This window comes from Streptomyces sp. NPDC017056 (genome assembly GCF_044332485.1).
Lineage (GTDB): Bacteria > Actinomycetota > Actinomycetes > Streptomycetales > Streptomycetaceae > Streptomyces.
This window is the reverse complement of sequence record NZ_JBIRPD010000028.1, coordinates 1-56173: the sequence shown is the minus strand read 5'-3', so window position 1 is coordinate 56173 and position 56173 is coordinate 1. Positions and strand designations below refer to the sequence as shown.

The 56173-nt window shown below is 73.1% G+C and carries 49 protein-coding genes, 2 rRNA genes and 1 pseudogene (1 of these 52 cut by a window edge); 17 read left to right on the top strand and 35 right to left on the bottom strand.

Features of this window, described 5'->3' with window-relative positions:
- Nucleotides 1-1855, top strand: the 3' portion of a protein-coding gene (locus ACH4OW_RS35625; protein WP_398032412.1) for an ATP-binding cassette domain-containing protein. The gene continues 836 nt to the left of window position 1, outside the view; 1855 of the gene's 2691 nt are visible here — the last part of the coding sequence; its start codon lies off the left edge, out of view; the stop codon is at nt 1853-1855.
- A complete protein-coding gene (locus tag ACH4OW_RS35620; RefSeq protein WP_398032410.1) occupies nt 1852-2547 on the top strand; it encodes an ATP-binding cassette domain-containing protein in 696 nt (231 codons plus the stop codon). Before ACH4OW_RS35625 ends, ACH4OW_RS35620 begins: the two co-directional genes overlap by 4 nt.
- A gap of 21 nt (nt 2548-2568) precedes the next feature.
- Here the strand turns inward: ACH4OW_RS35620 and ACH4OW_RS35615 are convergent.
- Nucleotides 2569-2985 (bottom strand): annotated as a pseudogene (locus ACH4OW_RS35615) (transglycosylase family protein); the annotation flags it as partial.
- Between the two features lie 119 nt (nt 2986-3104).
- The gene (locus tag ACH4OW_RS35610; protein WP_360136629.1) at nt 3105-3767 is read right to left on the bottom strand and encodes a transglycosylase family protein; all 663 of its coding nucleotides are present in this window, start codon (nt 3765-3767) and stop codon (nt 3105-3107) included.
- 597 nt (nt 3768-4364) lie between these two features.
- Between ACH4OW_RS35610 and ACH4OW_RS35605 the strand changes: the two genes are divergently transcribed.
- A complete protein-coding gene (locus ACH4OW_RS35605; protein ID WP_360136628.1) occupies nt 4365-5180 on the top strand; it encodes a hypothetical protein in 816 nt (271 codons plus the stop codon).
- A 204-nt stretch (nt 5181-5384) separates the two neighbouring features.
- Nucleotides 5385-5777 (top strand): hypothetical protein, encoded by a 393-nt coding sequence (locus ACH4OW_RS35600; RefSeq protein WP_360136627.1) that lies wholly within the window; start codon nt 5385-5387, stop codon nt 5775-5777.
- A gap of 68 nt (nt 5778-5845) precedes the next feature.
- Here ACH4OW_RS35600 and der read toward each other — a convergent pair whose 3' ends face one another.
- The 6 genes from der to ACH4OW_RS35570 all read right to left on the bottom strand — a co-directional run bounded on the left by der (nt 5846) and on the right by ACH4OW_RS35570 (nt 10933).
- Nucleotides 5846-7309 (bottom strand): ribosome biogenesis GTPase Der, encoded by a 1464-nt coding sequence (gene der, locus ACH4OW_RS35595; protein ID WP_360136626.1) that lies wholly within the window; start codon nt 7307-7309, stop codon nt 5846-5848.
- 65 nt (nt 7310-7374) lie between these two features.
- Nucleotides 7375-7962, bottom strand: coding sequence for a lysophospholipid acyltransferase family protein (locus ACH4OW_RS35590; RefSeq protein ID WP_360136663.1), 588 nt, complete (start codon nt 7960-7962; stop codon nt 7375-7377).
- 89 nt (nt 7963-8051) lie between these two features.
- Nucleotides 8052-8765, bottom strand: coding sequence for a (d)CMP kinase (gene cmk, locus ACH4OW_RS35585; RefSeq protein ID WP_398032406.1), 714 nt, complete (start codon nt 8763-8765; stop codon nt 8052-8054).
- Nucleotides 8766-8885: 120 nt separating this feature from the next.
- Nucleotides 8886-9971: a prephenate dehydrogenase gene (locus tag ACH4OW_RS35580; RefSeq protein ID WP_360136624.1), complete on the bottom strand. Its 1086-nt coding sequence runs from the start codon at nt 9969-9971 to the stop codon at nt 8886-8888.
- Nucleotides 9968-10330: a chorismate mutase gene (gene aroH, locus ACH4OW_RS35575; RefSeq protein ID WP_398032404.1), complete on the bottom strand. Its 363-nt coding sequence runs from the start codon at nt 10328-10330 to the stop codon at nt 9968-9970. The genes ACH4OW_RS35580 and aroH overlap by 4 nt, the downstream gene beginning before the upstream one ends.
- Nucleotides 10331-10465: 135 nt before the next feature.
- Nucleotides 10466-10933 (bottom strand): YidB family protein, encoded by a 468-nt coding sequence (locus ACH4OW_RS35570; RefSeq protein ID WP_398032402.1) that lies wholly within the window; start codon nt 10931-10933, stop codon nt 10466-10468.
- A gap of 141 nt (nt 10934-11074) precedes the next feature.
- Here ACH4OW_RS35570 and ACH4OW_RS35565 point away from each other — a divergent pair, with 141 nt between their 5' ends.
- Entirely contained in the window at nt 11075-11803 is a 729-nt protein-coding gene (locus ACH4OW_RS35565; RefSeq protein ID WP_398032399.1) for a DNA polymerase beta superfamily protein, read from the top strand.
- Here ACH4OW_RS35565 and ACH4OW_RS35560 read toward each other — a convergent pair.
- The 11 genes from ACH4OW_RS35560 to ACH4OW_RS35510 form a co-directional block, all read right to left on the bottom strand.
- Nucleotides 11756-12541: a DNA polymerase beta superfamily protein gene (locus ACH4OW_RS35560; RefSeq protein WP_398032396.1), complete on the bottom strand. Its 786-nt coding sequence runs from the start codon at nt 12539-12541 to the stop codon at nt 11756-11758. The genes ACH4OW_RS35565 and ACH4OW_RS35560 overlap by 48 nt on opposite strands.
- Nucleotides 12534-13541, bottom strand: coding sequence for an ADP-ribosylglycohydrolase family protein (locus ACH4OW_RS35555; RefSeq protein ID WP_398032393.1), 1008 nt, complete (start codon nt 13539-13541; stop codon nt 12534-12536). Before ACH4OW_RS35555 ends, ACH4OW_RS35560 begins: the two co-directional genes overlap by 8 nt.
- 72 nt (nt 13542-13613) lie before the next feature.
- Nucleotides 13614-14711: a pseudouridine synthase gene (locus ACH4OW_RS35550; RefSeq protein WP_360136618.1), complete on the bottom strand. Its 1098-nt coding sequence runs from the start codon at nt 14709-14711 to the stop codon at nt 13614-13616.
- Complete coding sequence (scpB, locus tag ACH4OW_RS35545; RefSeq protein ID WP_360136617.1) at nt 14711-15352, bottom strand: SMC-Scp complex subunit ScpB; 642 nt, start codon at nt 15350-15352, stop codon at nt 14711-14713. Before scpB ends, ACH4OW_RS35550 begins: the two co-directional genes overlap by 1 nt.
- A 5-nt stretch (nt 15353-15357) precedes the next feature.
- A complete protein-coding gene (locus tag ACH4OW_RS35540) occupies nt 15358-16200 on the bottom strand; it encodes a ScpA family protein (protein WP_360136616.1) in 843 nt (280 codons plus the stop codon).
- Between the two features lie 340 nt (nt 16201-16540).
- Entirely contained in the window at nt 16541-17170 is a 630-nt protein-coding gene (locus tag ACH4OW_RS35535) for a hypothetical protein (RefSeq protein ID WP_398032389.1), read from the bottom strand.
- Complete coding sequence (locus ACH4OW_RS35530) at nt 17155-18171, bottom strand: ParA family protein (RefSeq protein WP_030671551.1); 1017 nt, start codon at nt 18169-18171, stop codon at nt 17155-17157. The genes ACH4OW_RS35535 and ACH4OW_RS35530 overlap by 16 nt, the downstream gene beginning before the upstream one ends.
- A gap of 489 nt (nt 18172-18660) precedes the next feature.
- Nucleotides 18661-19776 (bottom strand): alanine dehydrogenase, encoded by a 1116-nt coding sequence (ald, locus tag ACH4OW_RS35525; RefSeq protein WP_360136662.1) that lies wholly within the window; start codon nt 19774-19776, stop codon nt 18661-18663.
- Between the two features lie 165 nt (nt 19777-19941).
- Nucleotides 19942-22131 carry a tetratricopeptide repeat protein gene (locus ACH4OW_RS35520; RefSeq protein ID WP_398032386.1) on the bottom strand — a complete coding sequence of 730 codons (2190 nt, stop codon included), beginning with the start codon at nt 22129-22131 and terminating at the stop codon, nt 19942-19944.
- Nucleotides 22132-22321: 190 nt separating this feature from the next.
- Nucleotides 22322-22948: an NUDIX hydrolase gene (locus ACH4OW_RS35515; RefSeq protein ID WP_360136614.1), complete on the bottom strand. Its 627-nt coding sequence runs from the start codon at nt 22946-22948 to the stop codon at nt 22322-22324.
- A 137-nt stretch (nt 22949-23085) separates the two neighbouring features.
- Nucleotides 23086-24783 (bottom strand): CTP synthase, encoded by a 1698-nt coding sequence (locus tag ACH4OW_RS35510; protein WP_360136660.1) that lies wholly within the window; start codon nt 24781-24783, stop codon nt 23086-23088.
- Between the two features lie 436 nt (nt 24784-25219).
- Here ACH4OW_RS35510 and ACH4OW_RS35505 point away from each other — a divergent pair, with 436 nt between their 5' ends.
- Entirely contained in the window at nt 25220-27031 is a 1812-nt protein-coding gene (locus ACH4OW_RS35505) for a glycoside hydrolase family 15 protein (protein ID WP_360136613.1), read from the top strand.
- A 63-nt stretch (nt 27032-27094) separates the two neighbouring features.
- Here the strand turns inward: ACH4OW_RS35505 and ACH4OW_RS35500 are convergent, their stop codons facing one another.
- The 3 genes from ACH4OW_RS35500 to ACH4OW_RS35490 form a co-directional block, all read right to left on the bottom strand.
- Nucleotides 27095-27652: a GNAT family N-acetyltransferase gene (locus ACH4OW_RS35500; protein WP_360136612.1), complete on the bottom strand. Its 558-nt coding sequence runs from the start codon at nt 27650-27652 to the stop codon at nt 27095-27097.
- Nucleotides 27653-27797: 145 nt separating this feature from the next.
- On the bottom strand, nt 27798-28970 hold the full coding sequence (locus tag ACH4OW_RS35495; RefSeq protein ID WP_360136611.1) for a beta-1,3-glucanase family protein: 1173 nt from the start codon (nt 28968-28970) through the stop codon (nt 27798-27800).
- On the bottom strand, nt 28967-29929 hold the full coding sequence (locus ACH4OW_RS35490) for a glycoside hydrolase family 16 protein (protein ID WP_398032383.1): 963 nt from the start codon (nt 29927-29929) through the stop codon (nt 28967-28969). The genes ACH4OW_RS35495 and ACH4OW_RS35490 overlap by 4 nt, the downstream gene beginning before the upstream one ends.
- A 175-nt stretch (nt 29930-30104) precedes the next feature.
- On the opposite strand from ACH4OW_RS35490, the gene ACH4OW_RS35485 reads away from it, so the two are divergent.
- Together ACH4OW_RS35485 and ACH4OW_RS35480 are read left to right on the top strand one after the other, a co-directional pair.
- On the top strand, nt 30105-31172 hold the full coding sequence (locus ACH4OW_RS35485) for a LacI family DNA-binding transcriptional regulator (protein ID WP_398032382.1): 1068 nt from the start codon (nt 30105-30107) through the stop codon (nt 31170-31172).
- A 90-nt stretch (nt 31173-31262) separates the two neighbouring features.
- Nucleotides 31263-32888, top strand: a complete 1626-nt coding sequence (locus ACH4OW_RS35480; protein ID WP_398032379.1) for a PucR family transcriptional regulator — start codon at nt 31263-31265, stop codon at nt 32886-32888.
- 41 nt (nt 32889-32929) lie between these two features.
- On the opposite strand, the gene ACH4OW_RS35475 is transcribed toward ACH4OW_RS35480, so the two are convergent.
- Both ACH4OW_RS35475 and recN read right to left on the bottom strand, forming a co-directional pair.
- A complete protein-coding gene (locus tag ACH4OW_RS35475; RefSeq protein WP_398032376.1) occupies nt 32930-34072 on the bottom strand; it encodes a glycosyltransferase family 4 protein in 1143 nt (380 codons plus the stop codon).
- A gap of 277 nt (nt 34073-34349) precedes the next feature.
- Entirely contained in the window at nt 34350-36077 is a 1728-nt protein-coding gene (gene recN, locus ACH4OW_RS35470) for a DNA repair protein RecN (RefSeq protein ID WP_398032483.1), read from the bottom strand.
- Between the two features lie 287 nt (nt 36078-36364).
- Between recN and ACH4OW_RS35465 the strand changes: the two genes are divergently transcribed.
- Complete coding sequence (locus ACH4OW_RS35465) at nt 36365-37876, top strand: S41 family peptidase (protein WP_398032374.1); 1512 nt, start codon at nt 36365-36367, stop codon at nt 37874-37876.
- A 14-nt stretch (nt 37877-37890) separates the two neighbouring features.
- Here ACH4OW_RS35465 and ACH4OW_RS35460 read toward each other — a convergent pair whose 3' ends face one another.
- The 3 genes from ACH4OW_RS35460 to ACH4OW_RS35450 are packed head-to-tail and all read right to left on the bottom strand — an operon-like array spanning nt 37891 to nt 39990.
- Nucleotides 37891-38877 (bottom strand): NAD kinase, encoded by a 987-nt coding sequence (locus ACH4OW_RS35460; protein WP_360136605.1) that lies wholly within the window; start codon nt 38875-38877, stop codon nt 37891-37893.
- Entirely contained in the window at nt 38874-39689 is an 816-nt protein-coding gene (locus tag ACH4OW_RS35455) for a TlyA family RNA methyltransferase (protein ID WP_360136604.1), read from the bottom strand. The genes ACH4OW_RS35460 and ACH4OW_RS35455 overlap by 4 nt, the downstream gene beginning before the upstream one ends.
- A gap of 7 nt (nt 39690-39696) precedes the next feature.
- Entirely contained in the window at nt 39697-39990 is a 294-nt protein-coding gene (locus ACH4OW_RS35450) for a hypothetical protein (protein ID WP_360136603.1), read from the bottom strand.
- Nucleotides 39991-40067: 77 nt separating this feature from the next.
- Between ACH4OW_RS35450 and ACH4OW_RS35445 the strand changes: the two genes are divergently transcribed.
- Entirely contained in the window at nt 40068-40415 is a 348-nt protein-coding gene (locus ACH4OW_RS35445; protein ID WP_360136602.1) for a sterol-binding protein, read from the top strand.
- Between the two features lie 15 nt (nt 40416-40430).
- Here the strand turns inward: ACH4OW_RS35445 and ACH4OW_RS35440 are convergent, their stop codons facing one another.
- The 3 genes from ACH4OW_RS35440 to ACH4OW_RS35430 all read right to left on the bottom strand — a co-directional run bounded on the left by ACH4OW_RS35440 (nt 40431) and on the right by ACH4OW_RS35430 (nt 43403).
- On the bottom strand, nt 40431-41246 hold the full coding sequence (locus ACH4OW_RS35440; protein WP_398032369.1) for an ABC transporter ATP-binding protein: 816 nt from the start codon (nt 41244-41246) through the stop codon (nt 40431-40433).
- A gap of 73 nt (nt 41247-41319) precedes the next feature.
- Entirely contained in the window at nt 41320-42402 is a 1083-nt protein-coding gene (locus ACH4OW_RS35435; protein WP_360136600.1) for an iron chelate uptake ABC transporter family permease subunit, read from the bottom strand.
- Entirely contained in the window at nt 42399-43403 is a 1005-nt protein-coding gene (locus tag ACH4OW_RS35430) for a FecCD family ABC transporter permease (protein ID WP_398032366.1), read from the bottom strand. Before ACH4OW_RS35430 ends, ACH4OW_RS35435 begins: the two co-directional genes overlap by 4 nt.
- 142 nt (nt 43404-43545) lie before the next feature.
- Between ACH4OW_RS35430 and ACH4OW_RS35425 the strand changes: the two genes are divergently transcribed.
- Both ACH4OW_RS35425 and ACH4OW_RS35420 read left to right on the top strand, forming a co-directional pair.
- Nucleotides 43546-44574 carry an ABC transporter substrate-binding protein gene (locus ACH4OW_RS35425; RefSeq protein ID WP_360136598.1) on the top strand — a complete coding sequence of 343 codons (1029 nt, stop codon included), beginning with the start codon at nt 43546-43548 and terminating at the stop codon, nt 44572-44574.
- An 85-nt stretch (nt 44575-44659) separates the two neighbouring features.
- A complete protein-coding gene (locus ACH4OW_RS35420) occupies nt 44660-45553 on the top strand; it encodes a siderophore-interacting protein (protein ID WP_398032363.1) in 894 nt (297 codons plus the stop codon).
- Nucleotides 45554-45659: 106 nt separating this feature from the next.
- Here ACH4OW_RS35420 and ACH4OW_RS35415 read toward each other — a convergent pair whose 3' ends face one another.
- A complete protein-coding gene (locus tag ACH4OW_RS35415; protein ID WP_360136596.1) occupies nt 45660-46688 on the bottom strand; it encodes an HAD-IIA family hydrolase in 1029 nt (342 codons plus the stop codon).
- Between the two features lie 141 nt (nt 46689-46829).
- Between ACH4OW_RS35415 and ACH4OW_RS35410 the strand changes: the two genes are divergently transcribed.
- The 5 genes from ACH4OW_RS35410 to ACH4OW_RS35390 all read left to right on the top strand — a co-directional run bounded on the left by ACH4OW_RS35410 (nt 46830) and on the right by ACH4OW_RS35390 (nt 53675).
- A complete protein-coding gene (locus tag ACH4OW_RS35410; protein ID WP_398032360.1) occupies nt 46830-48092 on the top strand; it encodes a DUF1015 family protein in 1263 nt (420 codons plus the stop codon).
- Between the two features lie 226 nt (nt 48093-48318).
- Nucleotides 48319-49905, top strand: a complete 1587-nt coding sequence (locus ACH4OW_RS35405) for a pyridoxal phosphate-dependent decarboxylase family protein (RefSeq protein WP_398032358.1) — start codon at nt 48319-48321, stop codon at nt 49903-49905.
- Between the two features lie 64 nt (nt 49906-49969).
- Nucleotides 49970-51292 (top strand): lysine N(6)-hydroxylase/L-ornithine N(5)-oxygenase family protein, encoded by a 1323-nt coding sequence (locus ACH4OW_RS35400; RefSeq protein WP_398032355.1) that lies wholly within the window; start codon nt 49970-49972, stop codon nt 51290-51292.
- Nucleotides 51289-51861, top strand: coding sequence for a GNAT family N-acetyltransferase (locus tag ACH4OW_RS35395; protein ID WP_360136592.1), 573 nt, complete (start codon nt 51289-51291; stop codon nt 51859-51861). The genes ACH4OW_RS35400 and ACH4OW_RS35395 overlap by 4 nt, the downstream gene beginning before the upstream one ends.
- Entirely contained in the window at nt 51855-53675 is a 1821-nt protein-coding gene (locus ACH4OW_RS35390) for an IucA/IucC family protein (RefSeq protein WP_398032352.1), read from the top strand. Before ACH4OW_RS35395 ends, ACH4OW_RS35390 begins: the two co-directional genes overlap by 7 nt.
- A gap of 101 nt (nt 53676-53776) precedes the next feature.
- Here ACH4OW_RS35390 and ACH4OW_RS35385 read toward each other — a convergent pair whose 3' ends face one another.
- The 4 genes from ACH4OW_RS35385 to ACH4OW_RS35370 all read right to left on the bottom strand — a co-directional run.
- Nucleotides 53777-54502 (bottom strand): hypothetical protein, encoded by a 726-nt coding sequence (locus ACH4OW_RS35385; protein ID WP_398032351.1) that lies wholly within the window; start codon nt 54500-54502, stop codon nt 53777-53779.
- The gene (locus ACH4OW_RS35380) at nt 54484-55671 is read right to left on the bottom strand and encodes a hypothetical protein (RefSeq protein ID WP_398032349.1); all 1188 of its coding nucleotides are present in this window, start codon (nt 55669-55671) and stop codon (nt 54484-54486) included. Before ACH4OW_RS35380 ends, ACH4OW_RS35385 begins: the two co-directional genes overlap by 19 nt.
- 190 nt (nt 55672-55861) lie before the next feature.
- A 5S ribosomal RNA gene (gene rrf / locus ACH4OW_RS35375) occupies nt 55862-55978 on the bottom strand.
- Between the two features lie 121 nt (nt 55979-56099).
- Nucleotides 56100-56173 (bottom strand): 23S ribosomal RNA (locus tag ACH4OW_RS35370); the annotation flags it as partial.

Below are 56173 nucleotides of genomic sequence, written 5' to 3'. Positions count from 1 at the left end.
GCGCGGCCTCGGCCTCCCCCCTTCCTTGGCGGACGCGGCAGGCCGCACCGGCAGCCCGCTCCACACCGGCCCGCTGCCCGACCGCCACGGCCGCGCCTGGCTGGTCTGCGGCATCTTCTTCCTGCTGCCCCTCGGCTTCGCGGGCGGCGACCTGCGCGTCGCCGTACAGGTACCGGCGCTCGCCGTGGTGCTGCTCTCTCTCGTGGTCGTCACCGGGCGCGGCGGCCAGATCTCCCTGGGCCAGGCCGCCTACGCCGGACTCGGCGCCCTGTTCACCGCGCTGCTCACGACCGGCCGCTTCCCCGGCCTGCCCGCCGTCCCGGGGCTGCCCGCCCTGCTGCTGGCCGTGCTGCTGACCGCCCCGCTCGGCCTGCTCACCGGCTGGCCCGCGCTCCGCCGGCACGGACTCGCCACGGCCCTGGCCACCCTCGCCTTCGGCGTCGCCGTCAGCCGCTTCGTCTTCGCGCAGCCGTACGCCACCGCGGGCCTCACCCTCGACCGCCCGGCCGGTTTCGCCGCCGACCACGCGTACTACGTCCTCGAACTGGCGCTGCTCGGCCTCGCCCTGCTCGGCGTGGCGGCGCTGCGCCGAGGCCGTACCGGGCGCGCGCTGGCCGCGATGCGCGACCACGAGCCGGGCGCCGCCGCTGCCGGCGTCCCCGTACCGGCGCTCAAGCTGGGGGCCTTCGCGGTGGGTGCCGCGCTGGCCGCGCTGGGCGGCGGGATGCTCGGCATGGCGCTGCGCACCTTCGACCCGGCGTCCTACGACCCGGTGCGCGGCCTGCTGTGGTTCGCGGCCGTGCTCGTCCTCGGCGCCGACAGCCCGCTGGGGGCACTGGCCGCGGCGGCGCTGCTGGTCGGCCTGGACTCGGGGACCGCCGGCGGCGCGGCCGCCGCGGTGATCGGCGTGCTCGCCGTGCTCTCCGGCCGGCTGCCGCAGGGCCCGTACGAGGCGCTGCGGGGCGCCGCCGCCCGGCTGTCCGCCGCTCCGGAACCGCGGCTGACGCCGCTCGGCGCGCGAGTACGCGAGCGCCTGGCTCCGGCGCGCACGCCGGTATCGCGTACGCCGGTAACCCGTACGCCTGAGATCCGCGCCGCGCTCCAAGCCGCTCCCGCGCGGGCCCCCGCGCCCCGGCCCCCTCCCCCGGCTCCCCCGCCCCGTACCGCCTCCGGCCGGCTGACCGCCCGCCGCATCCGCGCCCGCTACGACGGCTTCACCGCCCTGGACGGCGTCGACCTGGAAGTGCCGCCGGCCCGTATCACCGCGCTCGTCGGCCCCAACGGCGCGGGCAAGAGCACCCTGTTCCACTGCCTGTGCGGCACCCTGCGCCCCGCGGCGGGTCAGGTGCTGCTCGACGGGACGGACATCACCCGCCGCTCCCCGCACGCCCGCGCCCGCCTCGGGCTGGCCAGGACCTTCCAGCAACTCGCCGTGTTCGAGGGGATGACCGTGGCCGAGAACGTCCGGGTCGGCGCCGAGCAGAGCGGCGTACCCGACCCGGCGGCCGCCACCGGCCGGGCACTGGAGCTGCTCTCCCTCGGCGGGCCGCTCGCCTCGGCGCCCGTGGCCGGGCTGGGCACCGGCACCCTGCGCCGCGTCGAGCTGGCCCGCGCCCTCGCGGGCCGGCCGCGCACCCTGCTCCTGGACGAGCCGGCGGCGGGCCTGGACAGTGCCGAAGTGGCCGCGCTCGCGGACGTGTTGCGCGCGCTGGCCGCCGACGGCACGGCCCTGCTCATCGTCGAGCACGATCTCGACCTCGTCGCCGGGCTGGCCGACACGGTCCACGCGATGGCGGCGGGCCGGATCGTCACCCGCGGCCCCGCGGGCCGCGTCCTGGCGGAGCCGGACGCATGAGCGTCGAGGCCGCCCTGTGCGCGGCCCGCGTCCGGTACGGCTCGCTGGAAGCCCTGCACGGCATCGACCTGGCGATTCCGTGCGCGCACCTGACGGTTCTCCTCGGGCGCAACGGTTCAGGGCGCACCACGGTGCTGCGCGCGCTGGCGGGGACCGTGCCGCTCGTCTCCGGGCGCGTCGTGTGGGGCGGTACGGACATCACCCGCGTCCCCGCGCACGCCCGCGCGCGCCGCGGTCTGGCGCTGGTCGCCGACCGCGGCGCGGTGTTCGGTTCGCTCTCCGTGGGCGAGCAGCTCGAACTCGCCGCGCCGGGCGGGGCCCTCGGCCCGGCGCTGGACGCCTATCCGCAGCTGCGCGCCCTGCTGGGCCGCCGCGCCGGCACGCTCTCCGGCGGCGAGCAGCGGATGCTCGCCGTGGCCCGCGCCCTGGTGGGCACCGCCCGGCTGCTCCTCTTGGACGAGCCGACGCAAGGGATGTCGCCGGCCGTCGCGGCGCGTACGCACGGGCTGCTGGGCGACCTCGCGGCCGCCGGGCGCACCGTCCTCGTCGCCGAGCAGGCGCTGCCGCCGGCCCTGTGCCGGGCCGCCACCGTGGCGTACGTCCTGCGGCGCGGCGCCGTCGCCTTCAGCGGCGAACCGGCGGAGTCCGCCCGCTTCGCGGGGGCCGGCCCCGTGTCACGGGCCGGGCGGTGAGGCGCCGGGCAGCGCGCGGTGCCGCCCGGCGAGCCCGTACCGCTTGGCGCACTGCGGCCAGGCGGACCAGCCCTGGCGGCGCAGCACCCGCTTGGCGACGGCGATCTGCTCCTTGCGGGTGGCGAGGTCGGCACGCGGCGCGTAGGCCAGGCCGCCGTGTGCCTTCCAGGTCGACTGCCGGAACTGGAGGCCGCCGTAGTAGTCGTTGCCGGTGTTCTTCTGCCAGTCGCCGCCGCTCTCGCACTCGGCGATGCAGTTCCACAGCCCTCGCGAGGAGCAGCCGTCCTGGGACGGGGAGCCGCCGTACGCGCTGTCCGCCTGCGCGCCGCAGGGCACGCACAGGAGGATCACGGCCGGGAACACGGCCAGGAACGCCGCTCGCCGGCGGCCGGTCTTCGCGGGGCGTTTCAGCTTGGACGCCCGAAAGATAGGGGACATCGGGTCACGTTATGTTCTGATATGAGCGCATCGCAGCCCGGCGCACCCATCCGGGGTCACGCCCCACCCGATCGGCGTACACCGGGCGGGGCGTCCGGCGCGATCGCGCCCTGGGGCGGTCAGACCGTAAGCCGCTGCCCCGGGACGATCAGGTGCGGGTCACCGCCGATGACGGCCTGGTTCGCGGCGTACAGCTGGCGCCAGCCGACGCCGTGCGCCGCGGCGATCCGGCTGAGCGTGTCGCCCTGCCGCACTGTGTACCCGCCGGTGCCCGCGCGCGCCCTGCCGCGGTCGCTGTGGCCGCCGGTACCGCGCGCGTTCTTGTGAACCTTGGCGCCCACGTCCCTGCGCACGTCCTTCCGCGCGTACTGCCGGCCGTCGCGCTGGCCTGACCGGTACGCCTTCGGGGCCTTCGGCGCGCTCCCGTACGCGCCTGCGCGGGCGGCGCAGGTGGGCCAGGCGCCCCAGCCCTGCGACGCCTGGACCCGGGCGGCCACGGCGATCTGCTGTGACCTGCTGGCCCCGGCGGCCGTCGGCGCGTAGGCCGTGCCGCCGTGGGCGCGCCAGGTGCTGTGGGTGAACTGCAGGCCGCCCGAGAAACCATTGCCGGTGTTGATGTGCCAGTTGCCGCCGCTCTCGCAGCGGGCGATGCGGTCCCACACTCCGCCGTCCGCCGCCTGCGCCGGTCCTGCGGTGGCGGCCACCAGCGCGAGCGGGGCCACCAGGGCCGCCCCGGCGAGCGCGGCGATGTCACGGCGTATGACGCCCTTCGAAAAAGGCATGGAATCCCTCTCCACGGCCCCGGGGGTCCCCCTGGTGCCGCGTCGTGGACGCGTCTTGCGTCCGCGGACCGCGGCACCCCGCCCGCCGCGGGGTGGTGCCGGTCGTGCTCGGTGGTGCTGCGTACGGTGCATCCGGTGCCACGTGACTCGGCTCCTGTGCCGTGCCTTGCGCGGCGTACCGGCCCGCGTGCGGGCCGGCGGTCGATGCGGACGGCGGGCGTCCCCGGGTGGTGCTCGGTGCACACGGCCGGAGAATGTAGGGACGCTTACGCCCCGTTATCAACCAAGGCGGTGTCCGGCCTGGCCAGTTGGACGTTACCGGAGGTATCAGCCACTTTCGGCCACCCACTTGATTCCCTGATTTCCGCATTTTTCAACCACTCGCCCCGGCGATCTGTGACCCACCTCACCGATCCAACTTCCGTGCCCGTCACACGCGTTGGCATGGAGTGAGCGGTTCCGGTCCGCTTCTCACGCTGCGCTTCGAACGGTTCGATTCCGTACCCGGCCGCGCGTGACTCCTGCCACAGATCGCCCGTTGTCCTGGTACGAGCCGGGAACCCGCCGGCTGCCCGCGCAACGATCGAGGAGCCATCCGTGCCGCGCATGCTCGACGTCAGTGACGACGTTCGCGCCGAGATCGGTGACGAAGAAGCCGACCGCCTGCTGGCCGGTGGCAACGCCCCCGGCAACTACGACTGCACCTCCTGCCGCACCCCCGGCGACAGCGACCAGGAGCGCACCAGCACCGTCCTGTTCGTCGGCGAGGAGACCGCGGTGCTCGCCTTCGCCCACGCGTCGTGCATCCCCTCGCAGGTCGTCCCGGTCTCCGAGGAGCAGCTCCAGGGCGCCGTGCGCTCCATCACCGGCGAGGACGGCGGCGGCGCCGAGGCCGCCGCGCCGCCGGCCGCGGCCCCGTTCGCCGCCCTCCCGGGCGAGCACCGGCAGGCGACACTGGGTGTCACCTGCGGCCTGGTCCTGGTCGAGGGCGAGCTGCGCCCCGCGCTGGTCGTCGAGCCCGCCGGGCCCATCGCCCGCCCCGGCTCCACCGAGCCGGGCGACGCGTTCCTGCCCCTGCTCCTGGAGCACGGCTTCGCGCCGGTGGCGGACATGGCCGTACTGCCCGCGCCCAACCCGGGCTGGTCGGTGCTGCTGGCCGCCGGGCAGTTGCACGCCATCCTCCAGCCGGGCGCCGACGGCCAGCCGAACTCCTGGTGGCAGGCGCACCAGCCGCTGCCCGTCTCGGACGGCTGGCGCGCCGCCGCCGGCAAGGCGCGGACCGTCCTGGTGTACGCGGCCCCGGTGGGCGCCGTCGGCCACCAGCCGCGCGAGGACCTGATGCGCCAGGCGATGGAGAAGGCCGTCGGCGAGGGCAAGCTGGTCGCCGCTTCGATGCCGCTGGCGGGCACCTGACGGGCCGCCGTCGCAGCGGATTCCCCGAGGAGGCCGCCAGACCGTCCCGGCCGCCCCGCGCCGCGCTCACCCGAGCGGCGCGGGGCGGCCGTCCGGTTTTCGGTGCCGGGGGGCGCGCGGACGCCGTCCGTCCGTACCCCCTGCCGATCAGCCGATTCTCCGCAGAGGCCGCATCCAGGGAGCATCCGGGTCGTTGGCACAGTCGTGCACCCATACGACCCCTCCTCCCGCGTCCCGTATCCCTACCAGATCCCCGGCATGCGCCCGTCGCACGACGCGACCACGGCCACCATGGCGGCCGCCCACGCCGCCCCCGTCTCGGCCACGCCGATCTACGACTCGCTGTACGCCGAGTACCGCCGCTCCTTCCGGGCGCTGCCGGGCGACCGCACGGGCGAGGAAGGGATGAGCGCCGAGGCGATGCGGAGCATCTGGGGCCGTACGACCACCGGCCACATGCCGGGCGCCGGCCACTGGGAACCCGTCGCCCGCCAGCCTTACCACGGCCACCCCCACCACACCGCCGGCCACCACAGGGGCCACTTCCCCCCGGCACTGCCCCCGGCGCCCCGCGAGTACCGCCCGCACGGTCACTGACCGGAAAACGGCGGCGGGGCGGCTCCCAGGAGGAGCCGCCCCGCCGCCGTTCGCCGCCGAGGTCGCGGCTACTTCTTCTTGCTGCGCTTCTCCCGCACCCGTACGGAGATGTGGATCGGCGTGCCCTCGAAGCCGAACTCCTCGCGCAGCCGGCGCTCGACGAAGCGGCGGTAGCCGGCCTCCAGGAAGCCGGAGGCGAAGAGCACGAAGCGCGGCGGCTTGGTGCCCGCCTGCGTGCCGAAGAGGATGCGCGGCTGCTTGCCGCCCCTGATCGGGTGCGGGTGGGAGGCGACGATCTCGCCGAGGAAGGCGTTCAGCCGGCCGGTGGGCACACGGGTCTCCCAGCCCTCCAGCGCGGTCTCGATCGCCGGGACGAGCTTGTCCATGTGGCGGCCGGTGCGCGCCGAGACGTTGACCCGCATCGCCCACGGGATCTGCACGAGGTCCCGCTCGATCTCGCGCTCCAGGTAGAAGCGGCGCTCCTCGTCCAGCTGGTCCCACTTGTTGTACGCGATGACCAGCGCGCGGCCCGCCTCCACGGCCATCGTGATGATCCGCTGGTCCTGGACGCTGATGGACTCGCTCGCGTCGATCAGGACGACCGCGACCTCGGCCTTCTCCACGGCGGCCGCGGTGCGCAGCGAGGCGTAGTAGTCGGCGCCTTCCTGGAGGTGGACCCGCTTGCGGATGCCCGCGGTATCAACGAACTTCCAGGTCTTGCCGCCCAGCTCGATCAGCTCGTCGACCGGGTCGCGGGTGGTGCCGGCCATCTCGTTGACGACCACCCGCTCCTCGCCCGCGACCTTGTTCAGCAGCGAGGACTTGCCGACGTTCGGGCGGCCGATCAGCGCGATCCGGCGCGGCCCGCCGAGCGGGGTGCCGCCGAAGGTCTGCGCGGGCGCCTCGGGCAGCGCGTCGAGGGCGGCGTCCAGCATGTCGCCCGTACCGCGGCCGTGCAGCGCGGAGACCGGGTGCGGCTCGCCGAGGCCCAGCGACCACAGCATGGCCGCGTCGGCCTCGCCGGAGGGGCCGTCCACCTTGTTGGCGACCAGCACGACCGGCTTGCCGGCCCGGCGCAGCAGCTTGACGACGGCCTCGTCGGTGTCGGTGGCGCCGACCTTGGCGTCCACGACGAAGACCACCGCGTCGGCGGCCTCGATCGCGAACTCGGCCTGCATCGCCACGGAGGCGTCGATGCCCAGGACGTCCTGCTCCCAGCCGCCGGTGTCGACGACCTTGAAGCGGCGGCCGTTCCAGTCGGCCTCGTAGGTGACCCGGTCGCGGGTGACGCCCGGCTTGTCCTCGACGACCGCCTCACGGCGGCCGATCATGCGGTTCACCAGGGTCGACTTGCCGACATTGGGGCGGCCGACGACGGCGAGGACGGGCAGCGGGCCGTGACCGGCCGCGGCGATGTCGCCCTCGACCTCTTCCAGGTCGAAGCCCTCCTGCGCGGCGAGCTCCATGAACTCCGTGTACTCGGCGTCACCAAGCGCACCGTGCTCGTCGCCGGTGGGGGTCTGGTCGTTCATGAAGTCCGTTCCTCGTTCTCCGTCATCGGTGGCCACTCGTCCGCGGTCCACCACTCAAGTCTCGTTCAGCGCCCGGTCAGGCGCCTGGCCTGGGCAAGGTGAGCGGTCAGCCGCTCCTGTACGCGCAGCGTCGCCGCGTCCAGCGCCGTACGCGTACGCCGCCCGCTGCCGTCGCCCGCCGCGAAGGCGTCGCCGAAGACGACGTCGACGCGGCTGCGCAGCGGCGGCAGCGCCTTGACCGCCCGGCCCCGGCGCTCCGCACTGCCCAGCACGGCCACCGGCACCACGGGCGCCCCCGAGCGCACCGCGAAGTACGCCAGCCCGGCGCGCAGCGACGCGAAGTCGCCCTCGCCCCGGGTGCCCTCCGGGAAGATCCCCAGCACGCCGCCCCGGTCCAGCACCGCCAGCGCGTCGGTGACCGCCTTGCGGTCGGTGCCGGAGCGGTCCACCTTCAGCTGGCCGATGCCGCGCAGGAACGGGTCCAGCGGGCCGACGAACGCTTCCTTCTTGATCAGGAAGTGCACCGGCCGCGGCGCCGTGCCCATCAGCATCGGGCCGTCCAGGCCGTGCGCGTGGTTGACCGCCAGGATCACGGGCCCGGTGGGCGGCACCCGCCAGGCGCCCAGCACCCGCGGCTTGAACAGCCCGTACATCAGGCCGATGCCGATCCGCCGGCCGACCGCCGCGCCGCCCGCGCTGGGCAGCCGGCCGCCGTCCGCGCCCGCCGCTTTGCCGCTTTGCGTCACCGCGCCACCTTCGCGGCCATCGCCGCCTCGGTCAGCGTGACGACGCACTCGACGACCTGCTCCAGCGTGAGTTCCGTGGTGTCCACCTCGACCGCGTCGACCGCCTTGGCCAGCGGCGAGGTCTTGCGGGAGGAGTCGGCCGCGTCCCGCTTGACCAGGGCCTCCCGGGTGGCCGCCAGGTCGGCGGCCTCCTTGCCGGTCAGCTCGCCGCTGCGGCGGGCCGCGCGGGCCTCCGGCGAGGCGGTCAGGAAGACCTTCAGGTCGGCGTCGGGCAGTACGGTGCTGCCGATGTCCCGGCCCTCGACGACGATGCCCTCCGGGGCCCCGGCGGCGATCTCGCGCTGCAGCTCGGTGATCCGGGCGCGCACCTCGGGGACGGCGCTGACGGCGCTGACCGCGGCGGTGACCTCCTGGGTGCGGATCGGGCCCGCGGCGTCCAGGCCGTCGACGGTGATCGTCGGCGCGGCCGGGTCGGTGCCGGAGACGATCACCGGCTTAGCCGAGGCGTCCGCCACGGCGACCGCGTCGTTCACGTCGACGCCGTTGCTCAGCATCCACCACGTGATCGCGCGGTACTGGGCACCGGTGTCCAGGTAGCCCAGCCCCAGCTTGCCGGCGACGGCCTTGGACGTGCTGGACTTGCCCGTGCCTGCGGGGCCGTCGATGGCGACAATCACTGCAGCCGGGGCGGTCCGGGCGGCGGTTTCCACGGTGTCGAGCACCTTCCTTGAGCACGGGGCGGGGCGGGGGCCACTGCACACGGCCCCGCACAAGGTTACTGGCAAGCAGCGGCGCCCCGTGCAGCCCCGTGCCCCCGGGGCGCGGGCGCCCTACTGCCGTATCGACCAGCCCCGCTCGCGCAGCTCCGCCGCGAGCACCGACGCGGCCTGCGGCTCGACCATGAGCTGGATGAAACCCGCCTGCTGCCCGGTGGCGTGCTCGATCCGTACGTCCTCGATGTTGACCGCGGCCCGGCCCGCGTCCGCGAAGACCCGCGCCAGCTCGCCCGGCTGGTCGCCGATGTGCACCGAGACGATCTCGTAGGCGGCGGGCGCCGCGCCGTGCTTGCCCGGCACCCGCTCGCGGCCCGCGTTGCCGCGCCGCAGCACGTCCTCGACGCCGCGGGCGCCCGCGGCGCGCTTGTCCTCGTCGGCGGCCTCCAGCGCGCGCAGCGACCGTACCGTCTCCGCCAGGTCGGCCGAGACGTCGGCGAGCACGTCGGCGACCGGCCCCGGGTTGGCGGAGAGGATGTCCATCCACATCCGGGGCGCGGAGGCGGCGATACGCGTGACGTCCCTGATGCCCTGCCCGCACAGCCGCACCGCGGTCTCGTCCGCGTCCTGGAGGCGGGCCGCGACCAGGCTGGAGACCAGCTGGGGCGTGTGCGAGACCAGGGCGACGGCCCGGTCGTGCGCGTCCGGGTCCATGACGACCGGCACCGCGCGGCACAGCGCGACCAGCTCCAGCGCGAGGTTGAGCACCTCGGTGTCGCCGTCCGGGGCCGGCGTCAGGACCCAGGGCCGCCCCTCGAAGAGGTCGGCGGTCGCGGCGAGCGGCCCGGAGCGCTCCTTGCCCGCCATCGGGTGCGTGCCGAGGTACGCCGTCAGGTCGCACCCCAGCGCCTCCAGCTCACGGCGCGGGCCGCCCTTGACGCTGGCCACGTCGAGGTAGGCGCGGGCCGCGCCGCGCCGTATCGCTGCGGCCAGCGTCGGCGCGACGTGGGCGGGCGGCACGGCCACCACGGCGAGGTCGACCGGGCCCGGCGGCTCCTCGGCCGTGCCGGCGCCGATCGCGGCGGCGGTCTCGGCCTGCGCCGGGTCGTGGTCGGCCAGGTACACCTGCACGCCGCGGGCGTGCAGCGCGAGGGCGAGGGAGGTGCCGATCAGGCCGGTGCCGATGACGAGCGCGGTCCTCACTGGGCGATGTCCTTCCGCAGGGCGCCGGCGGCACCGAGGTAGACGTGCGCGATCTCGGCCTTGGTGCGGTCGGTCTCGACGTGCGCCAGGACGCGTACGACGCGCGGCATGGCGCCGGCGATGTCCAGTTCCTGCGCGCAGATCAGCGGGACGTCGGTGATGCCGAGCTGCCGGGCGGCCACCGCGGGGAAGTCGCTGTGCAGGTCGGGGGTGGCGGTGAACCACATGCTGATCAGGTCGTCCGGGACCATTCCGTTGCGCTCCAGGACGGCGGTCAGCAGCGCGGACACCTGCTCGTGCATATGCCCCGCTTCGTCCCGTTCCAGCTGCACGGCTCCGCGCACCGCTCGTACCGCCACGTCACCGCTCCCCTGAGTTTCCGCGTACGGCGCCCGGCGCCGACTCCTTACCGCAAGCCTAGCCAGCCGGGGGCCCTGTCCACGACGCCGGCCGGCCCGCGGGACACGGACCGGCCGGGTACGGGACGTGCGCGCCTACCGCCGCCCCGCGGCGCCGCCGCCCCGGGAGGCGAGGCGCTGCAACGAGGGGTCCTGCGGTATCTCGCCGTCGGGCGTCAGCCGGTCCACGGCCTGCGGCAGGGTGTGCGCGAGCTGCTTCGCCGCTTCCCCGGCGCTGACCCCGTTCTCCTCCGCGATCCTCTGGAGGGCTTCGTCCGGCAGCGCCTTCGCCACCTGCTCGGGGGTGACCGGCTCGTTGGCGCCCCGCCCCACCCAGGAGTGGGCCTGCCGCCCCAGCTCCCCCTGGAGGAGCTTGCCGAGCACGATCTGTATGCCGCCGCCGTGGCTGCCCCCGTACCCGGGGCCGCCGGGCACCCCGTGACCACCGGGCCCGGTTCCGCCCAGTGCCCCCATCAGCGATCCGATGAGGTTTCCTGCCGCCGGGGGCCGGCCGCCGCCGGGCAGCCGGCCCATCAGTCTCCCGAGGTCTGGTGATCCCGTCATGGCCGTGCCTTTCCGCGAATTCCTGGCGATTTCGATGAGGCTCACGCGACGAGTGACTTCATTCAAACGTACCGACGACGGGCATTTCCGCCACCCGAAACCGGCTGGCGCACACGTCTCCCACCAGCCACAATCCCCCTCATGCCGTCCCACGCCGCAGGCCACGCCCTCGTCACCGACCACACCGTCTACGCCTGCGTGATGGGGTCGCGCGCCTTCGGGCTCGCCACCGGGGACAGCGACACGGACCGGCGCGGCGTCTACCTCGCCCCCACCCCGCTCTTCTGGCGCTTCGAGAAGCCGCCGACGCACGTGGACGGGCCGCGCGAGGAGGAGTTCTCCTGGGAGCTGGAACGCTTCTGCGAGCTGGCCCTGCTCTCCAACCCGAACATCCTGGAGTGCCTGCACTCCCCCCTCGTCGAGCACGTCGACGACACCGGCCGCGAACTCCTCGCCCTGCGCGGCGCGTTCCTCTCCCGCCAGGTGCACCGCACCTTCGCCGGCTACGCGGCAGGCCAGCTCAAGAAGCTGGAGGCGGACGTACGGCAGCACGGCGCGCCCCGCTGGAAGCACGCCATGCACCTGCTGCGGCTGCTGCGTACCGCCCGCGACGCGCTGCGCACCGGCGTCCTCACGCTGGACGTCGGCGACGCGCGCGCCGAGCTGCTCGCCGTCAAACGCGGCGAGGTCACCTGGGACCGGGTCGAACGCCGGATGGCCGCCCTGGCCGAACAGGCCGCCGCGGCGGAACCCGCCTCCCCGCTGCCGCCGGAACCCGACCACCGGCGCGTCGCGGACTTCCTCTACCGCACCCGCCGCGCGTCAGCGCTCCGCTGCGCCGAGCCGCGCCCGTACGACGAGGTCGTGTAGCGCGTCGTGGCCGCCGGGGGCGTCCGGCAGCGCGGAGGCGGCCTGCGCCGCGTCCAGCCGGCCGTGCAGCTCCGCCACGTCGGCCCGCAGCCGCTCCACGTCCACCAGCCCGCCGGCCGCCCCGTGCTCCGCCTCCGCCTTGGCCGCGACCAGCTCGGGCACGTACGAGGGCGCCGCCACCAGCCCGGCCAGCGTGGGCAGATGCGCCTGCACCTCACCACTGCCCATCAGGTGAATGCCGGTCAGCAGCACCCGCAGCGTGTAGAGCAGCGGCTTGAGCTCGCCGGTCTTCTCGAAGAGGCGCCACTGCGTGTTCGCGAAGCCCCGGTAGTGGTGGGCGTGATGGCTGGTGAGGACGGCGGGCGCCAGCGCCGCCAACTCCTCGTGCACCGCACTCGTCCGCACCACCAGCGGCGAGAGCAGCTGCTCCAGCACGTAGCCGTTGCGCCGCAGCATCAGCCGCGCGAACTTGCGCAGGTCGTGCGTGACGAGATCGACCTCGACGCCGTCCCGGTCCGCCATCCAGGAGCGGGTCTCGTCCGGCTCCCGCAGCCCGACCAGCGCGGCGGTGGGCAGCAGGTGCGCGCCGCGCAGGTCCACGTCCGAGTCGCGGGAGGGGAAGCCGTACAGATGCGCGCCGGAAACCGTCGCGAAGACCAGCGGATCTCCCTCCCCCGCCGTCACCACACCCAGATCGATCTCCGGCAGCCCGGCCGCCTCCAGAACAGCGTTACGCATCCCACGCCTCCCCCAGCGCCAGCAGCTCGTCGCGGTACTCGATACGGCCCGCCCACTCCTCGGGCCACGCCCCGGCGCCCAGGTGGGCGCCGGCGAAGGCACCGGCGAGGCAGGCGATCGAGTCGGAGTCGCCGGAGGTGCAGGCGGCCCGGCGCAGCGCGGTCAGCGGCTCACCGGGAAAGAGCAGGAAGCACAGCAGACCGGTGGCGAGCGCCTCCTCGGCGATCCAGCCGGCACCGGTGGCCAGGCACGGATCGGCCTCCGGATTGGGCGCACGCAGCGCGTCGTCCAGCCGGTCCAGGACACCGAGACACTCGTCCCAGCCGCGAGCGATAAAGCTCTCCGGCGAAGAATCCCCCGCATACCGCCACAATTCACCAAGCCAGTCGGCCCGGTAAACCGCACCGCTCCCCACCGCATACGAGCGCAGCAGCCCGGTCAGCTCCTCCGGCCGGGCGCCCTGCGTGAGCACGTGCACGGCGTACGCCGTGAGGTCGCTGGCGGCGAGCGCGGTCGGGTGCCCGTGCGTCAGCGCGGACTGGAGCTGCGCGGCCCCGGAACGCTGCTCCGGGCTCAGCCCCGGCACCAGCCCGACGGGCGCCACCCGCATGTTCGCGCCGCACCCCTTCGAGCCGACCCGACTGGCCTCCACCCACGGCCGCGCGGGGTCGCTGAGCAGCTGACACGCCCTGAGGCAGGTACCGCCCGGCGCCCGGTCGTTGTCCGGAGAGCGCCACCAGTCCACGTACTCCCGCCGTACGGGCGGAAGCAGGCTCGCGGCGTCCAGGGCGCCGCCGCCCGCCACGGCCGCACGCAGACCGCGCCCGAGGGCGATGGTCATCTGCGTGTCGTCGGTGACGTACGCGGGATCGGGCAGGGCCGTCTCCCGCCACGGGCCCCACTTGGCCAGGATCGCGGGCACATCGTCGAACTCGGTCGGAAACCCGAGCGCGTCACCGAGCGCCAGCCCGATGAGCGATCCGGTCGCGGCGGACGCCATGAAAAGAACCACCCCTTAATCGTCACAATGACAATAAGGGGTGGTCCCAGCACTCGACAAGGCGCCCGGTGCTTACAGCTCGACCTCGCGCATCAGCATGCCGACCTCGGTGTTGGTCATCCGCCGCAGCCAGCCGGACTTCTGGTCGCCCAGCGAGATCGGCCCGAACGCCGTCCGCACCAGCTTGTCGACCGGGAAGCCCGCCTCGGCCAGCATCCGGCGCACGATGTGCTTGCGGCCCTCGTGCAGGGTCACCTCGACCAGGTAGTTCTTGCCGGTGTTCTCCACCACCCGGAAGTGGTCGGCGCGCGCGTAGCCGTCCTCCAGCTGGATGCCGTCCTTGAGCTGCTTGCCCAGGTCACGCGGCAGCGGACCCTGGATGGCGGCCAGGTAGGTCTTCTTCACCCCGTACCGCGGGTGGGTCAGCCGGTGGGCCAGCTCGCCGTGGTTGGTGAGCAGGATGATGCCCTCGGTCTCCGTGTCCAGCCGCCCCACGTGGAACAGCCGCGTCTCGCGGTTGGTCACGTAGTCGCCCAGGCACTGCCGCCCGTCCGGGTCCTCCATCGTCGAGACGACACCGGCCGGCTTGTTCAGCGCGAAGAACAGGTACGACTGCGTGGCGACCGTCAGGCCGTCCACCTTGACCTCGTCCTTGTCCGGGTCGACCCGCACGCCCTGCTCGGTGACGATCCGCCCGTTGACCTCGACCCGCGCCTGGTCGATCAGCTCCTCACAGGCACGGCGCGAGCCCATACCGGCCCGGGCCAGCACCTTCTGGAGCCGCTCGCCCTCCTGGTCACCGAACGTCTTGGGCGTCTTGACCTGCGGCTTGTTGTGCCGGGCCCGATTACGCTCCTCGACCTGCGCGTCATACTCACGCGGCCGCGCCGGAGCCTGGCCGCGGCCACGCTGCTGCTGGCCCTTGCCGCCGGGCTTGCCGCCGCTCTTCGGACTCGTACGAGGACCGCCCTTGGCACCGCCGCGGGCAGCCGCCCCACGGCCCTTGCGCTCCTCCGGGGCACCGCCCCGGCCGCCGCCCTCGCCCACGTCGTAGCGGCGCTCCTCGGGACGGGGCCGGCCGGCGCGCTGCTGCTTCTCGTCCTTCTTGTTGCCCGCACCCCGGTAGTTGCCCCTACCGGCGTCCCTGTTGTTCCTGCCGCTGCTTCGCATCAATGATCCGTCTGAGAGTCGTCGCCGCTGTCGTCTACGTCGAACGACGGAACACCTTCCCGGGAATCGCCCTCGACCGCCTCCGCCTCCGGGAGGAAGGGAGCAAGCTCCGGAAGCTCGTCCAGGCCGCGCAGGCCCATCCGCTCCAGAAAGTAGTTCGTCGTCCTGTACAGGATCGCACCTGTTTCAGGTTCCGTCCCCGTCTCCTCCACCAGACCACGCTGAAGAAGGGTGCGCATCACACCGTCACAGTTCACCCCGCGCACGGCCGAGACCCTGGAACGGCTGACCGGCTGACGGTACGCGACCACGGCCAGAGTCTCCAACGCGGCCTGCGTCAGCCGGGCCTGCTGCCCGTCCAGCACAAAGCTCTCCACGGCGTCCGCGTACGCGCCCCGGCTGTAGAACCGCCAGCCCCCCGCCACCAGCCGCAGGTCGAACCCGCGCCCCTGCCGCGTGTACTCCTCCGACAGCTCCCGCAACGCGAGCGCCACCTCGCGGCGGGGCCGCTCCAGCACCTTCGCCAGGTGCTCCTCGGTCGCAGGCTCGTCCACAACCATGAGCACCGCCTCCAGCGCAGGCTTCAGCGCCAGCTCAACAACCGAGAGCACCCCAGCGTGCCCTTCATCGACCTCCTCCACCCCCCTCACTCCTTCTCTCCCTCTTCCGCACCATCCCGGTCGAACTCATCCGTGACCACCGGCTCGGCCTCCGCACCGCCCGTCCACCGCACCGTCAGCGCCCCCAGGGCCTGATCCTGGTCCAGCTCCACCACACGCTCCCGGTACAGCTCCAGCAGCGCCAGGAAGCGCGCCACGACGGTCAGCGTGTCCGGCGCGTCCTCCGTAAGCTCGGCAAACCCGGCCTCCCCCACCGCCCGCAGCCGCGCCACCAGCACCTCGGCCTGCTCCCTGACGCTCACCAGCGGCGCGTGGATGTGATCGACGTACACCTGCGGCCTGGCCTTGGGCTGCATCGCCTTCACCGCGAGCCGGGCGAACCCCTCGGCCCCGATACTGATCACGACCTCCGGCAGCAGCTCCGCATGGTGCGGCTCCAGCCCGACCGTGCGGGGGTACCGGCGCCCCTCGTCCCCCAGACGCTCACTGAAAATGTCCGCGATGCGCTTGTACGCCCTGTACTGAAGCAGTCGCGCGAACAACAGGTCCCGCGCCTCCAGCAGCGCGAGATCCGCCTCGTCCTCCACCTCCGCGGCAGGCAGCAGCCGCGCCGCCTTGAGATCGAGCAGCGTGGCCGCGACGACCAGGAACTCGGTCGTCTGATCCAGATCCCAGTCCGCCCCCATCGCCCGGATGTACGCCATGAACTCGTCCGTCACCTTGGACAAGGCGACCTCGGTCACATCCAGCTTGTGCTTGGAGATCAACTGAAGCAGCAGGTCGAACGGCCCCTCAAAATTCTCCAGCCGCACAGTGAACCGCCCGTCACCGGCCTCGGGAGACGTGGCGTGATCTTCAGTCGTCAGCATCGCGGTCCATAGGAGGAAGAACGTTCGGTACGAGCGTATCCCCGCTTCGCGGGGGCGGTGAGACCGCCGCGCAGCGGGGAGCGCTGTCGCGCAAGGGTGAGGGGAGAGGGAAAGACACCAGCGGCGGAGCAGCCAGGGGGCCTCGGCCACGACGGCGAGTCAGCCGCTATCCGGGCCCGGGGCCGGGGACACGCAGGGGGCTCCCCGCAGCCGACACGTCGCAACACCAGGTTCAGCGTTCCAGACATGGCTTCCGCGACTGCGGTGAGGAGAGACCCCTGCGGGGCCCCGGCCCCCACCCACCCAGCCGTAGGCGCAAACGCGCGAAGCGCGAGCGGGGCTACCGCCCCCGCAGCCTCCGCACGAGAATGCTCGCATCCCCCCGCGACTCCAGATCCGCCAAAACCACCGCCACCGCTTCGCGCACAATGCGGCCGCGGTCGACCGCGAGGCCGTGTTCGCCGCGGAGGACCAGGCGCGCGTGCTCCAGGTCCATCAGTTCTTCCGCGGAGACGTAGACGGTGATCTTCTCGTCGTGCCGCTCGCGCCCGCTGGGGCGCCGGTTCGCGCCGCGGCCGCGCCGCCGGGCCGGCTGGGGGGCCGGGGCATCCCCCGCGGAGGCGCCCTTCGAGGGCTCCGCGTCCGACTCCCCACCGCCCTCGCGGTCTGCGCGGCCGCCGCGCCCGGCCGACTCCGGACCGTCCGGGCGTCCGTCCGTACGCCCCTCCGTGCGCCCGTCCGCGCCCTCACGAACTTCGCGAGGCTCGCGAGCCTCGCGGGCTTCGCGAACTCCCTCCGCCTCCGGCTCCCCGCCAGGCGCGGGAACTCGCGGTGGCTCCCCGTGCAGGGGGGAGCCACCATTGGCCGCGGCAGAGCCGTTGGTCTTGCGGGGTGCCGGGGACTGCAGCCCCGATCCCCCGGTCGTGCGGAACAACTCGTCGGCTCCGGGCAGACTCACTCGGCGTGACACCGGGCGAGCACCTCCCTGGCCAGCTGACGGTAGGCGGCGGCGCCGACGGAGTTGGACGCGTACGTGGTGATCGGCTCGCCCGCGACGGTGGTCTCCGGGAAGCGCACGGTACGGCCGATGACCGTGTGGTACACGTGGTCGTCGAACGCTTCGACGACGCGCGCGAGAACCTCGCGGCTGTGGACGGTCCGCGAGTCGTACATCGTCGCCAGGATGCCGTCGAGCTCCAGGTCGGGGTTGAGCCGTTCCTGTACCTTCTCGATCGTCTCGGTGAGCAGCGCCACACCGCGCAGCGCGAAGAACTCGCATTCCAGCGGGACGATCACCTTGTGGGCCGCCGTCAGGGCGTTGACGGTGAGCAGGCCGAGCGACGGCTGGCAGTCGATGACGATGTAGTCGTAGTCGGCCATCAGCGGCTTCAGGGCGCGCTGGAGCGTCGACTCGCGCGCGACCTCGCTGACCAACTGCACCTCGGCGGCTGACAAATCGATATTGCTGGGCAGCAGGTCCATGTTGGGGACCGCGGTCTTCAGCAGTACCTCGTCGGCCGACATGCCCCGCTCCATGAGCAGGTTGTAGACCGTCAGGTCCAGTTCCATGGGGTTGACGCCGAGGCCGACCGACAGGGCGCCCTGCGGGTCGAAGTCGACGAGCAGCACCCGGCGGCCGTATTCGGCGAGTGCGGCACCCAGGTTGATGGTCGAGGTGGTCTTTCCCACCCCGCCTTTCTGGTTGCACATCGCGATGATTTTGGCGGGGCCGTGGTCCGTCAACGGTCCTGGAATCGGGAAGTAGGGAAGGGGGCGCCCGGTGGGGCCGACGCGTTCGCGGCGCTGGCGGGCGGCGTCCGGCGCGAGTGTCGCGGCGTATTCGGGGTCCGGTTCGTACTCCGCGTCCGGATCGTAGAAGTGCCCCTCGGGCAGGTCGTCGTAGTCGGCGAGCCGGGTGGGTTCTGAGCCGCCCCGGTCGCCGGCCATGGCGTTCACGTGATGGCCGTCCATGCTCTGGTGGGCTGTCGTCGTCGTGCTCTGTTGGGTCGCGAAGGTGTGGACAGCGACGGAGCCGACAGCCTGGAGCCCCGAGGGACCCTGGCCCCGTGCAACCGCTCCTGGTCGACCACCTCCGGGAGTAAATGTCGACTCATTCACAAGTCGTCTTACCTCCTTGGATGTGACCAGGAAACTTATCGATAGGTCAGCGTGGCACTATGCCGACGGTTGGCGACTCTATGGCGTGTCGGGCGTTCGCAGCAACACAATCCGCCGGACCCGGCCCGATGTGTCGGCAATCGAACATGCCAATGTCAAGGGTGCAAGCAGCACAAGCCCGATGTTTCGAGGGTGTGCGAATCGGTTAAAGGGTTACGTTTTCGGCGAGTTGAGGACCGCATGTGCCGTTTCGGACATGCGGCGTGTCGGTAAACGGCCGCGGCCGGGCCTTGTCGCCAAGGCCCGGCCGGTCGTGCGTCATTGACGCGCGCTATTGACGCCTCAGCCGAGAAGCGTGCTCAGGTCGATCGCGTCCAGGCCGTGCGCCTCGGCGACCGGGCCGTAGACGACCTTGCCGTCGTGGGTGTTCAGGCCCTTGGCGAGGGCGGCGTCGCGGCGCAGCGCCTCGACCCAGCCGTTGTTGGCCAGCGACACGATGTAGGGCAGCGTGGCGTTGGTCAGCGCGTAGGTGGAGGTGCTCGGCACGGCGCCGGGCATGTTGGCCACGCAGTAGAAGACCGAGTTGTGGACCTGGAAGGTCGGCTCGGCGTGGGTGGTGGGCCGGGAGTCCTCGAAGCAGCCGCCCTGGTCGATCGCGATGTCGACAAGGACACTTCCGGGCTTCATCTTGGCGACCAGCTCGTTGGTGACCAGCTTCGGGGCCTTGGCGCCCGGGATGAGGACCGCGCCGACGACGAGGTCGGCCTCGACGACGGCCTTCTCCAGCTCGTAGGCGTTGGAGACGATCGTCTGCACCTTGGTGCCGAAGATCCGGTCCGCCTCGCGCAGCTTGTTGATGTCCTTGTCGAGCAGGGTGACGTGGAAGCCGAGGCCCACGGCGATCTGCACGGCGTTCCAGCCGGAGACGCCGCCGCCGATGACGACGGCCTTGCCCGCGGCCACGCCGGGCACGCCGCCGGGCAGCACGCCGCGGCCGCCGGCCTGGCGCATCAGGTGGTAGGCGCCGACCTGCGGGGCGATGCGGCCCGCGACCTCGGACATCGGGGCGAGCAGCGGGAGCTGGCGGCCCGCGGTCTCGACCGTCTCGTAGGCGATGGCGGTGGTGCCGGACTCCAGGAGGGCGTCCGTGCACTCGCGGGAGGCGGCCAGGTGCAGGTAGGTGAAGAGGGTCTGGTCCTTGCGGAGGCGGTGGTACTCCTCGGCGATCGGCTCCTTGACCTTCAGCAGCAGGTCCGCGGTGGCCCAGACCTCGTCGGCGGTGCCGAGGATTTCGGCGCCGGCCGAGACGTACTCCTCGTTCGGGATCGCGGAGCCGAGGCCGGCGTCCTTCTCGATGAAGACCTGGTGGCCGTGGCGGACCAGCTCGTGCACACCGGCGGGCGTGATCGCCACCCGGAACTCGTTGTTCTTGACCTCGCGGGGGATGCCGACCTTCACGTCGATCACGGTCCTTGTAAGAGTGCTTGCAGGAAAAATCCATGCATGCGAGGCATGCCGGGACTGACCGCGGTGTCCGCGGCCTGGCCAGTCTATTGAAGGATTCCGTGTTGTCTAGCCTTGCAAAGCATCTATTACTGAGAGGAACACCACCGATTTCGTAGGTCACTCTGGGTGATCTGAGAGGAGTCGTTCCCCTATGGCCCGGTGCAGCCTTGCGCCCGCGGGGTCGCCGAGCCGTTCGAGGGTGTCCGCGATCCGCAGCTGGAGCGCCGCCTCCAGCCGTCCGTCCCCGGCCTCGGCGGCCAGCGAAAGGGCCGCCGTGCAGGTCCGCAGCGACTCCTCGGGGCGGCCCGCGTACTCCTGCACCCGCGCCGCCTCGCCCAGCGCGCGGGCCTGGCCCGCGACGTCGCCCAGCCTCCGGTACGCCCCGTAGGCGGCCCGCCACTCCTTGAGCGCCTCGCCCCACCGCGCCGCGTACGTCAGCACGGCGCCGATCCGGCCGTGCAGCCGCGCCCCGTCCGCGTTCTCGCCGCGGGTCAGCCGCAGCTCCAGCGCGCGCCCGTACCAGTCGGCGGCCCGCTGCCAGTCCCCCAGTTCCGTGTAGGTGCCCCCCAGCGATTCCAGTGCCCGTACGGTCGCGATGGGGTCCCTGACCTCGCGCGCCGCGCTGAGCGCGCCCCGGTAGCGGGCCATCGCGTCCGTGGTCCGCCCGGCCTGCGCGTCGAGGTCGCCGAGGTTGAGCAGCGCCGCGGCCTTCTCCCTGGCCAGGCCGCGCCGCTCGGCGACCTCCAGGACCAGGCCGTGCAGCCCGTAGAGGTCGGGCGCCGCGGCCTCGGCGCCCTGGTGGGCGATCAGGGTGCGCACGATCGCGGCCACCAGCCGCCGGTCCAGGGTGTCCAGTTCGCCGTCCTCGACGGCGATCCGGGCCGCCTCCAGGAGGGCGGGGCGGCGGCTGCGCAGCCAGGCGGCGGCGGAGGCGGCGGAGGCGAAGCGCAGCGAGCGCGGCAGCCCGGCCACCTTCTGGCGGGCCGGGGACCCGGCGGGTTCGCCGAGGGCCCGGCACGACTGGAGCAGCCGTACGGTCCGCTCCAGCATCCGGGCCCTGGCGAGCTGGATCTCGGCGGGCCGCTCCTTCTCGTGCAGCTCGGAGCGCACCAGGAGGAGCAGGCAGCCCGGCATGCGGTACTGCGCCTGGAGGCCCGCGCTCCCGGCGGCCGGGGAGCCGTGCCCGTCCGGGTGCGGTCCTGCGGGCTCCACATGCCGCAGCAGTCCCTGGGCCGCGAAGTCCCGCAGGGCCGACTCGGCGGCGGCCACCGAGCAGCCGGCCAGGGCGGAGGCGATGTGCGCGTCCACCAGGCCGGCCGGGGCGAGGGTGAGCAGCCGCAGTATGCGGGCCGCGACCGGCGGCAGGCAGTCGTACACGAGGTGGAAGGCGCGGGCCAGCGGGCGGCCGCCGGCCGGCTCGTCGGACTGTTCCGGCGCCTCGCGCAGCGCCTGGAGCAGGTCGGCGACGGAGGACTTGGGGCGCCCCGCGAGCCAGCCGCCCGCGAGGACGAGTGCGGCGGGCCGACCGCCGCACTCCTCCGCGACGGCGTCCGCCGAGCGCGGGTCGACGGTGATACGGGTGGGGCCCGCGTACCGGCTGAGCAGTTCGACGGCGGAGGAGTTGTCGAGGCCGCCGAGGGTGCAGGGCCGGACGTCCGTGATGCCGGTGAGCGGGCCTTCGGAGACCGCGACGACCAGGCAGCCGGCGGCGTCGGGCAGCAGGGGTTCGACCTGTTCGGCGCCGGTGGCGTCGTCCAGGAGGAGCAGGGCCCGGCGCTCGGCGAGGGCGGCGCGCAGCGCCTCGGTCAGCTCGTCCTCCGCCGCGCCCGGCTGGACGGGGGCGCCGAGGTCGGCGAGCAGGTCGCGGGCGACGCGGTCGAGGGGTACGGGCCCGCCGCCGGGGGTGGACAGGGTGGCCCGCAGCACCCCGTCGGGGTAGTCGTCGGCGAGTTGCCTGGCCAGTTCGGCGGCGAGGGCGCTGCGGCCCGAGCCGGGGCGGCCGGCGACCAGCAGGACCCGGCTGCGGGCGCCGCGGCGGCCGGAGAGGGTGTCCAGGCCGGTGCGCGCGATGTCGGCGCGGAGGGCTTTCAGCTCGCGGCGCCGGCCGACGAAGCCGCCGGCCGCGGTGGCGGCGGGCGGCACGGTGCGCCGGGCGGCCGGGCGGCGGCTGCCGGAGGCGGTGCGGTCGCCGGCGCCGGCCTCTTCCGCGGCCGCTCTGTCCGCTTCCGGCCGCGGCCGTGCCGCCGTCGCGGGCCCGCCCGCCTTCCCCGGCGGGACGTGTCCCCCGCCCACCGCCTGATCCGTCACGGGTCACGCTCCCGTCCACCTGCGCTTACGAGCCCACCGCGGTCGCGGACGGGCACGTTGTCGAGCGTAGTTCACGACCCGTCACGCGCCCTGTGGAGCACGACGGTTGGGTCACTCGTCCGGATCAGCGCATCATCGGACCGGAGCGCGTACGGGTACGTTCAGGCGGCCGCCGGGCCCCCTTGAACGGTCACCCCTCGAACGGGCGGGCCGGCCACGGCGCGTCGGCCGGGCGCAACGCGTCCAGGCCGTCCCCAGAGCGGGCCGCGACCAGCGCGAGCACCCCGACCACCAGGCAGTTGTTGTGCAGTTCGCCGGCGAGTACGCCGCGGACCAGTTCGGCGACCGGCACCCGCGCCAGTTCCATGTCGGCCTCTTCCTCGGAGACCTCGAAGCGCTCCCCCACCACCTCGGACAGGCCGCGGGCCAGGAAGATCCGTACGGCCTCGTCGCAGCCGCCGGGGGTGGTGTAGACGTCCGTCAGCACCCGCCAGTCCTCGGCCTTGACGTGCGCTTCCTCGTACAGCTCGCGCTGCACGGCGCTCAGCGGGTTCTCGCCGGGTACGTCCAGCAGCCCGGCCGGCACCTCCCAGAGCTTGTGCCGCACGGGGTGGCGGTACTGGCGCAGCACCAGCACCCGGTCCGCTTCGTCGAGCGCGACGACGGCCACCGAGCCGGGGTGGGTCTGGTAGTCGCGGGTGGCCGTGGAGCCGTCCGGCATGACGACCTCGTCCGTGCGGATGCCGGTCTTCTTGCCGGTGAACGGCGTCGCGGTCGCGGTGACCCGCCACGCTTCCGGGGTGTCCTGGATGGCCATGTGCGTCGTACGTCCTTCCGCGAAAAGCAGTCGACCGGGGCGCCCGGCCAGGTGAAAGGCCAGGTGCCCCGGTCAACCGTACCCGTCGGCGGCCGGCTCCCCCGCGCGCTGCGCGAGGGGGCCGGCCGCCCGCGGGGTCAGCCCTTGGCGCCCTTCTTGGCGCCGGCGGCGGCGCCGGTCTTGCGCTCGACGGCCGCCTTCACCAGGCCCGCGAAGAGCGGGTGCGGGCGGGTCGGGCGGGAGCGCAGCTCCGGGTGCGCCTGAGTGGCGACCAGGTAGGGGTGCACCTCGCGCGGGTACTCGACGTACTCGACCAGCTTGTTGTCCGGGGAGGTGCCGGAGAACTGCAGGCCGGCCTTCTTCTCCAGCTCGCCGCGGTAGGCGTTGTTGACCTCGTAGCGGTGGCGGTGGCGCTCCTCGACGTACGGCTGGTCGTCGTAGACCTCGCGCACGATCGAGCCCTCGGCCAGCTTCGCCGGGTACATGCCCAGCCGCATGGTGCCGCCCATGTCGCCCTCGCCGGCGACGATGTCCATCTGCTCGGCCATGGTGGAGATGACCGGGTCGGCGGCGGCCGGGTCGAACTCGGTGGAGTTCGCGCCCTCGATGCCGGCCAGGTTGCGGGCCGCCTCGATGACCACGCACTGCAGGCCCAGGCACAGGCCGAGCAGCGGCAGCTTGTTCTCGCGGGCGTAGGTGATGGCACCGACCTTGCCGTCCACGCCGCGGTCGCCGAAGCCGCCGGGGATGCAGACCGCGTCGCAGTCGCCGAGCTGCTGCTTGGCGCCGGCCGGGGTCTTGCAGTCGTCGGAGGTGACCCACTTGATCTTCACGCGGGCCTTGTTGGCGAAGCCGCCGGCGCGCAGCGCCTCGGTGACCGACAGGTAGGCGTCGGGCAGGTCGATGTACTTGCCGACCAGCGCGACCTTCACCTCGTGGTCGGGGTTGTGCACCCGGTCCAGCAGGTCGGCCCAGACGGTCCAGTCCACGTCGCGGAAGGGCAGGTCCAGCTTGCGCACGACGTACGCGTCCAGGCCCTCGGCGTGCACGACCTTGGGGATGTCGTAGATGGAGGGGGCGTCCGGGCAGGCGATGACGGCGGCCTCGTCCACGTCGCACATCAGCGAGATCTTGCGCTTGATGGCGGTGGGCACCTCGCGGTCGGCGCGCAGCACGATGGCGTCCGGCTGGATGCCGATGTTGCGCAGCGCCGCGACCGAGTGCTGGGTCGGCTTGGTCTTCAGCTCGCCGGAGGGGCCGATGTAGGGCAGCAGCGAGATGTGCACGACGAAGACGTTGTCGCGGCCGACCTCGTGGCGGACCTGGCGGACGGTCTCCAGGAACGGCAGCGACTCGATGTCGCCGACGGTGCCGCCGACCTCGGTGATGACGACGTCGACGTCCTCGTGGGCCAGCCGGCGGATGCGGTGCTTGATCTCGTTGGTGATGTGCGGGATGACCTGCACGGTGTCGCCCAGGTACTCGCCGCGCCGCTCCTTGGCGATCACGGTGTTGTAGACCTGGCCGGTGGTGACGTTCGCGGAGCCGTCGAGGTCGACGTCCAGGAAGCGCTCGTAGTGGCCGATGTCCAGGTCGGTCTCGGCGCCGTCGTTGGTGACGAAGACCTCACCGTGCTGGAACGGGTTCATCGTGCCGGGGTCGACGTTCAGGTACGGGTCGAGCTTCTGCATGGTGACCCGCAGGCCCCGCGCCTTGAGCAGCGCGCCCAGGCTGGAAGCGGTGAGCCCCTTGCCGAGCGAGGAGGCGACGCCCCCGGTGACGAAGAGGTGCTTGGTCGTCGAGGTGGTGCTGTTTCGAAAAGCAGCGGGCGGCATGGCCAAGAGGGGGCTCCCGTGGTCGCGAGGTGAAGAGGTGCGCATCAGTCACCCACTGCGGTTTTCAGGGGTGCCGTCGCTGCGGTCGGGGGTGCCTTGTGCTTGCGCCGGGCCCACCGGTCCACGGGGTACCAGGCTATCAGCGACCGGGCATGGTCGCGCCCGGCGGCGCCCGCGCCACACGGGTACGGCCGTCGCACACCGGCCTCGTACGGCCCGGCGTGACCCAGGCCACCCGTTCGGCGCAACGCTGTCTTCCCGCAGTCACGAGCGGATCACTGCCGTGCGTCGTATCCTGCTCGGACACTCGCTACGAGCCGTCCGGCAAGGCACCACCCCCGCCCCGATTTCCGGACTCGCTGCTCGGCAGAGTTTCATGGGCAGGACGGACAAGATCACACGTCCCATGGGGGGCGTCACTCCAGTTCGACGGGAGATGCACGTGGCCGGGCGCATCGAGGACTACGCACTCATCGGCGATATGCAGACCGCCGCTCTTGTGTGCCGGGACGGCACGGTGGATTGGCTGTGCCTGCCCCGCTTCGACTCACCCGCGGTCTTCGCAGGACTGCTGGGCACGGAAGAAAACGGTTTCTGGCGGCTGGGGCCCGCACACAGCCCCGAGGGCGGTCCGGTGCCCGCCGACCGCCGCCGCTACCGGGGCGACTCGCTCGTCCTGGAGTCCGAGTGGGACACTCCGCGCGGCACGGTCCGCGTCATCGACTTCATGCCGCCGCGCGAGGATGCGACGCCGCAGCTGATCCGTATCGTGGAAGGCGTCAGCGGGCGGGTGCCGATGCGCTCGGCGCTGCGCATGCGCTTCTCGTACGGCTGGGTGGTGCCGTGGGTCCACAAGATCGACGAGCGCACCGTCGCGGTCGCCGGGCCCGACTCGGTGTGGCTGGACACCGAGGCCGAGACCTACGGCCGGGACCTGACGACGTACGCGGACTTCACGGTCGGCCCCGGCGAGCGGATCGCCTTCACGATCAGCTGGCAGCCCTCGCACAGCCGACCGCCGCACGTGCCGGAGCCGGAAGCGGCGCTGGAGGCGACCGAGGACTTCTGGCGCGAGTGGGTCGACCACTGCACGTACCACGGCCCGTACCGGGACGCGGTGGTCCGCTCGCTGATCACGCTCAAGGCGCTCACGTACGCGCCGACCGGCGGCATCGTCGCCGCGCCCACCACCTCGCTGCCCGAGGACATCGGCGGCTCCCGCAACTGGGACTACCGCTTCACCTGGCTGCGGGACGCGGCGATCACCCTGTCCTCGCTGCTGCGCACCGGCTACCGCGAAGAGGCCCGCGCCTGGCGCGAGTGGCTGCTGCGCGCGGTGGCGGGCGACCCGGAGAACCTCCAGATCATGTACGGGATCGCGGGCGAACGGGAACTGGGCGAGAACGAGCTGACCTGGCTGACGGGGTACGAGAACTCCCGTCCGGTGCGGGTCGGCAACGGCGCCGCGGGGCAGCTCCAGCTCGACGTGTACGGCGAGGTCACCGAGGCGCTGCACCTGGCGCACAACACGGGCCTGGCCCGCAACGACTACGCCTCGCTCCTCCAGCTCAAGCTGATCCAGTGGGTCGAGAAGCACTGGGACGAGCCGGACGAGGGCATCTGGGAGGTGCGCGGCCCGCGCCGGCACTTCGTGCACTCCAAGGTGATGACCTGGGTCGCGGTGGACCGCACGATCAAGCTGATCGAGTCCGGTGACGTGGACGGCCCGCTGGACCGCTGGCGGCAGCTGCGCGAGACGATCCACCGGGAGGTGTGCGAGAAGGGCTACGACCCGGAGCGCAACACCTTCACGCAGTCCTACGGCTCCAAGGAGCTGGACGCCTCGCTGCTGCTGATCCCGCAGATGGGCTTCCTGCCGCCGGACGACAAGCGGGTCATCGGCACCATCGAGGCCATCCAGCGGGAGCTGGGCACCGAGGACGGCTTCGTGCTGCGCTACCCGACCTCGGGCGACGACGCGGGCGTGGACGGCCTGGAGGGCGACGAGGGCGCGTTCCTGGCGTGCTCGTTCTGGCTGGCCGACGACCTGGCGATGATCGGGCGGGTCGAGGAGGCCCGCATCCTGTTCGAGAAGCTGCTCTCGCTCCGCAACGACCTGGGCCTGCTGGCCGAGGAGTGGGACTCCAGGCTCCAGCGGCAGGTGGGCAACTTCCCGCAGGCGTTCAGCCACGTCCCGCTGATCGACACGGCACTGCGGCTGACGGCCAGCGGGGCGTACGGGGGGTAACGGCCGACGGACGAGGGGTGTGGAATCCCGTTCCCCGTGCCGCACACGGCAGGTGAGCGGGATTCACGCCTCCGACCAGCGGTTCCCCGCTTCGCGTACCGGGGACCGCATGCCGAGCCACTGCTCGGCGCTCCATGCCTCGAACCGCTCCACTTCGGTGAATCCCAGCTTCGCCGCGAGGCGCATCGAGCCGACGTTGGCGGTCTGGGTGGCGAGCACCACGGGCTCGCCGGGAAGCGCGTCGGCGAGCCAGTCGAGTGCCGCCGCGCACGCCTCGGCGGCGTACCCGTATCCCCACGCCTGCGGCAGGAAGAGGTAGCCGAGTTCGGCCTTCCCCACGGCAGCCGGGCGATGGTGCACGGTTGCTCTCCTGAGCAGTACCTGGCCGATCATCGCCCCGGCGAGATCGACGACGAAGCTCCCGGGCCGCTGCCCGGGCACTTCGGGCGTCTCGCGCTCCAGCTCGTCACGCGGCCGGGGGCCGCCGAGGTAGGTGTGCACCTCCGGCGAGGCGAGCAGTTCGATGAACGCCGCACGGTCCCGGGCCTCGGGCTCACGGAGGACGAGTCTCTCTGTCCTGATCGGCTCGGGCGGCCAGGCCACGGGTCCCAGACCTTCCATCCGTGCACGCTAACAGGTGGTCGGACCGACCGACCGGGAAAGCCGGGTGCCGCATACGCCTCCGGGCCCGCGCGCCGAGGGACAAGGGGACCCACGAGGGGCCACGGCAGCGGTGCCGTGGCCCCTCGTTCTCTTCCGCCGCCGGTCAGAACGCCGTCAGCGTCAGCGTCATCTCGCGCGGCGCGCCGTCCTCGATGTACGAGGCGAAGTTGGCCACGTCGTCGAAGGCGAAGCCGTACGCCTTGCCGTCGGCGGCCTCGGCGTGCAGGACCCGCGCGTAGTGGTTGGCGAGCTGCCCCTTGTAGAAGGTGCCGGGGTCGGTGGTGGGCTGGGCCGCGTGGTCGGCGAGGGTGGCGCGGTTGAGGGCGGCGCCGAGCACCGCGGCGACCGGGCCGCGCAGTCCGTCGTTGGGGGCTTGCAGGGTGCCGTGGCAGAAGAGCACGTCGCGGGTGGAGGGCTTGGCGATGGAGAACTGGGCGGGGCCGCGGAAGGTGAACTGGCCGCCGCCGACCCGGCCGGTGAAGGTGCCCCGGTTGGTGGTGACCTTCAGGTCCTTGGACGTGTACGCGTTCCAGGCGCGGTCGATGTACGGCGCGAAGTAGTTCCGGTCGAACAGCCCGGCGTCCAGGCCGTGGCTGGGGGCGATGACGCGCTTGTCGCCGACGACGAGCTTGCCGAAGCCCGGCGTACGGCCGATCTCGGAGAAGATCCGGGAGCGGGCACCGGCCTTGAGCGCCCCGGCCGTCTGGTCGCGGGCGCCGACGAGGCGGATGGACATCGGGACGCTGAACATGTCGACGGCCGTGGTGTTGCAGTGCATGCCGGCCCCGTCGTACGTGAACTCCGCGCAGTCGTGCACGATCTGGTAGTTGGGGTCGCCGGACACCCAGCCCGCCGGGTAGGCCAGCGCGGGCCTGCCGTTGCCGTCCTGCACGGCCTTGAACTTGAGCTTGGCGCCGAGCGACGCGTAGATGCGCCCGGACATCTGCGGGATGCGCAGGGTGGTGTTGCCGTTGGCGGCGAGCGGTATGCCGTAGTCGGTGAAGCCGTCCGGGCGGTTGTCGGAGAGGGCGATGGGCTTGATCTCGCCGTTCGCGGTGACCCGTACCTGCTGGCCTCCGGTGTTGCCGACGATGTAGATCCAGATGACGTTGTTGGCGTAGCGGCCGGTCCGGTTGACGACGTGCAGCGGCAGTCCGGCCGCCGCGGCGCCGGCGGCCGGTGCGGCCCCCGCGGCGCCGTTCAGGAGGAGACTGGCGCCCGCTCCGGCGGCGGCACTGGCGGCGAGTCCGCCGAGCAGGGTACGACGGGAGATCATGCGGTGGCTCCTTGCTGTACGGAGACGGACACGTGGTCGACGAGCAGGGAGCCGCCGGGGCGTGTCGCGTCGGTGGGGGTGGCGCGGCCCGCGACGGCGTCCGGGAAGGCGCCGCCCATCGCGAGGTTGATCAGGAGGAAGTGGCCGTGGTGGGTCGTCCTGGCCCAGGTGCCGGCGTCCATGTCGGCGGAGCTGACGGTGTGGAAGCGCTGCCCGTCCACGGACCAGTGCAGGTATTCGGTGGAACCGGTGCGGTCCAGTTCCAGGGCGTAGGTGTGGAATCCGGCCTGGCAGGAGGCGCCCGGGCAGACGCGGGAATTGCCCTTGCCCTGCGACTCGTTGCAGGGGCCGCCGGGGTTGACGCCGCAGTGCAGCACGCCCCAGACGCGGTTGATCCCGTTGACGTTCTCCATGATGTCGAACTCGCCGATGCCCGGCCAGTTCCAGTAGTTGCCGCGGAAGTCGGCGCCCAGCGTCCAGAAGGCGGGCCAGTAGCCGAGCGCCGCGTCGCCGGAGACGTCGGGCATCCTGACGCGTGCCTCGATCCGCAGCTTGCCCTTGGCGGGGGCGGCGAAGTCGGTGCGCCGGGTCTCGATGCGGCCGGAGGTCCAGGTGCCGCCGACCTTGCGGGCGGTGATCTTCAGGTGTCCCGCGCCGTCGAGTTGCAGGTTCTCGGCGCGGTCGGTGTAGGTCTGGTGCTCGCCGGTGCCCCAGTTGGCGGGGCCGCCCGGGTAGCTCTTGCCGGTGTCGACGATCCAGTCGGCGCCGGACGGGCGGGAGCCGGCGGGGCCGTTGAAGTCGGTGCGCCAGACCTCGGCGAACGGCGCTGCCGCCGGTTCGCGGGCCGCCGCGGTGGACGGGGCGGGCGGCCAGGTCACGGCGAGGGCGGCGCCCAGGGCGCAGAGCAGCGCTCCGGTTCTCGTCCGCGGCCGTCTCCCGGCACGTATTCGTATGCGCATGAAACACGCTCCTCGACAGGGTGGGGGTGGTGAGGAGTTCCATGACCGTGCCCGGCCTGAGAACATTGAGAGCGCTCTCAAGCCGTGCCGGGGCACACAGTGCCGACTCCGCGCCGAGGCGTCAAGGCTTGGCTTGATCCGCGGAGTTGGAGCCGACTCACATTTCGGGGGTTGAATGGTGCAGGCAACGAATCGTGGACGTCCCACACTTGAGGCGGTCGCCGCACGGGCCGGCGTCTCCCGCGCCACGGTCTCCCGCGTGGTCAACGGCGGCGCCGGAGTGCGCGCCGAGGTACGCGAACGGGTCCGGCGCGCGATCGCCGACCTGGGGTACGTACCGAACAGCGCGGCCCGCTCGCTGGTCACCCGCCGCACCGGCGCGGTCGCCGTGGTGATCGCCGAGCCGGAGTCCCGGGTCTTCGCCGACCCGTTCTTCGGCCGGCAGCTGCGCGGCATCAGCCGGGAGCTGTCGGCCGCCGACACCCAGCTGCTGCTCCTCCTCCACGAGAACAGCGCCGACTACGAACGCATCGGCCGCTACCTGTCCGCCGGGCACGTCGACGGCGTGCTGATGTTCTCGCTGCACCGCGACGACCCGCTGCCCGCCATGGCGGCGGCGTCCGGCCTGCCCACGGTCTTCGGCGGCCGCCCCGGCTGGGCGGGCGCCGAGCGCGCGCCTCGCCCGTTGTACGTCGACACCGACAACCGCGACGGCGCCCGGCAGGCCGTACGCCACCTCCTCGCCCGCGGCCGCCGCCGGATCGCCGTCATCACCGGCCCGCTCGACCAGACCTCCGCCCAGGACCGCCTGGACGGCTACCTGGACGCCCTCGCCCCCGCGGCGGCCGACCCCCGGCTGATCGCGGACGGCGGCTTCACGGCGGCGGGCGGCGAGCGCGCCATGGCGCGCCTGCTGGCCGCGGCGCCGGACCTGGACGCCGTCTTCGCCTGCTCCGACCTGATGGCCTCCGGCGCGCTGCGCACCCTGCGGGCGCACGGCCGCCGGGTGCCGCAGGACGTGGGCGTGGTCGGCTACGACGACCTGGACCCCGCGGCCTGGACGGACCCGCCGCTGACCACGGTGCGCCAGGACGTGGAGGAGATGGGCCGCCTGATGGCGCGGCTGCTGCTACGGCGCCTGGCGGCGGACGGTGCGGCGGACGGTACGGGCCCGGAAGCCGCCGGAGCCGGGCCGTCTCCCGTGATCACGGCGGCGACACTGGTGGTCAGGGAATCGGGATGAGGGCCGGGGCCCGCACCGGGCCCGCACCAGGCCCGGACCGCCCGCAGCCCGCTACGTCCGCATAGCGGAACACAGGTACCGTTCCACGCCATGGGGCCGGAAGCGAAGACCGAAGCGGTGATCACGGTACGCCGGGCGCTGGAGCTGCCCGCGCTGCGGCGCGGGCTGCCCGAGGTGGTGGCCGGCGAGGACCGCCTCGACCGCGCCGTGCGCTGGGTGCACGCGGGCGAGGTCCCGCACATCGCCTCGCTGCTCAAGGGCGGCGAGCTGCTGCTGACCACCGGCCTCGGCCTGGGCGCCCGCCCCTCCGAGCAGCGCGCCTTCGTCAGCAAACTGGCCGACCGCGAGATCGCCGCCCTCGTCGTCGAGCTGGGCTCCCGCTTCGAGGCGCTGCCCTCGGCCGTCGTCGACAGCGCGCGGGCCCGCGGCCTGCCGCTGGTGCAGCTGCACCGCGAGGTCCCGTACGTCGCCGTCACCGAGGAGATCCACACCGAGCTGGTCAACAGCCACTACCTGCTGCTGCGGCAGGCCGACGAACTCCTGCGGAGCTGTACGGACGTCCTGCTGCGCGGCGGCGGCGCCCCCGAGGTGCTGGGACGGCTGGCCGCCTTCACCGGCAACCCGCTGTGCCTGGAGGCCCCCGACGGCAGCCCCCTGTACGCGGCGGGCCCGGACGGCGCCGGGGCCGCCGACGCCGACCCCCTCCAGGCGTGGCAGGGGCTGCGCGAGACCGGCCTGCGGGTGGACGTGCCCGGCGGCGGCCCCGGCCCCGACGCCGTACGGGCCCGCCTGGTCCTGCTCCCCGTCAACGCGCCCGTCGCGCCGGTGCACCGGATCGCCGCCGAGCGCGCCGCCGACCTGCTCGCCGTGGTGCTGCTCCAGTCCCGCCAGGAGGAGGTGCTCGCCGCGCGGGGCCGCGGCGACTTCCTGGCCGACCTGGCGGAGGGCCGGATCACCGCGGCCGAGGCGCCTGCCCAGGCCCGCCTGCTCGGCTTCCGTCCGGGTGACGAACCGATCCTTCCCGTGGTGATGCGGCTGCCCTCCCAACTGCCCACACCGGGCAGTTGGGCTGTCCTGGCCCGCGCCCTGCGCGAGGAACTGGCCGCACTCGGCGTGCCCGTCCTGCTCGGGGTGCGGCCCGTCGAGGGCCGGGTGCCCCTGCTCGTGGCGCCGCGCGCGGGCCAGGACCGCACGGCCGTCGCCGACCGGGTCGCCGAGGCGCTCCGCGCGGGCGTCGTACGGGCCGGGGCCGACCGCCCGGCGGCGCGGCGCCCGGTGGTCGTGGTCGGCGCGGCGGGCGGCTGGCCCGCGGTGGGCCCCGGACTGCGGCACGCGACGGAGGCGGCGGCCGCCGCGCAGGGCCTGCCGGAGCAGCCGTGGCACGACGCGCGCCGCCTGGACATCGAACTGCTGCTGTGGCGGATGCGCGAACACGGCGAACAGGGCGTCCTGACGGACTTCGTGGACCGCGCCATCGGCCCCCTCCTCGTACACGACCGCTCCGCGCGCCAACCGCTGCTGCCGACGCTGGAGGCGTACCTGGCCAGCGCGGGCCGCAAGGCGGAAACGGCACGCGACCTCAACGTCAACCGGCAGACCCTGTACGACCGCCTGGCCCGCATCGCCCAGTTGCTGGCCACAGACCTGGACGACCCGCAAACGGTCCTCGGCCTACGACTGGCCCTACGGGCCCGACGGCATACGGACCGGCCCTGAACAACCGCACGACCGCCCCGCCCGGACGCCGCCCGTCGCGCTCACCGCCCCCGTCGCTGCATCAGTTCGTCGTACACGCTCAGTACCTGCGCGACCGTTGCGTCCTCGGTGGGCCAGCCTGCGGACTGGGTGCGGCCCGCGGCGGCGAGGGTGTCGCGGCGGGACGGGTCGGCCAGTAGGGCCAGGACCGTGTGGGCGAGGGCCGCGGCGTCGCCGTACGGGACGAGTTCGGCGGCGCTGCCGACCAGTTCGCGGGTGCCGCCGACGTCGGTGGCCACCAGGGGCACGCCGGCCCGCAGGGCCTCCTGGGCGATCAGGGAGCGGGCCTCCCAGCGGCTGGGCAGGACCAGCAGGTCGGCGGCGGCGAGGAGTTCGGGTACGTCGTCGCGGCGGCCGAGCAGGCGCACCGGCAGCTCTTCGGTGTCGATGCGCCGCTGGAGCGCCTCCCGCCGGCCGCCCTCCCCCGCGACCAGGACCACCGGCGGCGGGTCGAGGGCGCACCAGGCGTGCGCCGCGTCCAGCAGGAAGTCGTGGCCCTGGTGGGTCTCCAGCCGGCCGACGGCGAGGATCAGCGGGCGGTCCACGGCGCCCAGTTCGGCGCGCTGTTTGTGGGCCGGGCGGTCCTCCGCCGTGAGGGGGCGGCCGCCGGGGCGGGGGCCCGGGATCGCGACGGGGGCCAGCCGCGCGTCGCGGGCGCCGCGTTCGCGTGCCCGGTCCACCAGGTCGGAGCAGGCGCCCAGGACGACCTCGGCGGCCCGCGCCACCCGCCGCTCCAGCAGGTGGACGAGGCGGGCCCCCGGCCCGTCCGTATGGGCCTTGGTGTGCCAGGTGACCACGAGGGGGACCCGCCGGCCGCGGGTGCCCTGGAGGGCCAGCAGGGCGCGCAGGGCCGCCCGCAGGCCGTGCGCGTGGACCAGGTCGGCGTCCCCGCAGGCGGCGCGGAGCGAGGTCACGCCCGCCGGGTCGGCGCGCGGTGGTACCGGTACGAACCGCGCGCCGGTGTCCGCGTAGTCGTAGGTGTCCTCGGTGGCGGCCGAGGCGCACACGGTCACCCGGACCCCGCGGGCCACCAGCCCGGCGGCCAGCGAACGGACGTGTGCGGCGCTGCCCGCGCTGCCGCGGCCCAGCACCTGGACCGTGCGCAGCGGCGACTGCCCGTGCGGCGGGACCGGGGTGCTGGTCACGTGGGCGGTACTCCTGGGTCGGTGGCGGGCCGGGCGCGGAACGGCGGCTTCCGGCAGCCGTCCGGGCGCGGGCTCCGGGCGGGCGCGGTGGTGCGCAGCCGTACGCGCTGCGCCCAGGATGCCAGCCCGCGCCGCACATCCGGCACCACCGGCGAGCCGCCCCGATGGCGCACTCCGCCCATACCACCACGGGACCACCCACATGGGTGACAATCCACCCGCCCCTACGGAGTACGCCCCCTGACCGGGGCACCCGCCCCGCGAGCCCCGTAACGGTTCAGCGCCCCGAGCGCGCGGCCTCCAGCAGCTCTTCCGCGTGGGCGCGCGCCGTCTCGGAGTCCTCCTGGCCCGCGAGCATGCGGGAGAGCTCGCGTACCCGGTCCTCGCCCTCCAGGACCGTGACGCCGCTGCGGGTCACCGAGCCGTCGTGGGTCTTCTCCACCAGCAGCTGGCGGTCGGCGAAGGCGGCGACCTGCGGGAGGTGGGTGACCACCACGACCTGCGCGGACTTGGCCAGGCGCGCCAGCCGGCGGCCGACCTCCACGGCCGCCTTGCCGCCGACGCCCGCGTCCACCTCGTCGAACAGGTACGTCGGTACGGGATCGGAACCGGCGAAGACGACCTCGACCGCGAGCATCACGCGGGAGAGTTCACCGCCCGAGGCGCCCTTGGCGATCGGGCGGGGCGGGGTGCCGGGGTGCGGGGCGAGCAGCAGCTCCACCTCGTCGGCGCCGGTGGGGCCGAAGGCCACCGCCCGGCCGCCGACCTCGACGCCGCCGCCGTCCTCCGCGACCTCGGTCTGGGTGATCTGGACGCTCACCCTGGCGTGCGGCATGGCCAGTTCGGCCAGCTCGGCCGTGACCGCGTCGGCGAATCGCTTCGCCGACGCCTCGCGGGCGTCGGTCAACGCCTGCGCGAGTTCGCCGAGTTCGGCGCGGAGCGCGTCGTGTTCGGCCGTCAGCTCGCCGATCCGGTCGTCGTCGCCGTCCAGTTCGGCGAGCCGGACGGCGCCCTCCTCGGCCCAGGCCAGTACGGCGCCGATGTCCGCGCCGTACTTGCGCGTCAGGTGCGTGAGGGCGGCGCGGCGCTCCTCGACGGCGGCGAGCCGCAGCGGGTCCGCGTCCAGGCCGTCCGCGTAGCTCGCCAGTTCGCCCGCCACGTCCGCCATCAGGATGCCGATCTCGCCCAGCCGCTCGGTGAGCGCGGACAGCACCGGGTCGTGGCTGCGCACGGCGTCCAGCGCCCGGTGCGCGCCCGCGACCAGGGTGGTGGCGTCCACGGCCTCCAGGTCCTCGGGGTTGCCGGCGAGGGCGGCGTGCGCGGCGGCGGCGGCCGAGGCCAGCGCCTCGGCGTGACCGAGCCGTTCGGCCTCGGCGGCCAGCTCGGCGTCCTCGTCCGGCTGCGGTTCGACCCCGGCGATCTCCTCCAGGCCGAAGCGCAGCAGGTCGGCTTCCTGGGCGCGCTCGCGGGCGCGTGTCGTCAGCTCGTCCAGCTCGGCGGCGACGGCGCGCAGCCGCCGGTAGGCGGCGGTGTACTTGGCGAGGGGTACGGAGACCGCGTCGCCCGCGTACCGGTCCAGGGCCTGGCGCTGCCGGGCCGGGCGCAGCAGCCCCTGCTGGTCGGTCTGGCCGTGCACGGCGACCAGGTCGTCCGCCAACTCCCCCAGTAGCCCGACCGGGACGGAGCGCCCGCCGACGTGGGCGCGCGAGCGGCCTTCGGCCGAGACCGTGCGGCTGATCAGCAGGGTCCCGTCGTCCAGCTCGGCGCCCGCCTCCTCGGCGCGTACCGCGGCGGGGGCCGCAGGGCCCACCGCTATGCGGCCCTCCACGACCGCCGACTTGGCTCCGATCCGCACCAGGGCGGGATCGGCGCGCCCGCCGAGCAGCAGCCCGAGGCTGGTGACGACCATGGTCTTGCCCGCGCCCGTTTCGCCGGTCACCGCCGTGAAACCCGGCGACAGCTCGACGACGGCATCGTCAATGACGCCCAGGGACCTGATCCGCATCTCCTCCAACACGGATACGACCTTACGAGGTCCCGGGCCCGCCCCGCGACGGCCTCCCCTCGCCCGGCCGCGGCAACCTGCGGAAAACCCCACCACGGGAACGGGTGATCTCCTCATGGTGGCACCCCCGTCCCGCCCGTCACGCTGGTGGGAGCACGGCCGGAAGGGGCCGGAAGAGGGCAGTCCGCATGCCGGTCCACGTGGAGGTCAACATGTAGGTCCACTTGTCGGTTCTTGCCCTATCCGCCCTGGACCGCGGCCCTCACCGACTCACTGGGAGCAAGAACATGACCGGACGCCCCACCGGGCCGGACACCGCACACCGCACCGCCCGGCGGGACGGCCGCCCCACTCGCCGCCCCACCCGCCGCACCGCCCTGCTGCTGGCCGCCTGCACCGCCCTGGCCGCCACCGTCTCCGCGCCGGCCGCCGCGCAACCGCAACCGGACCACGCGGCCCGGCCCGGGGCGGCCGCGCTGCAAGGCGTGTGGCAAATGGACGGGTACGGCACGTACGTCACGATCGACGGGCCGCGGCTGCGCGCCTACGAGACCACGGCCGTCAGCTGCCTCCCCGGCTCCCTGAACGGCGTCCGCGAGAGCGGGCCCGACGCGCAGGGCCGGGTGCACTTCGCCGTACCGGGCTCGGCGCGCGTCACGGTCGCCCCGCAGAACGCCCGCGAGGCCCGCCTGAGCATCCAGGACAACGTCGGCCACCGCACCCTGCACCGCGTCGCCGGGCTGCCCGCCCGCTGCCACCAGGACCCGTCCGAGGTCCCCCGTGACGCCCGTGCGGTGTTCGACGTCTTCTGGCAGACCTACGCCGAGAACTACCCGTTCTTCGCCGCCAAGGGAATCGACTGGGCCGCGGTGCGCGACCGGTACCGCCCGCGCGTCCCCGCCGGGACGAGCGACGACGTGCTGTTCGCCGTGCTCCGCGAGATGATCGAACCGCTGCACGACGGGCACACCAAGCTGGACGCGGGCCCCGGCCGCCAGTACAGCGGGGTGCGGCCCGGGACGACCCTCCCCTCCACCCCGTTCCTCGAGCAGGTGGACGCGGCGATCGGCGCCAACCTCGGCCGGGACGCCACCCTCCACCGGTGGGCCGGCGGCGCGCTCTCGTACGCCGACCTCCCCGGCCGCCTCGGCTACCTCCGCATCACGTCCTTCAACGGCTACACGGACCAAGACGACTACGAAAGCGACGTCGCCGAGCTGGACCGGGCGCTGGACGCGGTGTTCACCCGCGCCCGTACGTCCGGGCCCAACGCCCTGCGCGGCCTCGTCGTCGACCTGCGGCTGAACGGCGGCGGCTCGGACCCGCTCGGGCTGCGCGTCGCCTCCCGGCTGACGGACCGCCCGTACCTGGCGTACCGCAAACACGCGCGCAACGACCCGCGTGACCCGCGCGCATTCACCCCCGACCAGCCCGCGTACCTACGCCCGTACCAGGGACCGCGCTACACGGGCCCGGTCGCGCTGCTGACCGGGGACCTCACGATCAGCGCGGGCGAGACCTTCACCCAGGCGCTGCTGGGCCGTACGCCGGCGCCGGTCCGGATCGGCGGGAACACCCAGGGCGTCTTCTCCGACACCATGGACCGCACGCTGCCGAACGGCTGGAAGTTCGCGCTGCCCAACGAGGAGTTCCTGACGGCGGACGGCCGCACGTTCGACGGCACGGGCATTCCGCCGGCCGTCCGCGTCCCGGTCTTCGCCGCCGGGGACCTGGCGGCCCGCCGCGACCCGGCCCTGTCCCGTGCCCGGTCCCTCCTGGCCGCCGGCCGGGCGTCGTGAGCCCCCGGTGCCCGCTACTGCGGCGCCCCCCGCCACCCCGCCACCGGCAGGGCGAACTTGGCCACCAGCCGGTCGGTGAAGGAGGCGTGGTGCAGGCGGGCGAGCCGTACCGGGGTCGCGCCCCGGCGGACCTCCACCCGGGCGCCCGCGGGCAGTTCGACGCTGCGGCGGCCGTCGCACCACAGGACGCCGTGCGGCGTCTTGGGCTGCACCTCCACCGCCAGCACCGAGTCCGGCGAGGTGACCAGCGGCTTGGCGAACAGCGCGTGCGCGCTGATCGGCACCATCAGCAGGGCCTCGACCTCGGGCCAGACCACCGGGCCGCCCGCCGAGAAGGCGTACGCGGTCGAGCCGGTCGGCGTCGCGCACACGACGCCGTCGCCGCCGAAGCGCGAGACGGGCCGCCCGTCGACCTCCGTGACGACCTCCAGCATCCGTTCCCGCGCCGCCTTCTCCACCGATGCCTCGTTCAGGGCCCAGTCGGTGTGCGCGACGCTGCCGTTGTTGCGGACGAGGACGTCGATGGTCATCCGCTCCTCGACCTCGTAGGAGCGGGTCACGACCCGGTCGACGACCTTGTCCAGGTCGTCGCGCTCGGCCTCCGCCAGGAAGCCGACCCGGCCGAGGTTGACGCCGAGCATCGGCACCCCGGACGTGCGGGCGAAGTCCGCGCCGCGCAGCAGCGTCCCGTCCCCGCCGAGCACCACGAGCAGCTCGCAGCCCTCGGCCGCGCACTGCTCGGACTCGACGCGTTCCACGGACGCCGGCAGCGGCAGGTCCGCGGCCTCCTCGGCCAGCACCCGTACGCCGATGCCGCTGCGCAGCAGGCCCTGGACGACGAGTTCGGCGCTGCGGACGGCCGCGGGGCGGCCGGTGTGCGCGAGCAGGAAGACGGTGCGCTCCCCGTCCGCTGCGGCCGGCCCGGGACCGGCCGCAGGTGTGGTGCACTCCGTGGTCGAAGCGGCTGCTCCAGCCGGTGTGGATGTTTCAGAAGTGGTCAACGGGGCCCCTCCGCCACTGCTCGGTCGACATCTGCCGGGTCCAGCGCATCCGCCCCGGCACGCAGCCACAGAAAGTACTCGACATTGCCGGAGGGTCCCGGCAACGGGCTCGCGGTCACGCCCGCCACGCCCAGCCCCAGCCCGGCCGCCCGCCCGGCGACCCCGCGTACGGCCTCGGCCCGCAGTTCGGCGCTGCGCACCACCCCGCCGCTGCCGAGGCGCTCCTTGCCGACCTCGAACTGCGGCTTGACCATCAGCACCAGGTCCGCGTCGGGCGCCGCGCAGCGCACCAGGGCGGGCAGTACCAGGCCCAGCGGGATGAAGGACAGGTCGCCGACGACGAGGTCGACGGGGATGTCGTCGATCTGGTCCAGCGTCAGTTCGCGCACGTTCGTGCGGTCCTTCACGGTGACCCGGTCGTCGCTCTGCAGCGACCAGGCGAGCTGCCCGTAGCCGACGTCCACGGCGACGACGTGCCCGGCGCCGGCCCGCAGCAGGACGTCCGTGAAGCCGCCGGTGGACGCGCCCGCGTCCAGCGCGCGGCGGCCCGCCACCTCCAGGCCGCGGGGTACGAACGCGGCGAGGGCGCCGGCCAGCTTGTGGCCGCCGCGCGAGACGTAGTCGGGGTCGCCCTCGTCCTCGCGCACGACCAGGGCCGCGCTGGTCTCGACCTGGGTGGCGGACTTGGTCGCCGTCGTCCCGCCGACGGTCACCCGCCCCGCGGCGATCAGCTGGCTCGCGTGCTCGCGCGAGCGGGCCAGCTTGCGGCGCACCAGCTCCGCGTCGAGTCGGCGTCGTGCCACTCCTGCCACCTGTGGTTCAGCTCCTGTTGTCGTGCGTTGCGGGCGGGCCGGCGGGCCCGGGGTGCCGGTCGAGGGCGGCCAGCGCGTCGCGCAGCCCCCGGTGGACATCCTCGTACACCTGGAGATGCCCGCTCGCGGCGAGGTGGTCGGCGTCGGCCAGGCGCCGCAGCCCGTCGTCGACGGCGGCGTCCCCGGTGGGCGTGACCACGACACCGAGCGGCTGCGGCCCCGCGGGCGCGGGCGGCGGCGCGCCGTCCGGCGCCTGCCCGCTTTCCGCCCCGGCGGCCGCCGGCTCATTCGGCTCTTCCATGTCCTTGACGCTACCCCGAACCGCCTGCCGACCGGGTCACCGGCCGCCCGCCCCGTACGGGCGTATCGTCGATCTCGATGGCAACCCTCGAAGAGTGCCGCGCCGCCCTGGGCCGGCTCGCACAGAATCTCTCCGCCGCGAACGGCGACGTACGCAGCGCCGCCGCGCTCGACCGCTCGCTCAGCTGCCGGATCACCGACCTGGACGTCACTTTCCGCGGCCGGCTCGCCGACGGCACCCTCAAGGACGTCACGAGCGTCCAGGGGCCGCCGCCCGAGCGGGCCCAGATCCGTCTGGCCATGCGCGGCGACGACCTGGTGGCCCTGGTGGACGGCGAACTGCACTTCGCGAAGGCGTGGGGCAGCGGCCGGGTCAAGCTGGAGGCCGGCCTGCGCGACCTGCTGCGCCTGCGCGCGCTGCTGTAGCCGGGCGGCCGGGCCTCAGGACGCCGCGGTGGCCGCCGCGGTCGCCCGTGCCTTGCGCGCGGCCGGCACGACCAGCGGCGTGCCCGTCTCCGGGTCGTCGATGACCTGGCACTTCAACCCGAAGACCCGCTCGACCAGGCCGGCCGTGACCACCTGCTCCGGCGGGCCCTCGGCGACGATCTCGCCGCCGCGCATCGCTATCAGGTGCGTGGCGTAGCGCGCGGCGTGGTTGAGGTCGTGCAGGACGGCGACGAGCGTGCGGCCCTGTTCCTCGTGCAGTTCGGCGCACAGGTCCAGCACCTCGATCTGGTGCTGGATGTCCAGGTACGTGGTCGGCTCGTCCAGGAGCAGCAGCGGCGTCTGCTGGGCCAGCGCCATCGCGATCCACACGCGCTGCCGCTGGCCGCCGGAGAGTTCGTCGACGTAGCGCTCGGCCAGTTCGCCGACGCCGGTCGCGTCCATCGACTCCCGTACGATCCGCTCGTCCTCGCCCGACCACTGGCGCAGCAGGCCCTGGTGCGGGTAGCGGCCGCGGGCCACCAGGTCGGCGACGGTGATCCCGTCGGGGGCGATCGAGGACTGCGGGAGCAGCCCGAGCGTCCTGGCGACCTTCTTGGCGGGCAGCGAGGAGATCGCCGAGCCGTCCAGCAGCACCGATCCGGCGGACGGCTTGAGCATCCGGGACAGGGCGCGCAGCAGCGTGGACTTGCCGCAGGCGTTCGGTCCGACGATGACCGTGAAGGACCGGTCGGGGACGGCCACCGACAGGTTTTCGGCGATGACCCGCTGGTCGTAAGCGAGGGTCACGTTCTCGGCCGTGAGACGGCTCACTGCTGGCTCCTTGTGGCGGTCTGCGTCGTGGGGGTGGAGGAGGGTACGGGCCGTGGCCCGGCGGTCCGCGCGCTCATATCCGGCCCGCCTTGCGTTCGGAGGCCAGCAGCCACAGCAGGTAGCCGCCGCCGAGCACGCCGGTCAGCACGCCCACCGGCAGCTGGTCGGCGCCGAAGAGCTGCTGCGAGGCCCAGTCGGCGGTCACCAGGAGCGCGGCGCCCATGAGGGCGGCGGGCAGCAGGTTGGGGCCGGGAGAGCGGGTCAGCCGGCGGGCCAGCTGGGGCGCGGTGAGCGCGACGAAGGCGATCGGCCCGGCCGCCGCGGTGCCCGCCGCGACCAGCAGGACCGCCGCCGTCAGCAGGACGACGCGGACCCGCGTGCCCCGCACGCCCAGCGCGTACGCGGCGTCGTCGCCCATCTCCAGCATGCGCAGCGGCCGCCCGAACAGCAGGGCGAGCGGTACGAGGACGGCGCAGACCAGGGCCAGCGGCCAGACCTGGTCCCAGTCCCGGCCGGAGAGGGTGCCGGTCATCCAGTTCACGGCCTGGGACGCCTCGACGATGTTCGCCTTGGTCATCAGGTAGAGGACCATCGCGTACAGCATCGCGGAGGCGCCGATGCCGACGAGCACGAAGCGGTAGCCGTGGATGCCGCCCTTCCAGGCCAGCAGGAAGATCGCCAGTCCGGTGACGACGCCGCCGACGACCGCGCCGGCGGCGACCGCGAAGGTGCCGCCGTGGAAGAAGACGATGACGAGCAGGGAGCCGACCGTGGAGCCCTGGGAGAAGCCCAGGACGTCGGGGCTGCCGAGGGGGTTGCGGGAGACGGCCTGGAAGACGGCGCCGGCGATGCCGAAGGCGACGCCGACCAGCAGCGCCACCAGGACCCGCGGCAGCCGCAGGTCGTTGACGATGAACTCCTGGGCGGCGGTGCCGGACCCGGTGAGCGTGCGCAGGACGTCCGCCGGGCTCATCGGGAAGTCGCCGGTGCCGATCAGCAGGACGCTCGCGGCCAGCGCCAGGGCCGTCAGCAGCAGTCCGGTGACGAGGGCGCGTACGTCCAGGCGTACGGACAGCCCGCCCGCGGTGCGCACGGCCCGCACGGGTTTGGCGCTCCTCGACGGGGCGGGCCGGTCGGTCTTGACGGTGGAACTCACAGCTGGGCCATCCTCCGACGCCGTACGAGATAGATGAAGACCGGGCCGCCGACGAGCGCCGTGACGATGCCGACCTGGACCTCGCCGGGGCGCGCCACGACGCGCCCGAGGACGTCGGCGCCGAGCAGCAGGACCGGCGAGAGCACGGCCGAGTACGGCAGGATCCAGCGCATGTCGGGGCCGGTGACGGCCCGTACGACGTGCGGGACCATCAGGCCGACGTAGACGATCGGGCCGCAGGCCGCGGTGGCGGCGCCGCACAGTAGCGTCACGGCGAGCATCGCCAGTACCCGGGTGCGGGTCAGCCGGGCGCCCAGCGCCCGCGCCTGGTCGTCGCCGAGCGCGACGGCGTTCAGGGGGCGTCCGACGGCGAGCGCGAGCACCGCACCGACCGCGAGGAACGGCGCGACCTGCGTCACGGTGGTCGTGGTCGCGGAGGCCAGCGAACCGACCGTCCAGAAGCGCATCTTGTCCAGCGCCGCGGTGTCCATGAGGTTGACGGCGTTGATGTAGCCGGTCAGTACGGCGGTGAGGGCGGTTCCGGCGAGCGCGAGCCGTACGGGCGTGGCGCTGCGGGTGCCGCCGAGCACGTACACGGCGACCGAGACGGCCGCGGCGCCGAGGAAGGCGAACCAGACGTAGCCGGTCAGCGAGGTGATGCCGAGGAAGCTGATGGCGGAGACGACGGCCGCCGAGGCGCCCGCGTTGATGCCGAGGACGCCGGGGTCGGCGAGGGGGTTGCGGGTCAGCGCCTGCATCACCGTGCCGGCCAGGCCGAGTGCCGCGCCGACGAGCACGCCGAGGAGGGTGCGGGGCAGGCGTACGTCTCTGATGATGACGTCGGTGTCGTTGCCGGAGTAGTGGAAGAGGCCGTGCCATACCTGGTCGAGCGGGATCTGTTTGGATCCGACGGCGATGCCCAGGACGGTGACGACCACCAGCGCGCCGACGGCCGCGACGAGCCCCGCCGATCGAGTGATCTGCCGCCGTTGCGGCGCCACGGGGGCGTTTGCTGCTTCGGGGGGACTGTCAACCAACACGGGAGTTAGGTTAGCCTACCCTCACGATCAGACATCAAGTCGCTCCGCAGGGCCGTTCACCAGCCCTTTTGCAGTGCGGCGTGAAGGAAGAAGCACATCAGCCATGAGCACCCCCCGCAGCGTATCTCTCTCCCGTCGCGGTGTCCTCGCCGCCGGTGGCGCCCTCGGCGTCGGCGCCCTGCTGGCCGCCTGCGGCGGCGGCAAGGCGACGGGCGCGAAGGGGGAGGACGTCAAGGGCGGGCCCTGGTCCTTCACGGACGACCGCAAGGAGAAGGTCAGCCTCGACAGCGTGCCGCAGCGCATCGTCGCCTTCACCGGCACCGCGGCCGCGCTCTACGACTTCGGCATCGACAAGCAGGTCGTCGGCGTCTTCGGCCCCACCAAGCTCAAGGACGGCAAGGCCGACCCGCAGGCCGGCGACATCGACGTGGACCGGGTCACCATCATCGGCAACGCGTACAACCAGTTCGCGGTCGAGAAGTACGCGGCCCTCAACCCCGACCTGCTCATCACGAACATGTACGAGCCGGGCGCCCTGTGGTTCGTGCCGGAGGAGAGCAAGGACAAGATCACCAAGCTGGCCAAGAGCGTGGCGATCACCTCGGCACGGGTCCCGCTGGTGAAGATCATCGAGCGGTACGCGGAGCTGGCGCAGTCCCTCGGCGCCGACCTGAAGGCCAAGAAGGTCGTGGACGACAAGGCCCGCTTCGAGAAGGCCGCCGCCGAACTGCGCAAGGCCGCCAAGTCCAACCCGGTCAAGGTGCTCGCCTGCTCCGGCAGCGCCGACCTGTTCTACGCGTCCAACCCCGGCATCAACTCCGACATCATGTACTTCAAGTCCCTGGGCGTGGACATCATCGTGCCGGACAACCTCGACAAGGCCGGCTACTTCGAGCCCCTGAGCTGGGAGAACGCCGACAAGTACCCGGCCGACGTGCTCATGCTCGACAACCGCACCTCCGCCCTCCAGCCCAAGGACCTGGCCGCCAAGCCCGCCTGGGCCAAGCTGCCCGCCGTCAAGGCCGGGCAGGTCACGGGCTGGTCGAGCGAGCCGCGCTTCTCCTACGCGGGCGCGGCCCCGCTGATCGAAGAGCTCACCAAGGCCATCCAGAACGCCAAGAAGGTCAGCTGACGCACCCGGGGCCGGCCCCGTGCCGGCCCCGGCGTCCCGTCTTCCGCCCACGTCACCGAGTCACGGTTCCGGGAGGTTCCTCCGCATGACCACGACCGCCGCACCCGCCACCACCCCGTTCCGCTTCTTCGACGTGTACGTCGTCCGCACCCGGCGGCTCGGCCCCTCCATGGTCCGGATCACCTTCGGCGGCGAACGGCTCGGCGACCTGGCCTCCGGCGGCCGTGACCAGCGCTTCAAACTGTTCCTCCCGCAGGCACACCAGTCCGAGCCGGTCTTCGCCGACCAGGGCGAGAACTGGTACGCCGCCTGGCGCGTCCAGGACCCGGCCGAGCGGCCCCTGATGCGCTCGTACACGATCAGGGCGCAGCGCCACGACCCGGTCGAGGTCGACGTGGACTTCGCGCTGCACGGCGCCGACGCGCCGGGCGCCGCGCGGACGGGCGGTCCGGCCTCGCGCTGGGCCGCGTCCGCGGTGCCGGGGGACCGGGTCTCGATCCTCGGCCCGGCCGTCGAGGACAACGGCGGCGTCGACTTCCGCCCGCCGCCCGGCACCGACTGGATCCTGCTGACCGGCGACGAGACGGCGCTGCCCGCCGTGGCGGGCATCCTCGGCTGGCTCTCCCCCGGCACCCAGGCCAAGGTCTTCCTGGAGGTCGCGCACGCCGACGACCGCCAGGAGCTGCCCACCTTCGCCGACGCGGACATCACCTGGCTGGTGCGCGACGAGCAGCCGACGGACGGTTCCGGCACGCTGCTCGAAACGGTCCGCGCCGCCGGGCTGCCCGAGGGCACGCCGTACGCCTGGATCGCGGGCGAGGCGGGCTGCGTCAAGGCACTCCGCCGCCACCTGGTGCGGGAGCGCGCGTTCGACCGCCGCGCGGTGAAGTTCACCGGGTACTGGCGGCGCGGGGCGAGCGAGGAAGACCTGCTCGCGGAGTACGTGGCGGGCACGGCGGCCGCCACCGACGAGGACTGAACCGGTCCCTACAGGCCGTGCGCGTACGACGGTCCGTACGCGCACCAAAAGGGAGGGCCCGCTCGGCACCGAGCGGGCCCTCCCTTCATACGTGGCGGCGCGCTTCCTACAGGCCGAGCCGCGCCAGCGCCTTGCCGGCGTCCGCGCCGCACTCGCCGTCGCCCGCCGCCGTCCAGGCCGCGGCGCACAGCGCGCGCAGGCCGTCCAGCGGCGCGCCCTCGCCGTCCAGCACCAGCGCGTCGTCGCGTACGGACGCCGTCCAGCCGCCGCACCCGAAGCCGCCGCCCTCTTCCTCGGACACCTCGGGCTGCGGGCCGAGCACGCCGCGCAGGTCCGCGTCGACGTACGTGGGGCGGTGCTGCGGCGGGGCCGCCAGCAGCTCGGCGGCGGTCGTCACACCGGTCAGCACCAGCAGCGAGTCGACGCCGCCGTTGAAGGCGCCCTCGATGTCCGTGTCGAGCCGGTCACCGATCACCAGCGGCCGCCGCGCGCCCGTGCGCAGCACCGTCTCGCGGTGCATCGGCGTCTCCGGCTTGCCCGCCACCTGGGGCGTGCCGCCGGTGGCGGTCCGCACGACCTGCACCAGCGCGCCGTTGCCCGGCGCGATGCCGCGCTCCTTGGGGATGGTCAGGTCCGTGTTCGAGGCGAACCAGGGGACGCCGCGCTGCACCGCGTACGCGGCCTCCGCCAGCCGCTCCCAGTCCAGTTTCGGGTCGAATCCCTGCACCACGGCGGCCGGGTCGTCCTCCGCCGAGTCCACCGGGACCAGCCCGCGCTCGCGCAGCGCGACCCGGAGGCCCTCGCCGCCGACCGCCAGCACCCGCGCGCCCGCGGGCACCTGTCCGGCGATCAGCCGCGCCACCGCCTGTGCCGAGGTGATGACGTCCGAGGCGGCGGTCGGCAGGCCGAAGCCGGTCAGCTGGTCCGCCACCGCGTCCGGCGTCCGGGACGCGTTGTTGGTCACGTACGCCAGGTGCATGCCGCCGTCCCGGGCCGCGGTGAGCGACGCGACGGCGTGCTCGATCACCGAGCCGCCGGCGTACACGACACCGTCCAGATCCAGCAGTGCCGTGTCATACGCCTCGCCCAGTGTCCGCTCACACCGTCCGGGCCGCTTGCGAACCCGCTCGCTCATGCCGTTTCGCTCCTTATCCACTCAGGTATACAGGGGGTTTCAGCGGTACGTGAAAGGGAATTCCACACACCGGTTCATCCAGTGGGAAAACGGTTTCCCCCCGATCATCCCGCACTCCGCGAAGCGGCATAGCATTCCCCAATGACCAGCACCGACGGCCTTCGCCTCCACCCCTTCCGCGGGCTGCGCTACGCCCCGGACCGCGTCAGCAGCCTTACGGCCGTCACCTCGCCGCCGTACGACGTCGTCGTGCGGCCGGACGGTGTGCGCCACCTGGAGACCGCGGACCCGTACAACATCGTGCGGCTCATCCTCCCGCAGGCCCCGGACCCGGCGACCCGGCACCGCCAGGCCGCCGAGACGCTGCGCCGCTGGCGCGCGGAGGGCGTCCTGGCGCCGGACGACCGGCCCGCGCTCTACGTGTACGAGCAGAGCAAGGACGGGCTGCTGCAACGCGGCCTGATCGGCGCGCTCGAACTGGACGGCCCGGTACTGCCGCACGAGGACGTGATCCCCGAGGTCGTCGAGGACCGCGCGGCCCTGATGCGCGAGGCCGCCGCCAACTTCGAGCCGCTGCTGCTCTCCTACGTCGGGCAGGGCGACGGGGGTGGCGCCACCGGCGTCATCGAACGGGCCCTGCGGACCCCGCCGCTGCTCGCCACCACCACCGAGGACGGCTTCGCGCACCGGCTGTGGGCGGTCACCGACCCCGCCGAGCTGGCCGCCGTCGACGACGACCTCGCCATACGGCACGCCCTGATCGCCGACGGGCACCACCGCTGGGCCACCTACCAGCGGCTGCACGGCGAGCACCCCGGCGACGGTGCCGTCAACCCGTGGGCGACCGGGCTGGTCCTGCTCGTGGACTCCGCGCGCCACCCGCTCCAGGTGCGCGCCATCCACCGCGTACTGCCGCACCTCCCGCTCGACGCGGCGCTGGCCGGGGTGGGCGACGCCTTCCGCGTCCGCCCGGTGCAGGGGCCGCTCGACGCGGCGCTGGCCGCGCTGGACGAGGCGCCGGGCAACGCCTTCCTACTGTCCTCGGGCCCCGAGCGGTTCTGCCTGCTGGACCGGCCCGACGCGGCGCTGCTCGACCGTACGGTCCGCCGCGACCGCCCCGAGGCGTGGCGCGGGCTGGACGCCACCGTGCTGCACTCGGCGCTGCTGGACGAGGTCTGGCGGGTGCGCGACCACCCGTCGGAGATCAGCTACCTGCACAGCCCGGGGGACGCCGTCGAGCAGGCGGCGAAGCACGGCGGTACGGCGGTGCTGATGCGCCCGGTGCCGGAGCGGACGGTGCGCCAACTCGCGCTGGCCGGGGTGACCATGCCGCGCAAGTCGACGTCTTTCGGGCCCAAGCCGGCCACCGGGCTGGTACTGCGCGTTCTGGACGACTCCGCCTGATTCCGGCCGTACCGAATCCCTGAACTCCCGTGTGAGGCCCGGCATGCGCGTTCCGTGCCGGGGCCGCGGCACCCCTCACCCATCCGCCACACAGGTTAGGTTAGGCTTACCTCATCACGTAAGCGGATGGAGCTGTTCCCCCCTGCGCTACCGACTTCTGCCCCAGCGCGGGCGTTCCATGCGCATCCCCCCACGTGAGCAAGTCCGCATCAGGGAGGACACGTTCATGAGTCCCCTCGCGCACTCCGCCGAGGACCCGTCGCCCGCCGCGCACAGCGGGGCGCCGGACAGCCGTTCACAGCTCTTCAACAACAGCACCGCCCAGCACTACCGCCGCTCGGTCGCCGACGGCGTGGACCGCATAGCCGACAAAATATCCGGCACCGAACGCCCCTTCACCGGCGTCACGGTCGACGACCTCACCCCCACGGTGGCCGGCATCGACCTCGAACAGCCGCTGCACGACCCCGCCGCCGCCCTGGACGAACTCGAAGAGGTCTACCTCCGCGACGCCGTCTACTTCCACCACCCGCGCTACCTCGCGCACCTCAACTGCCCGGTGGTCATCCCCGCCCTGGTCGGCGAGGCCGTCCTCTCGGCGGTCAACTCGTCCCTGGACACCTGGGACCAGAGCGCCGGCGGCACCCTCATCGAGCGCCGCCTGATCGACTGGACCGCCCGGCGCATCGGCCTCGGCGAGCGCGCCGACGGCATCTTCACCAGCGGCGGCACCCAGTCCAACCTCCAGGCCATGCTGCTGGCCCGCGACGAGGCGTGCCGCAAGGCACTCGCCCGCGAGAACATCCCGGACGCGTCCGCCCCCGGCGCCACAACTCCGGTACGCCGCACCGACATCCTGCCCCGGCTGCGCATCCTCGCCTCCCAGGTCGGCCACTTCAGCATCGAGAAGGCCGCCACCCTGCTCGGCCTCGGCGCCGAAGCCGTGATCGCGGTGCCGTGCGGCCCGGACAAGCGCATGCGGGCCGACGCGCTCGCCGCCGAACTGGCGCGCTGCGAGGCCGAGGGCCTGATCCCGATGGCCGTCGTCGCCACCGCGGGCACCACCGACTTCGGCAGCATCGACCCGCTGCCGGAGATCGCCGACCTGTGCGCCCGCCACGACACCTGGATGCACGTGGACGCCGCGTACGGCTGCGGCCTGCTGGTCTCCCGCCGCCGCGCCCTCCTGGACGGCATCGAGCGCGCCGACTCGGTGACCGTGGACTACCACAAGTCCTTCTTCCAGCCGGTCAGCTCCAGCGCCGTCCTGGTACGCGACCACGCCACCCTGCGGCACGTCACGTACCACGCCGACTACCTCAACCCGGCGCGGATGGCCGAGCGGCGCATCCCCAACCAGGTCGACAAGTCGATCCAGACCACCCGCCGCTTCGACGCGCTCAAACTCTGGCTGACCCTGCGCACCATGGGCGCCGACGGCATCGGCGAACTCTTCGACGAGGTCGTCGACCGCGCCGCCGACGCCTGGAAGATCCTCAACGACGACCCCCGCTTCGAGGTCGTGGTCGAGCCCCAGCTGAGCACCCTGGTCTTCCGCTACCTGCCGCACACCGACGACCGGGACCCCGTCCTGAGCGACGAGGTCAACCTGCACGCCCGCGAAGCGCTGTTCGCCTCCGGCGACGCCATCGTCGCGGGCACCGTCGTCGACGGCCGCCACTACCTGAAGTTCACCCTGCTCAACCCCGAGACCACGCTGGCCGACATCGCCACGGTCCTCGACCTGATCGCCGAACACGCCGGCGCGTACCTCGCCGCACGCCCCGAACCGGCCCTCAGCGCCGCGAGCTGACCGTCCCCGCCGACCGGCCCCCACAGCCGACGGCCGACCGACATCCCGCAAACGGAGACCCCACGTGTCCGCCCCTCACGATTTCCTCGCCATCGGCCTCGGGCCCTTCAACCTCGGCCTCGCCTGCCTGACCGACCCCATCGCCGAACTCGACGGCCTGTTCCTGGACAACAAGCCGTCCTTCGACTGGCACCCCGGCATGATGCTGGAGACCAGCACCCTCCAGGTGCCCTTCATGGCCGACCTGGTCACCCTCGCCGACCCCACCTCGCCGTTCTCCTTCCTGAACTACCTGAAGGAATCGGGCCGGATGTACTCCTTCTACATCCGCGAGAGCTTCTACCCGCTGCGCGCCGAGTACAACGACTACTGCCGCTGGGCCGCCGCCAAACTGGACACCGTCCGCTTCGGCCACCAGGTCACCACCGTCGAGTACGACGAGAACGAGCAGGTCTACGTCGTCCACGCCGACCACCTGCCCACCGGCGAGAAGAAGACCTACCGCGCCCGCAAGCTCGTCCTCGGCACCGGCACCCCGCCGCACATCCCCGAAGCCTGCCAGGGCCTCGGCGGCGACTTCCTGCACAACGCCGACTACCTGGAGAACAAGGCCGCCCTCCAGGCCAAGGACTCCATCACCATCGTCGGCAGCGGCCAGAGCGCGGCGGAGATCTACCTCGACCTCCTCCAGGACATCGACAGCCACGGCTACCACCTGACCTGGGCCACCCGTTCCCCGCGGTTCTTCCCCCTCGAATACACCAAGCTCACGCTGGAGATGACCTCGCCGGAGTACGTGGACTACTTCCACGCCCTGCCCCCGGCCACCCGCGACCGGCTCAACGCCTCGCACAAGAACCTCTACAAGGGCATCGACTCGGAGCTGATCAACGAGATCTTCGACCTGCTCTACCAGAAGAACCTGCACGGCCCCTGCCCCACCCGGCTGCTGACCAACACCGCGCTCAACGAAGCCACGTACGACGCGGCCTCCGGCACGTACACCCTCGGGCTGCGCCAGGAGGAGCAGGGCCAGGACTTCACCCTCGCCACCCAGGGCCTGGTCCTCGCCACCGGATACCGGTACGAGACACCGAAGTTCCTCGCCCCCGTCACCGACCGCATCGCCTGGGACGACGCCGGACGCTACGCGGTGAACCGCAACTACAGCATCGACACCGCGGGCCGGGACATCTACGTGCAGAACGCCGAACTGCACACCCACGGCTTCGTCACCCCCGACCTGGGCATGGCCGCGTACCGCAACTCCTGCATCATCCGCGAGCTGCTCGGCCGCGAGTACTACCCGGTCGAGAAGTCCATCGCCTTCCAGGAGTTCGCCGCCCCGGCAGGACCGCACCACCCCGTGGAGGTCTCCCCCGTATGACCGCGCCCGTCTTCACCCGCACCCACGCCTCGCTCGGCGAGTTCGCGCTGCGCCCGGTCGACCCGGCCGGCGACGCCGAGCTGCTGCACGGCTGGGTCACCCACCCCAAAGCCGTCTACTGGATGATGCAGGACGCCGACCTCGCGGCGGTGGAGCAGGAGTTCGCTCGCATCGACGCCGACCCGTACCACGACGCCTTCCTCGGCCTGCACAACGGCGTCCCCGCCTTCCTGATGGAGCGCTACGACCCGGCGCACCGCGAGGTCACCGAGGTCCACGAGGCCGCGCCCGGCGACGTCGGCATGCACTTCCTGACCGCGCCCACCGACACCCCGGTGCACGGCTTCACCCTCGCCGTGATCACCACCGTCATGGACATGCTGTTCGCCGAGCCCGGCAACCAGCGCGTCGTCGTCGAACCGGCCACCGGCAACACCGCCGTGCACGCCCTGAACAAGGCCGTCGGCTTCGAGATCCTCCGCACCGTCACGCTGCCCAAGGGCGAGGCGTACCTGAGCACCTGCACCCGCGACCAGTTCCTGGCCGCCCGAGGAGAAAACCCATGCTGAACCCCACCGCCGACGCCCAGGCCCCGGCACGCGACGCCGTCCGCCACCTCACCCCCGAGCTGTGGGCCCGCGCCAACCGCCTCCTCGTACGCAAGGCACTGGCCGAGTTCTCGCACGAGCGCCTCCTCACGCCGCAGCGGCTCCCGCAGGACGGCCACTACGTCGTCCGCAGCGACGACGACCGCGTCGAGTACCGCTTCACCGCCCGCCGGCTGAGCCTGGACCACTGGCACATCGACGCCTACGCCATCACCCGCCACCGCGACGGCGCCGAGGTCCCCCTCGACGCGCTCGACTTCTTCATCGAACTGCGCCGCACCCTCGCCCTCGGCGACGACATCCTCCCGGTGTACCTGGAGGAGATCAGCTCCACCCTGTCCGGCACCGCCTACAAACTGGCCGCTGGCCCCATGGCCGCGGCCGAACTGGCCAAAGCGGACTTCCAGACCATCGAGACGGGCATGTCCGAGGGCCACCCCGGCTTCGTCGCCAACAACGGCCGCCTCGGCTTCGGCGTACACGAATACCACGCGTACGCCCCCGAGGCCGCGAGCCCCGTCCACCTGATCTGGCTCGCCGCGCGCCGCGACCGCTCCACCTTCACCGCGGGCGAGGGCCTCGACTACGACCGGCTGGTCCGGGACGAGCTGGGCGGCCCCACCCTGGACCGGTTCGCCGCCACCCTCGGCGACCTCGGCCTGGACCTGGCCGACTACCACCTCATCCCCGTCCACCCGTGGCAGTGGTGGAACAAGCTCTCCGTCACCTTCGCCGCCGAGGTCGCCCAACAGCACCTGGTCTGCCTCGGCCCCGGCGACGACGCGTACCTGGCACAGCAGTCCATCCGGACGTTCTTCAACACCAGCGACCCGTCCAAGCACTACGTCAAGACGGCGCTGTCGGTCCTCAACATGGGCTTCATGCGCGGCCTGTCCGCCGCCTACATGGAGGCCACCCCGGCCATCAACGACTGGCTCGCCGGCCTGATCGCGAGCGACGAGACCTTCCAGGCCGCCCGCTTCTCGATCATCCGCGAGCGCGCCGCCGTCGGCTACCACCACCGCCAGTACGAGGCCGCCACCGCCAAGGGCTCCCCGTACCTGAAGATGCTCGCCGCCCTGTGGCGCGAGAGCCCGGTGCCCACCCTCCAACCCGGCCAGCGGGTCGCCACCATGGCCTCCCTGCTGCACACCGACCCCGAGGGCGGCTCGCTGGCCGCCGCCCTGATCGAGGAATCCGGCCTGGAGCCCGCGGACTGGCTGCGCCGCTACGCGGACGCCTACCTGGTCCCGGTCCTGCACGCCTTCTACGCCTACGACCTGGTGTTCATGCCGCACGGCGAGAACGTCATCCTCGTCATCGAGGACGGCACCGTACAGCGCGCGATCTTCAAGGACATCGCCGAGGAGATCGCGGTGATGGACCCGGACGCGGTACTGCCGCCGGCCGTCGAGCGCATCCGCGCCGACGTCCCCGAGGACAAGAAGCTCCTGTCCCTCTTCACGGACGTCTTCGACTGCTTCTTCCGCTACCTGAACGGCATCCTGGTCACGAACGGGGTACTGGACGAGGAGACCTTCTGGCGTACGGTCGCCGACTGCGTGCACGCGTACCAGGAGGCCAACCCGCAGCTCGCCGACAAGTTCCGGCAGTACGACATGTTCGCCGACGAGTTCGCGCTCTCCTGCCTCAACCGCCTCCAGCTGCGCAACAACGAGCAGATGGTGGACCTCCAGGACCCGGCGGGCGCGCTCCAGCTCATCGGCACCCTGGAGAACCCGATCGCCCGCTACGCCCCGGCCAAGCGGGACTGACACTCCCGCGTACGAGCAACTCCCGCACATGAGTAAGGGCGGGGCCCCGGTGGGGTCCCGCCCTTACTCATGTCCCGCCGCCCGGCCGTGCCGGCGGCGGATCAGCCCTGCTCGGGGCGCCCCTCACGAGGAGCGTCCGCGCCCTTGGCCGCGTCGTCGCCGTCAACCGGCTCGTCGTCCTCGTCGTCCGCGCCTTCCAGCACGTCCGTGAACTCGACGCCGTCCAGCTCGGCCAGCCGGTCCGAGGCGTCCGTCGTGCCGCCCTGGTCGGCCTCCAGCGCCTTGGCGAACCACTCGCGCGCCTCGTCCTCGCGGCCGACCTCCAGGAGCGCGTCGGCGTACGCGTAGCGCAGCCGCGCGGTCCACGGCTGGACGGAGTTCGACGCCAGCTCGGGGCTCTGCAGCGTCACGACCGCCGCGTCCGCCTGGCCCATGTCACGCCGGGCACCGGCCGCGACCAGCCGCATCTCGACCTGGCCCGCCCGGTCCAGCTTCTGCACCTCGGGCTCGCCGGCCATCGCCAGGGCCTTCTCCGGCCGGCCGAGGCCGCGCTCGCAGTCGGCCATCACGGGCCACAGCTCCACACTGCCGGTCATCCGCCGCGCCGCGCGGAACTCCGCCAGCGCCTCGCCGTACTTGCCGACGGCGTACGCGGCGAAGCCGGCCGCCTCGCGCACACCGGGAACGCGCGACGCCAGCCGCAGCGCCACCCGCGAGTACCCGTACGCCTGCTCGGGGTCCTCGTCGAGCATCTTGGCCACCATGACCAGGTTCTTCGCGACGTCCTCGGCGAGCGTCTTCGGCAGGCTCAGCAGCTCCTGCCGCACATCCTTGTCGATCTCCTCGCCCGTGACGTCCTCCGGGATCGGCAGCCGCTTGATCGGCTCCCGGTCCCGCCGGTCGTCCCGACGGTCGTCCTGCCGGTAACCGCCGCGGTCGTCACGGCCCCGCCCGGCACCGTACGGACGCCGCCCGCCGCGGTCGTCATCGCGGCGCGGGCCTCGGTCACGGTCGCGGTCGCGGTCGTCGCGGCGGAAGCCGCCACGGTCGTTGTCACGGCGGTCGTCGCGGCGGAAACCACCGCGATCGTCGTCGCGGCGGGGGCCGCGGTCACGGTCGCGGTCGTCGCGACGGAAGCTGCCACGGTCGTCGTCACGACGCGGGCCACGCGGCGCACGGTCGTCACGACGGTCGTCACGGCGGAAACCACCGCGGTCGTCATCGCGGCGGGGGCCGCGGTCACGGTCGCGGTCGTCACGGCGGAAGCTGCCACGGTCGTCGTCACGGCGCGGGCCACGCGGCGCACGGTCGTCACGCGAGAAACGAGGACGGTCATCACGGCGGTCGTCACGGCGGTCATCGCGACGGAAGCCGCCACGGTCGCCGCCGCGGTCGTCGCGACGGAAACCACCACGGTCGTCGTCGCGACGGAAGCTGCCGCGGTCGTCGTCACGACGCGGGCCGCGCGGCGCACGGTCGTCGCGACGGTCGTCACGGCGGAAACCACCGCGGTCGTCATCGCGGCGGGGGCCGCGGTCACGGTCGCGGTCGTCACGGCGGAAGCTGCCACGGTCGTCGTCACGGCGCGGGCCACGCGGCGCGCGGTCGTCACGCGAGAAACGAGGACGGTCGTCACGGCGGTCATCGCGTCGGTCGTCACGCCGGTCGTCGCGGCGGAAGCCGCCACGGTCGCCGCCGCGGTCACCTTCGCGGCGCGGGGCGCGGTCGTCACGCGGGAAACCGCCACGGTCGCCACCCCGGCGCTCGTCACGACGGTCATCGCGACGGAAACTGCCGCGGTCGTCATCGCGGCGGGGGCCGCGGTCACGGTCGCGGTCGTCACGGCGGAAACCGCCGCGGTCGTCGTCACGCCGGAAGCCACCACGCTCGTCGCGGCGTCCACCACCGAAACCGCCACCGGAGGGCCGGCCACCGCGGTCGTTGTCACGGCGCGGAGCACGGTCGTCACGCCGGTCGTCGCGGCGGAAGCCCCCACGGTCGCCCCCGTCGCGCCGCTGCGGCCGGCGCTCCGGGCGATCGTCGGAAGAGTTGGTGGACATCGACGTGCTCCTGTCTTCGGTACTGCCAACATTCTCGCGCACCGATCACTTCGGCGCGCTTCGGCCAAACAAAAAAGGACCCTCAGCCCCAGCGTGAACGCTGGGACCAAGGGTCCTTCAAAGATTGTTCGGCGGCGTCCTACTCTCCCACAGGGTCCCCCCTGCAGTACCATCGGCGCGGAAAGGCTTAGCTTCCGGGTTCGGAATGTAACCGGGCGTTTCCCTAACGCTATGACCACCGAAACCCTATCGGGTTCTAGCGAACAAGCACACTCTTCAATTAAAGAATGAAACAGTGGAACTTGGTTCAACCGACGCTGCGACTGTTCGCAACCCGGGAACCACACAGTGGACGCGAGCAACTGAGGACAAGCCCTCGGCCTATTAGTACCAGTCAACTCCACCCGTTACCGGGCTTCCATATCTGGCCTATCAACC

Bases quoted from the DNA above. Each gene is read 5' to 3' on its own strand.
- ACH4OW_RS35450 (WP_360136603.1), bottom strand. From the start codon at position 39,990: ATGGAAGAGCCGAATGAGCCGGCGGCCGCCGGGGCGGAAAGCGGGCAG.
- ACH4OW_RS35420 (WP_398032363.1), top strand. From the start codon at position 44,660: ATGACCACGACCGCCGCACCCGCCACCACCCCGTTCCGCTTCTTCGAC.
- ACH4OW_RS35560 (WP_398032396.1), bottom strand. From the start codon at position 12,541: ATGCGTAACGCTGTTCTGGAGGCGGCCGGGCTGCCGGAGATCGATCTG.
- ACH4OW_RS35565 (WP_398032399.1), top strand. From the start codon at position 11,075: ATGCCGTCCCACGCCGCAGGCCACGCCCTCGTCACCGACCACACCGTC.
- ACH4OW_RS35570 (WP_398032402.1), bottom strand. From the start codon at position 10,933: ATGACGGGATCACCAGACCTCGGGAGACTGATGGGCCGGCTGCCCGGC.
- ACH4OW_RS35555 (WP_398032393.1), bottom strand. From the start codon at position 13,541: ATGGCGTCCGCCGCGACCGGATCGCTCATCGGGCTGGCGCTCGGTGAC.
- ACH4OW_RS35480 (WP_398032379.1), top strand. From the start codon at position 31,263: ATGGGGCCGGAAGCGAAGACCGAAGCGGTGATCACGGTACGCCGGGCG.
- ACH4OW_RS35510 (WP_360136660.1), bottom strand. From the start codon at position 24,783: ATGCCGCCCGCTGCTTTTCGAAACAGCACCACCTCGACGACCAAGCAC.
- ACH4OW_RS35610 (WP_360136629.1), bottom strand. From the start codon at position 3,767: ATGCCTTTTTCGAAGGGCGTCATACGCCGTGACATCGCCGCGCTCGCC.
- ACH4OW_RS35515 (WP_360136614.1), bottom strand. From the start codon at position 22,948: ATGGCCATCCAGGACACCCCGGAAGCGTGGCGGGTCACCGCGACCGCG.
- ACH4OW_RS35590 (WP_360136663.1), bottom strand. From the start codon at position 7,962: ATGTACGGGCTGTTCAAGCCGCGGGTGCTGGGCGCCTGGCGGGTGCCG.
- ACH4OW_RS35405 (WP_398032358.1), top strand. From the start codon at position 48,319: ATGAGTCCCCTCGCGCACTCCGCCGAGGACCCGTCGCCCGCCGCGCAC.
- ACH4OW_RS35620 (WP_398032410.1), top strand. From the start codon at position 1,852: ATGAGCGTCGAGGCCGCCCTGTGCGCGGCCCGCGTCCGGTACGGCTCG.
- ACH4OW_RS35490 (WP_398032383.1), bottom strand. From the start codon at position 29,929: ATGCGCATACGAATACGTGCCGGGAGACGGCCGCGGACGAGAACCGGA.
- ACH4OW_RS35465 (WP_398032374.1), top strand. From the start codon at position 36,365: ATGACCGGACGCCCCACCGGGCCGGACACCGCACACCGCACCGCCCGG.
- ACH4OW_RS35415 (WP_360136596.1), bottom strand. From the start codon at position 46,688: ATGAGCGAGCGGGTTCGCAAGCGGCCCGGACGGTGTGAGCGGACACTG.
- ACH4OW_RS35495 (WP_360136611.1), bottom strand. From the start codon at position 28,970: ATGATCTCCCGTCGTACCCTGCTCGGCGGACTCGCCGCCAGTGCCGCC.
- ACH4OW_RS35395 (WP_360136592.1), top strand. From the start codon at position 51,289: ATGACCGCGCCCGTCTTCACCCGCACCCACGCCTCGCTCGGCGAGTTC.
- ACH4OW_RS35485 (WP_398032382.1), top strand. From the start codon at position 30,105: ATGGTGCAGGCAACGAATCGTGGACGTCCCACACTTGAGGCGGTCGCC.
- ACH4OW_RS35425 (WP_360136598.1), top strand. From the start codon at position 43,546: ATGAGCACCCCCCGCAGCGTATCTCTCTCCCGTCGCGGTGTCCTCGCC.
- ACH4OW_RS35445 (WP_360136602.1), top strand. From the start codon at position 40,068: ATGGCAACCCTCGAAGAGTGCCGCGCCGCCCTGGGCCGGCTCGCACAG.
- ACH4OW_RS35530 (WP_030671551.1), bottom strand. From the start codon at position 18,171: ATGGACGGCCATCACGTGAACGCCATGGCCGGCGACCGGGGCGGCTCA.
- ACH4OW_RS35505 (WP_360136613.1), top strand. From the start codon at position 25,220: ATGCACGTGGCCGGGCGCATCGAGGACTACGCACTCATCGGCGATATG.
- ACH4OW_RS35500 (WP_360136612.1), bottom strand. From the start codon at position 27,652: ATGGAAGGTCTGGGACCCGTGGCCTGGCCGCCCGAGCCGATCAGGACA.
- der (WP_360136626.1), bottom strand. From the start codon at position 7,309: ATGAACGACCAGACCCCCACCGGCGACGAGCACGGTGCGCTTGGTGAC.
- ACH4OW_RS35540 (WP_360136616.1), bottom strand. From the start codon at position 16,200: ATGCTGACGACTGAAGATCACGCCACGTCTCCCGAGGCCGGTGACGGG.
- ACH4OW_RS35390 (WP_398032352.1), top strand. From the start codon at position 51,855: ATGCTGAACCCCACCGCCGACGCCCAGGCCCCGGCACGCGACGCCGTC.
- ACH4OW_RS35410 (WP_398032360.1), top strand. From the start codon at position 46,830: ATGACCAGCACCGACGGCCTTCGCCTCCACCCCTTCCGCGGGCTGCGC.
- recN (WP_398032483.1), bottom strand. From the start codon at position 36,077: ATGCGGATCAGGTCCCTGGGCGTCATTGACGATGCCGTCGTCGAGCTG.
- ACH4OW_RS35550 (WP_360136618.1), bottom strand. From the start codon at position 14,711: ATGCGAAGCAGCGGCAGGAACAACAGGGACGCCGGTAGGGGCAACTAC.